At 74.8% G+C, this 56,788-nt stretch carries 50 protein-coding genes (1 of these 50 cut by a window edge); 35 read left to right on the top strand and 15 right to left on the bottom strand.

Features of this window, described 5'->3' with window-relative positions; genetic code table 11:
- Positions 1–371, bottom strand: the 5' portion of a protein-coding gene (locus ACFWAR_RS25905; protein ID WP_385781582.1) for a hypothetical protein. It extends 211 nt beyond the left edge of the window; the window shows 371 of its 582 coding nt (coding positions 1–371); it begins with the start codon at positions 369–371; its stop codon lies beyond the left edge, outside the window.
- Between the two features lie 113 nt (positions 372–484).
- On the opposite strand from ACFWAR_RS25905, the gene ACFWAR_RS25900 reads away from it, so the two are divergent.
- Positions 485–1,003: a PadR family transcriptional regulator gene (locus ACFWAR_RS25900; RefSeq protein ID WP_385781579.1), complete on the top strand. Its 519-nt coding sequence runs from the start codon at positions 485–487 to the stop codon at positions 1,001–1,003.
- A gap of 9 nt (positions 1,004–1,012) precedes the next feature.
- Here the strand turns inward: ACFWAR_RS25900 and ACFWAR_RS25895 are convergent, their stop codons facing one another.
- Positions 1,013–1,462 (bottom strand): nuclear transport factor 2 family protein, encoded by a 450-nt coding sequence (locus ACFWAR_RS25895; protein WP_385781576.1) that lies wholly within the window; start codon positions 1,460–1,462, stop codon positions 1,013–1,015.
- 137 nt (positions 1,463–1,599) lie between these two features.
- On the opposite strand from ACFWAR_RS25895, the gene ACFWAR_RS25890 reads away from it, so the two are divergent.
- The 6 genes from ACFWAR_RS25890 to ACFWAR_RS25865 all read left to right on the top strand — a co-directional run bounded on the left by ACFWAR_RS25890 (position 1,600) and on the right by ACFWAR_RS25865 (position 5,123).
- Positions 1,600–2,163 (top strand): PadR family transcriptional regulator, encoded by a 564-nt coding sequence (locus ACFWAR_RS25890; protein ID WP_385781601.1) that lies wholly within the window; start codon positions 1,600–1,602, stop codon positions 2,161–2,163.
- Positions 2,156–2,986, top strand: coding sequence for an SGNH/GDSL hydrolase family protein (locus ACFWAR_RS25885; protein ID WP_385781573.1), 831 nt, complete (start codon positions 2,156–2,158; stop codon positions 2,984–2,986). Before ACFWAR_RS25890 ends, ACFWAR_RS25885 begins: the two co-directional genes overlap by 8 nt.
- Positions 2,987–3,067: 81 nt before the next feature.
- Positions 3,068–3,478: a VOC family protein gene (locus ACFWAR_RS25880; RefSeq protein WP_385781571.1), complete on the top strand. Its 411-nt coding sequence runs from the start codon at positions 3,068–3,070 to the stop codon at positions 3,476–3,478.
- 39 nt (positions 3,479–3,517) lie between these two features.
- Entirely contained in the window at positions 3,518–3,946 is a 429-nt protein-coding gene (locus ACFWAR_RS25875; protein WP_385781568.1) for a helix-turn-helix domain-containing protein, read from the top strand.
- The gene (locus tag ACFWAR_RS25870; RefSeq protein ID WP_385781565.1) at positions 3,946–4,587 is read left to right on the top strand and encodes a glyoxalase; all 642 of its coding nucleotides are present in this window, start codon (positions 3,946–3,948) and stop codon (positions 4,585–4,587) included. Before ACFWAR_RS25875 ends, ACFWAR_RS25870 begins: the two co-directional genes overlap by 1 nt.
- Positions 4,588–4,628: 41 nt before the next feature.
- The gene (locus ACFWAR_RS25865; protein ID WP_385781563.1) at positions 4,629–5,123 is read left to right on the top strand and encodes an iron chaperone; all 495 of its coding nucleotides are present in this window, start codon (positions 4,629–4,631) and stop codon (positions 5,121–5,123) included.
- A 17-nt stretch (positions 5,124–5,140) separates the two neighbouring features.
- Here ACFWAR_RS25865 and ACFWAR_RS25860 read toward each other — a convergent pair whose 3' ends face one another.
- Positions 5,141–5,731 (bottom strand): SMI1/KNR4 family protein, encoded by a 591-nt coding sequence (locus ACFWAR_RS25860; protein ID WP_385781560.1) that lies wholly within the window; start codon positions 5,729–5,731, stop codon positions 5,141–5,143.
- A gap of 10 nt (positions 5,732–5,741) precedes the next feature.
- On the bottom strand, positions 5,742–6,965 hold the full coding sequence (locus ACFWAR_RS25855; protein ID WP_385781558.1) for a PucR family transcriptional regulator: 1,224 nt from the start codon (positions 6,963–6,965) through the stop codon (positions 5,742–5,744).
- A 160-nt stretch (positions 6,966–7,125) separates the two neighbouring features.
- Between ACFWAR_RS25855 and ACFWAR_RS25850 the strand changes: the two genes are divergently transcribed.
- The 3 genes from ACFWAR_RS25850 (at position 7,126) to ACFWAR_RS25840 (ending at position 8,938) form a co-directional block, all read left to right on the top strand.
- A complete protein-coding gene (locus ACFWAR_RS25850) occupies positions 7,126–8,019 on the top strand; it encodes an esterase/lipase family protein (RefSeq protein WP_385781556.1) in 894 nt (297 codons plus the stop codon).
- A 221-nt stretch (positions 8,020–8,240) separates the two neighbouring features.
- On the top strand, positions 8,241–8,744 hold the full coding sequence (locus ACFWAR_RS25845) for a hypothetical protein (protein WP_385781553.1): 504 nt from the start codon (positions 8,241–8,243) through the stop codon (positions 8,742–8,744).
- Positions 8,745–8,779: 35 nt separating this feature from the next.
- Positions 8,780–8,938 carry a hypothetical protein gene (locus ACFWAR_RS25840; RefSeq protein ID WP_385781550.1) on the top strand — a complete coding sequence of 53 codons (159 nt, stop codon included), beginning with the start codon at positions 8,780–8,782 and terminating at the stop codon, positions 8,936–8,938.
- 23 nt (positions 8,939–8,961) lie between these two features.
- Here ACFWAR_RS25840 and ACFWAR_RS25835 read toward each other — a convergent pair whose 3' ends face one another.
- The gene (locus ACFWAR_RS25835) at positions 8,962–11,985 is read right to left on the bottom strand and encodes a BTAD domain-containing putative transcriptional regulator (protein WP_385781548.1); all 3,024 of its coding nucleotides are present in this window, start codon (positions 11,983–11,985) and stop codon (positions 8,962–8,964) included.
- A gap of 295 nt (positions 11,986–12,280) precedes the next feature.
- Between ACFWAR_RS25835 and ACFWAR_RS25830 the strand changes: the two genes are divergently transcribed.
- The 7 genes from ACFWAR_RS25830 to ACFWAR_RS25800 all read left to right on the top strand — a co-directional run bounded on the left by ACFWAR_RS25830 (position 12,281) and on the right by ACFWAR_RS25800 (position 21,624).
- On the top strand, positions 12,281–13,081 hold the full coding sequence (locus ACFWAR_RS25830) for a phytanoyl-CoA dioxygenase family protein (RefSeq protein ID WP_385781545.1): 801 nt from the start codon (positions 12,281–12,283) through the stop codon (positions 13,079–13,081).
- 58 nt (positions 13,082–13,139) lie between these two features.
- Positions 13,140–15,008: an NAD-dependent epimerase/dehydratase family protein gene (locus ACFWAR_RS25825; protein ID WP_385781542.1), complete on the top strand. Its 1,869-nt coding sequence runs from the start codon at positions 13,140–13,142 to the stop codon at positions 15,006–15,008.
- Positions 15,009–15,097: 89 nt separating this feature from the next.
- On the top strand, positions 15,098–16,918 hold the full coding sequence (asnB, locus tag ACFWAR_RS25820; protein WP_385781540.1) for an asparagine synthase (glutamine-hydrolyzing): 1,821 nt from the start codon (positions 15,098–15,100) through the stop codon (positions 16,916–16,918).
- Positions 16,919–17,020: 102 nt separating this feature from the next.
- On the top strand, positions 17,021–18,232 hold the full coding sequence (locus ACFWAR_RS25815; RefSeq protein WP_385781537.1) for an MFS transporter: 1,212 nt from the start codon (positions 17,021–17,023) through the stop codon (positions 18,230–18,232).
- A 94-nt stretch (positions 18,233–18,326) separates the two neighbouring features.
- The gene (locus ACFWAR_RS25810; RefSeq protein WP_385781598.1) at positions 18,327–19,628 is read left to right on the top strand and encodes a UDP-glucose dehydrogenase family protein; all 1,302 of its coding nucleotides are present in this window, start codon (positions 18,327–18,329) and stop codon (positions 19,626–19,628) included.
- Between the two features lie 87 nt (positions 19,629–19,715).
- On the top strand, positions 19,716–20,966 hold the full coding sequence (locus ACFWAR_RS25805; protein ID WP_385781535.1) for a glycosyltransferase family 4 protein: 1,251 nt from the start codon (positions 19,716–19,718) through the stop codon (positions 20,964–20,966).
- A 40-nt stretch (positions 20,967–21,006) separates the two neighbouring features.
- Positions 21,007–21,624: a hypothetical protein gene (locus tag ACFWAR_RS25800; protein ID WP_385781532.1), complete on the top strand. Its 618-nt coding sequence runs from the start codon at positions 21,007–21,009 to the stop codon at positions 21,622–21,624.
- A 25-nt stretch (positions 21,625–21,649) separates the two neighbouring features.
- On the opposite strand, the gene ACFWAR_RS25795 is transcribed toward ACFWAR_RS25800, so the two are convergent.
- The 6 genes from ACFWAR_RS25795 to ACFWAR_RS25770 form a co-directional block, all read right to left on the bottom strand.
- Positions 21,650–22,234, bottom strand: a complete 585-nt coding sequence (locus ACFWAR_RS25795; protein WP_385781529.1) for a TetR/AcrR family transcriptional regulator — start codon at positions 22,232–22,234, stop codon at positions 21,650–21,652.
- Positions 22,227–23,066 (bottom strand): alpha/beta fold hydrolase, encoded by an 840-nt coding sequence (locus tag ACFWAR_RS25790; protein WP_385781526.1) that lies wholly within the window; start codon positions 23,064–23,066, stop codon positions 22,227–22,229. The genes ACFWAR_RS25795 and ACFWAR_RS25790 overlap by 8 nt, the downstream gene beginning before the upstream one ends.
- A 111-nt stretch (positions 23,067–23,177) precedes the next feature.
- Positions 23,178–25,013 (bottom strand): non-ribosomal peptide synthetase, encoded by a 1,836-nt coding sequence (locus tag ACFWAR_RS25785; protein ID WP_385781523.1) that lies wholly within the window; start codon positions 25,011–25,013, stop codon positions 23,178–23,180.
- 56 nt (positions 25,014–25,069) lie between these two features.
- Complete coding sequence (locus tag ACFWAR_RS25780) at positions 25,070–26,332, bottom strand: acyl-CoA dehydrogenase family protein (RefSeq protein ID WP_385781521.1); 1,263 nt, start codon at positions 26,330–26,332, stop codon at positions 25,070–25,072.
- Entirely contained in the window at positions 26,329–29,595 is a 3,267-nt protein-coding gene (locus ACFWAR_RS25775; RefSeq protein ID WP_385781518.1) for an amino acid adenylation domain-containing protein, read from the bottom strand. Before ACFWAR_RS25775 ends, ACFWAR_RS25780 begins: the two co-directional genes overlap by 4 nt.
- 140 nt (positions 29,596–29,735) lie before the next feature.
- Positions 29,736–31,145, bottom strand: a complete 1,410-nt coding sequence (locus tag ACFWAR_RS25770) for a non-ribosomal peptide synthetase (protein WP_385781515.1) — start codon at positions 31,143–31,145, stop codon at positions 29,736–29,738.
- A gap of 388 nt (positions 31,146–31,533) precedes the next feature.
- On the opposite strand from ACFWAR_RS25770, the gene ACFWAR_RS25765 reads away from it, so the two are divergent.
- The 6 genes from ACFWAR_RS25765 to ACFWAR_RS25740 are packed head-to-tail and all read left to right on the top strand — an operon-like array spanning position 31,534 to position 40,865.
- Positions 31,534–32,595, top strand: coding sequence for a 3-oxoacyl-ACP synthase III family protein (locus ACFWAR_RS25765; RefSeq protein ID WP_385781512.1), 1,062 nt, complete (start codon positions 31,534–31,536; stop codon positions 32,593–32,595).
- 3 nt (positions 32,596–32,598) lie between these two features.
- Positions 32,599–33,489, top strand: a complete 891-nt coding sequence (locus ACFWAR_RS25760; RefSeq protein ID WP_385781510.1) for a hypothetical protein — start codon at positions 32,599–32,601, stop codon at positions 33,487–33,489.
- The gene (locus ACFWAR_RS25755) at positions 33,486–35,528 is read left to right on the top strand and encodes a fatty acid CoA ligase family protein (protein WP_385781507.1); all 2,043 of its coding nucleotides are present in this window, start codon (positions 33,486–33,488) and stop codon (positions 35,526–35,528) included. The genes ACFWAR_RS25760 and ACFWAR_RS25755 overlap by 4 nt, the downstream gene beginning before the upstream one ends.
- The gene (locus tag ACFWAR_RS25750; protein WP_385781504.1) at positions 35,525–36,601 is read left to right on the top strand and encodes an NAD-dependent epimerase/dehydratase family protein; all 1,077 of its coding nucleotides are present in this window, start codon (positions 35,525–35,527) and stop codon (positions 36,599–36,601) included. The genes ACFWAR_RS25755 and ACFWAR_RS25750 overlap by 4 nt, the downstream gene beginning before the upstream one ends.
- Positions 36,598–40,179 carry a non-ribosomal peptide synthetase gene (locus ACFWAR_RS25745; protein ID WP_385781501.1) on the top strand — a complete coding sequence of 1,194 codons (3,582 nt, stop codon included), beginning with the start codon at positions 36,598–36,600 and terminating at the stop codon, positions 40,177–40,179. The genes ACFWAR_RS25750 and ACFWAR_RS25745 overlap by 4 nt, the downstream gene beginning before the upstream one ends.
- Positions 40,176–40,865: a formyltransferase family protein gene (locus ACFWAR_RS25740; RefSeq protein ID WP_385781498.1), complete on the top strand. Its 690-nt coding sequence runs from the start codon at positions 40,176–40,178 to the stop codon at positions 40,863–40,865. The genes ACFWAR_RS25745 and ACFWAR_RS25740 overlap by 4 nt, the downstream gene beginning before the upstream one ends.
- 31 nt (positions 40,866–40,896) lie before the next feature.
- Here ACFWAR_RS25740 and ACFWAR_RS25735 read toward each other — a convergent pair whose 3' ends face one another.
- On the bottom strand, positions 40,897–41,523 hold the full coding sequence (locus ACFWAR_RS25735; RefSeq protein WP_385781496.1) for a TetR/AcrR family transcriptional regulator: 627 nt from the start codon (positions 41,521–41,523) through the stop codon (positions 40,897–40,899).
- Positions 41,524–41,608: 85 nt separating this feature from the next.
- Here ACFWAR_RS25735 and ACFWAR_RS25730 point away from each other — a divergent pair, with 85 nt between their 5' ends.
- Entirely contained in the window at positions 41,609–42,505 is an 897-nt protein-coding gene (locus tag ACFWAR_RS25730; protein WP_385781494.1) for a class I SAM-dependent methyltransferase, read from the top strand.
- Positions 42,506–42,606: 101 nt separating this feature from the next.
- Positions 42,607–43,095, top strand: a complete 489-nt coding sequence (locus tag ACFWAR_RS25725) for a DUF3887 domain-containing protein (protein ID WP_385781490.1) — start codon at positions 42,607–42,609, stop codon at positions 43,093–43,095.
- On the opposite strand, the gene ACFWAR_RS25720 is transcribed toward ACFWAR_RS25725, so the two are convergent.
- Entirely contained in the window at positions 43,056–44,363 is a 1,308-nt protein-coding gene (locus ACFWAR_RS25720; RefSeq protein ID WP_385781484.1) for a glycosyltransferase family 4 protein, read from the bottom strand. The genes ACFWAR_RS25725 and ACFWAR_RS25720 overlap by 40 nt on opposite strands.
- Positions 44,364–44,524: 161 nt before the next feature.
- On the opposite strand from ACFWAR_RS25720, the gene ACFWAR_RS25715 reads away from it, so the two are divergent.
- The 3 genes from ACFWAR_RS25715 to ACFWAR_RS25705 all read left to right on the top strand — a co-directional run bounded on the left by ACFWAR_RS25715 (position 44,525) and on the right by ACFWAR_RS25705 (position 47,664).
- Entirely contained in the window at positions 44,525–45,223 is a 699-nt protein-coding gene (locus ACFWAR_RS25715) for a response regulator transcription factor (protein ID WP_385781479.1), read from the top strand.
- Positions 45,216–46,811, top strand: a complete 1,596-nt coding sequence (locus tag ACFWAR_RS25710; RefSeq protein ID WP_385781477.1) for a sensor histidine kinase — start codon at positions 45,216–45,218, stop codon at positions 46,809–46,811. The genes ACFWAR_RS25715 and ACFWAR_RS25710 overlap by 8 nt, the downstream gene beginning before the upstream one ends.
- A 151-nt stretch (positions 46,812–46,962) precedes the next feature.
- Positions 46,963–47,664: a hypothetical protein gene (locus ACFWAR_RS25705; RefSeq protein WP_385781474.1), complete on the top strand. Its 702-nt coding sequence runs from the start codon at positions 46,963–46,965 to the stop codon at positions 47,662–47,664.
- Between the two features lie 32 nt (positions 47,665–47,696).
- Here the strand turns inward: ACFWAR_RS25705 and ACFWAR_RS25700 are convergent, their stop codons facing one another.
- Positions 47,697–48,206: a GntR family transcriptional regulator gene (locus ACFWAR_RS25700; protein ID WP_385781471.1), complete on the bottom strand. Its 510-nt coding sequence runs from the start codon at positions 48,204–48,206 to the stop codon at positions 47,697–47,699.
- Between the two features lie 699 nt (positions 48,207–48,905).
- Here ACFWAR_RS25700 and ACFWAR_RS25695 point away from each other — a divergent pair.
- From ACFWAR_RS25695 to ACFWAR_RS25675, 5 genes are all read left to right on the top strand, one after another.
- On the top strand, positions 48,906–49,775 hold the full coding sequence (locus ACFWAR_RS25695; RefSeq protein ID WP_385781466.1) for a ParA family protein: 870 nt from the start codon (positions 48,906–48,908) through the stop codon (positions 49,773–49,775).
- Positions 49,768–50,577, top strand: a complete 810-nt coding sequence (locus ACFWAR_RS25690) for a hypothetical protein (protein ID WP_385781463.1) — start codon at positions 49,768–49,770, stop codon at positions 50,575–50,577. Before ACFWAR_RS25695 ends, ACFWAR_RS25690 begins: the two co-directional genes overlap by 8 nt.
- A 336-nt stretch (positions 50,578–50,913) precedes the next feature.
- Entirely contained in the window at positions 50,914–51,387 is a 474-nt protein-coding gene (locus tag ACFWAR_RS25685; protein WP_385781460.1) for a hypothetical protein, read from the top strand.
- A gap of 391 nt (positions 51,388–51,778) precedes the next feature.
- On the top strand, positions 51,779–53,125 hold the full coding sequence (locus tag ACFWAR_RS25680) for a transcriptional regulator (RefSeq protein ID WP_385781457.1): 1,347 nt from the start codon (positions 51,779–51,781) through the stop codon (positions 53,123–53,125).
- Complete coding sequence (locus ACFWAR_RS25675) at positions 53,122–53,811, top strand: DciA family protein (protein ID WP_385781454.1); 690 nt, start codon at positions 53,122–53,124, stop codon at positions 53,809–53,811. The genes ACFWAR_RS25680 and ACFWAR_RS25675 overlap by 4 nt, the downstream gene beginning before the upstream one ends.
- Here ACFWAR_RS25675 and ACFWAR_RS25670 read toward each other — a convergent pair.
- Positions 53,792–54,370 carry a hypothetical protein gene (locus ACFWAR_RS25670; protein ID WP_385781450.1) on the bottom strand — a complete coding sequence of 193 codons (579 nt, stop codon included), beginning with the start codon at positions 54,368–54,370 and terminating at the stop codon, positions 53,792–53,794. The genes ACFWAR_RS25675 and ACFWAR_RS25670 overlap by 20 nt on opposite strands.
- 157 nt (positions 54,371–54,527) lie before the next feature.
- Here ACFWAR_RS25670 and ACFWAR_RS25665 point away from each other — a divergent pair, with 157 nt between their 5' ends.
- Together ACFWAR_RS25665 and ACFWAR_RS25660 are read left to right on the top strand one after the other, a co-directional pair.
- Positions 54,528–55,262 carry a response regulator transcription factor gene (locus tag ACFWAR_RS25665; protein WP_385781448.1) on the top strand — a complete coding sequence of 245 codons (735 nt, stop codon included), beginning with the start codon at positions 54,528–54,530 and terminating at the stop codon, positions 55,260–55,262.
- Positions 55,259–56,617 (top strand): sensor histidine kinase, encoded by a 1,359-nt coding sequence (locus tag ACFWAR_RS25660; RefSeq protein WP_385781444.1) that lies wholly within the window; start codon positions 55,259–55,261, stop codon positions 56,615–56,617. Before ACFWAR_RS25665 ends, ACFWAR_RS25660 begins: the two co-directional genes overlap by 4 nt.
- Positions 56,618–56,788 lie beyond the last annotated feature (171 nt).

The following is a 56,788-nucleotide window of genomic DNA, read 5'->3' as shown; positions in this document are numbered from 1 at the left end:
TTCTTGAAGACGGGCGAGCTCCAGGCCGCCTTCGGCACCTCCTGGCGGGCGTACTGCTCGGTGAAGGGCAGGAAGGGGAGCGTCAGGAGGATCAGCGCCGCCAGTGCGGCGGTCGCGACGGTCCGGCCGTAGTCGGTGACGAACGCCCCGGCGCCGGAGCCGCCGAGCCAGGCCACCGCCGAGAGCGCCGCGAAGGTCACCACGCCCATCGCGTCCAGCAGCATCACCTTGCCGCGCACCAGCGCCGGACTCGCGACGGCCAGGGAGACCAACGCGGCGAGGGCCGCCGACCACTGCGGCGCGAGGCCGTTGCCCGCCGCCTCGGAGAAGGCGATCCAGGGGAGGAAGCTGACGAGCGGGTTGGACTTCATGGCCGGGTCTCTTCTCGCTGGAGGCGGATGCCGGGCCTGCCTTCCTGGCCTGACAGGTCAAAAGTAGAAGGTCAGCTTGTGACCTGTCAATAGTGGAAGGTAGAGTCAGGGGCATGAGCCTCCGACACGCACTCCTCGGCCTGCTGACCGACCGCCCCTCCAGCGGGTACGACCTGATGAAGTTGTTCGACACCACGCTGGCCAACGTCTGGAAGGCCACCCAGAGCCAGGTCTACGGGGAGCTGACCCGGATGACCGACGCCGACCTCATCGACGTCTCCGCCGAGGGCCCCCGGGGTCGCAAGGAGTACACGCTGCGTCCCGAGGGCCGGGTCGAGCTGGAGCGGTGGTTGACCACCCCCGCTCCGCCCCAGCCGCTGCGCAGCGACGCCATGCTGCGCGTCTTCTTCCTCGGCCTGCTGCCGCCCGAGCAGGCCCGCGAACACCTCGCCCGGATGGAGGCCGCCGAGGCCGAACAGCGCGAGCGGCTGGAGCGCTTGCGCGACGGTCGCGAGTGGACGGGCCACCCGCTCGCGCTCTCCGGCCGCCTGGTCCTGGAGTACGGGCTGCGCGACGCCGAGGCGAAGCGGGAGTGGGCCCGCTGGGCCCTGGAGCAGATCCCCGGGGCCTGAGGGGGAGCGTCAGTGGGCGGCGGCCGGGTCCGGGGCGAGGCCGTCCGCGACCAGGCCCGCCAGTACGGCCCGCCCCAGCGTCTGCACCGCCGACTGCGGCCGGACCATCACGGTGAACTCCTTGATCCGCCCCTGCTCGTCCAGGTGCACCAGGTCGATCCCGTGGATCTCCTTGCCCTCCACGGTGGCCCGGAAGACCAGGACCGCCGCCGGGGCCCCGGCCCCGTCGGCGCTCGTCTCGCCCGCTCCGTCGAGCCGCCCGACGTAACGGAAGTCCTCGAAGGTCCGCAGGAGCACCCCGAAGAGCCCCAGCACCATCGGTCGACCCTCGAACGGGGTGAACTTCACGGGGCTGTAGAGCCGCACGTCCTCGGTGAACAGGTCCTCCAGGGCGGCCAGGTCGCGGCGGTCGACGGCGGAGCGGAAGCGGTCCACGGTGCTCTCGGTGCTCGTGCTCATGGCATCTCCTCGGTCATCAGTACTCACGAACGTGATTACTCAATTTCTTGACTATGATGGGGCAGGGTCATGCTCCATGACCAGGGGTCCGTGACCAGCGGTCCGTGACGGAAGAGACGAAGGGGGCGGCAGCAACGATGGCACTGCGCCACGCCGTACTGGCGGCGCTGCTCGACGAGGAACTGAGCGGCTACCAGCTGGCCAAGGCGTTCGACATGGGGGTGGCCAACTTCTGGCACGCCCTCCCCCAGCAGCTCTACGTCGAACTCGCCAAGCTGGAGCAAGAGGGCCTCATCGCCGGCCGCGAGGTCGTCCAGGACACCCGCCCCAACAAGCGGCTGTTCCGGGTCACCCCCGTCGGCCTCGCCGAGCTGGACCGCTTCACGGCCGCCGCCACCAAGCCGTCCTTCATGCGCGACGACCTCGTCGTCAAGGTCCAGGCCGCCGACCACGTCGACGCCGGGGCACTGATCACCCAGCTCGCCGAGCGGGCCATCTTCGCCACCGCCAAGATCGAACTCTTCGAGGCGATGCTGTGGAAGATGCGCGGCGAGCGCACCGAGGAGGAGTTCCTGCGCCACGGCGAGCGCATCGGCCCGTACCTGACCTGCCTGCGCGGCCTCGACTTCGAGCGCGCCAACCGGGACTGGTACGAGCGCACCATCACGGTCCTGCGCGAAAGGCGGCCCGACCATGGCTGAGGCATCCCCCCTGCGCTACGTGGCGCTCGGCGACAGCCAGACCGAGGGACTCGGCGACGGCGACGACACCACCGGCCTGCGCGGCTGCGCCGACCGCCTCGCCGAGCAGCTGGCCCTGCACCACCCCGGCGTCCTCTACGCCAACCTCGCCGTGCGCGGCCGCCTCGCGGGCCAGGTCAGGGAGGGGCAGTTGGCGCCCGCCCTCGCGCTGCGCCCCGACCTGGCCACGGTCGTCGCCGGGGTCAACGACCTGCTGCGGCCCCGCTTCGACCCGGACGAGACCGCCGCCCACCTGGAGGCCATGTTCGCGGCGCTCACCGGCGCGGGCGCCCGCGTCGCGACCGTCACCTTCCCCGACATAGGCCGGCTCGTCCCGCTCGCCCGCCCGCTCGGCTCCCGCGTCACCGCCCTCAACGCCCGGATCCGGCTGGCCGCCGACCGGCACGGGGTGGCTCTCGCCGACACCGCCCGGCATCCCGTGGTGACCGATCCCCGGCTGTGGAGCGAGGACCGGCTGCACGCCGGCCCGCGCGGCCACGCGCTCATCGCCGCCTCCGTGGCCCACGCCCTCGGCCTGCCGGGCGCCGACGACTCCTGGACCCGCCCCCTGCCGGGCCCCGGCGCGGCTCCCCGCACCGTGGCCGGCGAACTGCGCTGGGCCCACGCCTTCCTGAGCCCGTGGCTCGCCCGCCGCGTCCGCGGCCGCTCCTCCGGCACGGACCGCACCGCGAAGCGCCCCGCCCTCCTACCGGTGACCCCCGCGTCGGACCCCGCCCCGGCGCCGCTCGCCCCGCCCCGGCAGCACGGGGGAAGCGTCCGCTGACGGGGGGCGCCGCAGCCGTTCGCGCGCGATCGGTCAGGAATCGAGAAGCGCGCGGGGCGGTGCGGCCCTAGCCTGCCCACCATGGACATCACCATTCACACGACCGCCCTCCCGCACGAGGACCCGGACGCCTCGCTCGCCTTCTACCGCGACGTCCTCGGTTTCGAGGTCCGCAGCGACGTCGGGCAGGGCCGGATGCGCTGGATCACGGTCGGCCCGGTCGGGCAGCCGGGCACGTCGATCCTCCTGTCGCCGCCCGCCGTCGACCCCGGGATCACCGAGGCCGAGCGCCGCACGATCACCGAGATGATGGCCAAGGGCACCTACGGCTGGATCCTGCTGGCCACCCCGAACCTCGACGCCCTGTTCGAGAAGGTGCAAGCCGGCGACGTCGAGGTGGTCCAGGAACCGACCGACCAGCCCTACGGCATCCGCGACTGCGCGTTCCGCGACCCCGCGGGAAACCTCGTCCGCGTCCAGCAGCTGCGCTGAGCCGCGCCGGTATTCACGAAGGACCCGGGGGAGGATCCCATGTGCACGTCCGAATGGCGGCGCGCGCGCATCGAGGCGCAGCGCCTGGCCGACCTCGCGCGGCTGCGCCGCGTCCGCGACCGGATCGACAGGGAGTACGAGCGACCGCTGGACGTCCGGGCGCTCGCCCGCGACGTGCGGCTGCCCGCCGGGCAGCTGAGCCGACAGTTCCGCGCCGCGTACGGCGCCTCGCCGTACGCGTACCTGATGACGCGTCGCATCGAGCGGGCGACCGCGCTGCTGCGCCGGGGCGACCTCACCGTCACCGCGGTCCGCTCCGCGGTCGGCTGCGCGTCGCCGGGCATCTTCACCGCCCGCTTCACCGAGCTGGTCGGCATGTCGCCCGAGGCCTTCCGGCGCCAGGCGCGGCAGGTCCGGGGATCGGTCAGGATTCGAGAAGCCCCGGCGGCCCCCCCAGCCCTAGCGTGATGGTCATGGCAACCAACGCTTCCACCGCGGCCCGCTCGTCCGTCACCTCCGTCACCCTCGAGGTGGCCGACCCCGAGGCCGCCCGCCGCTTCTACCGCGCCTTCGGCGTGGACGCCTACGTCCACCTGCGGGCGTCCGACGCCCACTCCACCGGATTCCGCGGCTTCACCCTGGCGCTCACGGTCTCCGGACCGGCCACCGTCGACGGCTTCGTCGGCGCCGCCGTGGCCGCCGGCGCCACGGTGCTGAAGCCCGCCGCGAAGTCGCTGTGGGGCTACAGCGGCGTCGTGCGAGCCCCGGACGGGACGATCTGGAAGATCGCGACCTCGGAGAAGAAGGACACCGGCCCCGCCACCCGCGAGATCGACGAGATCGTCCTGCTGGTCGGCGTCGAGGCCGTGAAGGCCACCAAGCAGTTCTACGTCGACCGGGGCCTGACGGTGGTCAAGAGCTTCGGCGGGAAGTACGTCGAGTTCGCCGCCGGCGACTCCCACCCGGTCAAGATGGCGCTGTACAAGCGCCGGGCGCTGGCCAAGGAGGTCGGCGTCCCCGTCGACGGCACGGGCTCGCACCGCCTCGTCCTCGGCAGCACCGCCGACGCCTGCACCGACCCGGACGGCTTCGTCTGGGAAGCCGCGTAGCAACCCCTCCCTCCCTCCCACCCCGTACGAGAGGAACCGTCATGCCGTCCACGAAGTCGCCCGCCGATGCCCCCGCCACCACCGAGAAGTACGACGGGTTCACCGCCGAGGAGCGGGCCGCGATGAAGGACCACGCACGCGAGGAGAAGAAGGCGGCCGCCCGGCGCGGCACGTCCCGGGCGCAGAAGGCGGCGGCGGAGGCGCGCGACGTGCTCGCGAAGATCGCCGAGATGCCGGACGCCGACCGCGTCCTCGCCGAGCGGATCCACGAGATCGTCACGACCGCCGCTCCCGACCTCGCGCCCAAGCTCTGGTACGGGATGCCCGCCTACGCCCGGGACGGCAAGGTCGTCTGCCACTTCCAGAGCGCGGCGAAGTTCACGTCGCGGTACGCCACGCTCGGCTTCAGCGACCAGGCGGCCCTCGACGACGGCTCCGTGTGGGCGACGTCCTACGCCGTGCGGGAGCTGACCGCGGCCGACGAGGAGCGCATCGGCGCGCTCGTCGAGAAGGCGGTGGGCCGGGCGGCTGCTTGAGTCGGCCCGTGCACCGGCTACGCGCCGGAGCGGGCGGCCCCGCCCCAGCCCGGCGGCAGCAGGTCCCACGAGTCGTGGCGAAGCCACTCCTCGAACGTCACCGGGCGCGCGCCGCCCGCGTGATCGAGGGACAGCGGGACGATCAGGTCACAGGTGGCGCGACCGTCCCACCACACCGTGCCCGCGAGCGGACCGGTGACCGCCAGCAGGGTGGAGAAGCCGCAGCCGTTGTCCTGGAGGATCACGGATCCGGCGGTCTTGCGGTCCTCGAAGACCTCGCACTCCCGGTCCCAGGCCCGCCAGGCCTCCGCATGCGCCCGCTCGTCGGCGAAGTCCTCCGGGCGGGGTTCGCGCGCGTCCAGTTCGGCGTCCGCGTCCACGTACGAGTCGGGGTGCGGGAAGGGCACGGGCAGCAACCGCGCCGGTGTCATGCGGTCCGCGCCCCAATCCCAGCCCCACTCCGTGCGGCGGGGCCGGAACACCGCCGTGGTGGGCTCCGCCTCCTGGAGGTGCGCGCGGTAGGCGGCCGGGAAGGACACACCGAGCTCGCGCTCGGCCGTGGCCAGCTCGTCCTCGGTCAACGGCGGGGCCGTGAAGCGGTGGTGCACGCCGTCGAGCCTATGCCCCGCGCGCCGCGTCGTGCGCCGTCAGGGCGGCCGCCAGTCTGCGGGCGTCGGCCGGGTAGGTGGCGTCGTGGCCGGTCAGCAGGTGGATCCGGCCCAGCCGGTAGGTCAGGGTGTTGCGGTGCACGGTCAGGGCGTCCGCGGCCTCCGCGCGCCGGTAGCCCGCCGCGACGAACTCCCGCAGGGTCTCCAGCAGATGGGGTTGGTCCGCCAGCGGCTCCAGGATCCGGGCCAGGGCGTCGCGGGCCGGTCCCGGCTGGACGAGTTGGTACTCCACGGCCAGGTCGGCGAGCCGGTACAGACCGGGTGCCCGCCCCAGGGCCTCGGCCAGCGCGAGCACCTCGCCGGCCTCCGTGTGCGCCCGCTCGACGGCCGCGTGCTCCCGCGCGGTGGCGGCCGCCGCGATGCAGCGCAGCCCGGTCGCCGCGTCGAGCCGCGCGAGCAGTCGGCGCGCCGCGCACGGCGGCGACTGCCCCTTGCCGCGCCGCGCCGCCCCGTCCCCGCCGCCCCCGCCGTCCTGCGCCACCGGTACGAGCAGCACCCCGCCCTCGCCCTTGAGCGTGGCCAGCACCTCCGGATCGCGGTCGAGCTCGCTGCGCACGGCGCGCAGCACGCCCGCGGCGGCGCCGCCCGGGGCGTCGGGCAGCCGGAAGACCACCACGTCGTAGCGCTCCGCGAGCGTGCGCCCGTACCGCTCCGCCGCCCGGCGGGCCGGACGCCCGGCGAGCAGGACGTCGGCCAGGTTCCGGCCGTGCTCGCGCTGCTCCCAGTCCAGGTCGGCCTGTTCGCGCACGTACGCCGCGGCCACCTTCGGCATCACCTCGCCGAGGAAACCGAGCAGCCGGGTCCCCAGCAGGTACGGATCGATCCCGGCCCCCGCGTCCGCGTCCGCCGCCGCGGCCAGCGCCAGCTTCCAGGCCTCGCCCGCGCCCAGCGAGTACACCCGCAGCACCGCCTCCAGCGGCACCCCGTCGCGCGCCCGCTCGGCGCCCCACGCGACCGGCGCGGCCAGTTCCCGCGCGGCCGGGAGCCGGCCTTCGGCGAGGGTGGTCAGGAAGAGCCGCAGCACGGCTTCGGTGTTGGCGAGCAGGTCCCCGGCGATGACGCTGTCCGGCAGCAGCCGGTAGGCGGGGATCTCGGCGGTCAGGTGGGCGACGGTCGCCGCGGCGATGTTCCCCACCCCGGGCAGCAGTGCGGCGGCGAATCCGGACTCGTCCATGCGCGCATTGTCACCGTGCACAAACGCGGGCGGAAGCTTTCTGCGCGTACCGCCAGGGGACACGGGGATCCGGCCGGAGCATTCTGTGCCGTGCGACCAAAAGACCCCGCTCCGCACCGACCCCGCTACCAACCGACCGACCGGATGTAGGAGAGTTGCGATGGCATTGACCGCACGGCCCGTCCGCAGGTGGCTCGCCCGGGCCGCCCTCCCGCTGGTGCTCGCCCTGGCGGCCACGGCGGCCCCGGCCCAGGCCGCGCCCGCCGCGCCCGCCTCGGCCTCCGGGGGCGTCAACGACTTCTCCTGTCGGCCCAGTTCGGCCCATCCGGAGCCGGTGGTCCTCCTCCACGGGACCTTCGCGACCTGGTACGAGGACCTCAACTACCTCCAGCTCGACCTCGCCGCCCGCGGCTACTGCACCTTCGCCCTCACCTACGGCGCCTACGACGGCTTCCCGCTGGTCGGCGGCCTGAAGCCGGTGGCCGTCTCCAACCTGGAGATCAAGGACTACGTCGAGCGGGTGCGCGCGGCCACCGGAGCGGCCAAGGTCAGCGTCGTGGGCCACTCCGAGGGCGGCCTCCAGGCCCTCTACCTCGCGAAGATGCAGGGCATCCAGCCGCACATCAAGGCGGTCGTCGCGATCGCGCCCCCGACCCACGGCACCGACGCCGCGCGCCTGGTCGACCTCGGCGACGCGGTGCTCGGCCGCGGCACCCTCGACCGGATCGCGGCCACGCTCGGCATCCCGGTGCTGTCGGACGAGTTCCCCGGCGGGCCCGCCATCGTGGCCCTCAACGACGGTCCGGTGGCCCAGCGCGGGATCGCCTACACCATCATCTCCTCCCGCTACGACGAGCTCGTCACCCCGACGGAGACGGCGTTCGTCCGCGAACCGGGCGTCAACAACCGCTACGTACAGGACTCCTGCCCCCTCGACCCGGTGGGGCACATCGGCGAGGCGTACGACCTCAACGTCTGGCACCTGGTCCGCAACGCCCTCGACCCGAGCCGCGCGACCCCGATCCTGATCTGCGCCGTCGGCTCCCCGGGCTGAGCCGGTCTCTCCCGACCGCCGTCCCGTCCCGCCCGACCGGACCGCCGTACTCCCGATGTTCCCGATGCTCCCGACCGGTGCGCCCCGCCGGTCGGGAGCCTTCGTGCGCCCCGCCCCCCCCGCGCCGGTGGGGGACCGGAGCGGGAGGGGAACGGGAGCGGGCCCTGGCAGGGTCGCCCCGGCAGGGGCGAATCGCGGGGGACCGGGGAGAGGAGAACGTGGTGCTGGATCACGGTCCGCACGGTCCGAACGGGCAGGTGCGCTCGCGCGCCGTCCTGGGGGAGCTGGCGTCCGTCGAGGCGTGGGTCGGCGAGGTCGGGGGAGGGGAGCGGGAGGCGGACCGCGAGCGGGAGTTCGGCGTCAGGACGCTGACGGCCGGGGGCATGCACGAGCTCGTGGCCGTCACGGCCCGGGCGACCGTCGCCGATCCGGCACCGGCCGCGCCCGGGCCGGTGGAGACGCGCGTACTGGGCTCGGTGGTGCGGGGACTGCTGGACCTCGCCGGGCACGAGGCGGGGGCCGCCCACACCGTGGTCGTCCTGACCGGGCGGGGCGCCCGCGTCATCGCGTGCGCGGGCCCGTTCGACGACGCGGGCCCGTTCGACGACGCGGACCCGGCCGACGACGCGGACCCGGCCGCCCGCGCACGGCTGCTTCCCGGTACGGGCGGGCGTCGGGGAACGGGCGGGGAACCGTTCGGGAAGGCCGGTGACGACCATCAGTGACGTCGCAGGAGAGCGCAACACACGGGGGTAGGAACATGCGCGTCACATGGGCCACACTGATCGGGATCCTCACGGCGGCCGTCGTCCTCGGACTCGGCGCCACGGGGCCGGGCGGCATCGGCGCGGACCAGGGCCGGGGCTCCGGGCACCAGGTGCTCGCCGACGACAAGGGCCCGGCGGGTCCGACCCCCTGAGCACCCGTTCCCGCGGAACCGGTTCAGCGGCGGCGGTGGTCCTCGGGCACGTCCATGAAGGCGAACAGCACGTCCGCCCGGCGACGGTGCTCGCGGGCCGCCGCGTGGTCGCCGAGGGCCCGGGCGGCGTGGGCCATCCCCTCCAGGGCGAAGGCCTCCTCGGGCCGGTAGTTGATCGCCGACGCCACTTTGTGCGCGTGGGCGTGCAGGGCCAGCGCCGCCGCGTGGTCGCCCCGGTGCCGCTCCAACCCGGCGACGAGGTTCTCGACCTTCGCCTGCCGCACCGGGGTACCGCTGGTCCGTACGAGGGCCAGGGCCCGCGCGGCGTGCTCCGCCGACTGCGCCGTGCGGTCCAGGCGTCGGCAGACCTCGGCCGACAGCGCCAGGGCCAGTGCGACGTCCCCCGGGGAACTCGCGTCGTCGCAGCCGGCGAGGGCCCGCTCCAGGCTGGCGTGCGCCTGCGCGTCGTGGCCCAGGCCCAGCTGCGCGAAGGCCAGGTCGGTCAGGGCCATGATGCCGTTGCTCTGGGGGCCGAGCCCGTGGGCGAGTTCGAGCGCCCGGCGCGCCGCGGCGGCCGCTTCGGCGTACCTGCCCCACTGCTCGTACAGCGTGCTCAAGGTGGTCAGCGTCTCGGCTTCCGACCGGGTCGCGCCCAGCTCCCGGTCGATGGCGATGGCCCGCTCCAGATGCGGCAGGGCCTCGGAGAACCGCCCGAGCATCGTCATCAGCAGGCCGACGGTGCTCTCGCCGTGCGCCTCGATGCGCCGGTCGCCCCGGCGCACCGCGACGGCGCGGGCCTCCTCGGCGACCTCGATGCCCTCGTCGAAGCGGCCGAGCTTCCAGCAGGCGACGCCCATGTTGGTCAGGGTCACCGCCAGCAGGTCGAGGTCCTGGAGCCGGCGGGCGGCGGCGAGGGCCGGTCGGCCGAGGTCGAAGAACTCGTCGAAGTGGCCCCGGGCGTTGAGGTGGAAGACGATGTTGCGGGTCAGGCACACGGTGTACCGGTCGTGCCCCGTCCGGTCGGACAGCGCCACGGCGGCCAGCAGCCCGCCGTGCTCCCGGTCGAACCACCGCTGGGCGCTGTCGGCGTCCGCCAGCAGGGGCAGTTCCGCCGCGGCGGCCGCGATCCCGGTGGGCCGCCGCTCCCGACCGGGGAACAGGACGCGGCAGGCCCGCTCGGTGGCCGACAGGTAGTAGTCGAGCAGGCTCTCGACCGCGGCCTCGTCGCGGGGCCGGGTGGCGGGTGAGCGCAGACTGCGCGCGAAGCTCCCCACCAGGTCGTGGAAGGAGTAGAGGCCGATCTCGGGCTGTTGGACCAGGTGCGCGTCCAGGAGGAGTTCGAGCACGTCCTCGGCCCCGCGGACGTCCGTGCCGAGCAGCGCGGCCGCGGAGTGGGCGTCGAGGAACGCCCCGGGATGCAGCGCCAGCAGGCGGAAGGCCGTGCGGGACGCGTCGTCCATGGCCTGGTAGGACAGGCGCAGGGTGGCCGCGACGCTGCGCTCGCCCGAGCTCAGTTCGTCCAACCGGTGCGTCTCGTCGCGCAGCCGGTCGACCAGGTACTGGACGGTCCAGCGGGGCCGGTTGCGCAGCCTGGCGGTGGCGATGCGCAGGGCGAGCGGCAAGTGGTCGCAGAGTTGCGCGAGTTCGACCGCGGCGGCCGGCTCGGCGGCCACGCGCGGCACGCCGAGCGTCTCGGTCACCAGCCGGGCGCTCTCCTCGGTCGGCATCACGCCGAGGGAGATCCAGTGGGCCCCGTCGAGGGCGACCAGCCGGGCGCGGCTGGTGATCAGCACCAGGCTGTCGCCGGAAGGGGGCAGTAGGGGAAGGATCTGGGCGGTGTCCACGGCGTTGTCGAGCAGGAGCAGCAGCCGCTTGCCCAGCAGGGCGGAGCGCCACAGGGCGGTCCGGCCCCCGGTGTCGTCGGGGATCCGATCACCGGGTACGCCCAGGGCGCGGAGCAGGATGTCGAGGGCGTTGCCCGGTGCGACGGGCGGCTCGCCCGGGGTGAAGCCGCGCAGGTCGATCTGGAGCTGACCGTCGGGGAAGGCGGCGGCCATCCGGTGCGCGGCGTGCACGGCCAGGGCGGTCTTGCCGCTTCCTCCCATGCCGTCGATCGCGATCAGTCGGGCGCCCCGCTCCCCGGCTTTGGTCGAACGGTCCAGGAGTTCGCGCAACTGGGTGTCGCGGCCGGTGAAGTCCGTCAAGTCGTAGGGCAGGGTGCAGGGCGGCTCGGCGGTCGGGACCGGTGGCGCGGGCGGGGCCGCGAGGGCCGGGGGAGCCGCGATCTCGGGGCTGTCGCGCAGGATCGCCTGGTACATCCCGCTCAACTGCGGGCCCGGGTCGATCCCGAGCTCCTCGACCAGCAGTTCGCGGATGCGGGCGTACTCCTCCAGGGCCTCGGCCTGGCGCCCGCACCGGTACAGCGCGAGCATCAGCTGGCCGCGCAGGGCCTCGTGCAGGGGGGACCGGGCGACGAGTTCGCGCAGCCCGCCCACGAGGTCCGAGGCCTCGCCCCGGTCCAGGCGCAGTGCGTAGAACTGCTCGGCGGCGGCGAGCCTGCGCTCTTCGAGCACGGCGGCCGCCGCCTCGACGACGGGACCGCCGGCGCCGGACAGGACGGGGCCGCGCCACAGGGACAGGGCGCGGCGCAGGGCCCGCAGCACGTCGGCGGGGCGGCCCTGGGCCGAGGCCGTCCTGGCCGCGCCCACCTGCTGACCGAACTCGATGAGGTCGAGCTGGTCGTCCGCCAGGCAGACGTGGTAGCCGGGGCCGTCGGTGATCAGGATCCCGCTGCCGCCCGGGATGCGCCGCCGCAGGTCGGCGACCGTCTTGCGGACCTGGTGCGCGGCGGTCGCGGGAGGCTCCTCGTCCCAGGCCGCCGCGACCAGGCGCGAGACCGGCACGAGCTTGCCCGGCTCCAGCAGCAGCGTGGCCAGAACCCGTTCCTGTCGGGCTCCCCCCAGACGCAGTCTGACGCCGTCGGCCCAGCCTTCGAGCGGGCCGAGCAGGTTGAAACGGACCCGTTGCGGCTGTTGTTCCTGGATCACGTTTCGTCCCCCGAAGCCACGCGGATCAGCAGGTCTAGACCTTGTTCGTGTGGATCATAAGCCGTTCCCGAACGGGGCGGTACCGAGTTGGGAGGGGATCGGGAAGCCGTTCGCAGATGCTCCTGGGGCAGGCCAGAGGAATACCGGACAGATCGACGGCGGACGGGCACGGACCGACGGGCCCCCCGCGGACCAGCCGGTTCGAGCCCACCGTCGACCGCGTCGCCGGGTCGGCACGCAGGTATTCCCCGAAAAGCAGAATTCTGTCCCGATAACGCTCAGTAGAAGGAATTACATGACGGTAAAAGCTGACCTCACGCGGGCGCAGGCATTCGCACAGGACGGGTTCGTCACCACCGGTTCCCTTCTCTCGGCGGCCGAGGTCGAGGTCTATCGGGAGATATACGACCGCTTCCTGAACGGCGACATCGAAAGCGGGGACAAGCGCTCCGACCTCGGCTCGCACGTTCCGCGCCGGGACGGCGTGGCCGAGAACATCACCCAGATCATGTGGCCCTCCGCGCTCCACGCGCCGCTGCTGGAGATGCCCCTGCACGCACGGGCCCTGGCGACGGCCAAGGAACTCATCGGCGACGACGCCGTCCTCGACTTCGACATGCTGATCCACAAGGCGCCGCACACCGACGTGCCCACGCCCTGGCACCAGGACGCCGCCTACTGGCTCGACCTGCCCGACAAGCGGGCCGTCTCCATCTGGGTCGCGCTGGACGAGGCCGTCCTCGACAACGGATGCATGTGGTACGTCCGCGGCTCGCACCGACAGCCGCTGCGCCGCCACTACCCCACCAGCGACGGCCAGAACATCCAGTGCGACTGCTCCGAGGACGAGCCCGGAGCGACGGCGGTGCCCCTGGGGCCCGGTGAAGGCGTCGCACACGCGGGCAGCACGCTGCACGCGTCCCGCGGCAACACCACCGACTCGGTGCGCCGCGCCTACATCCTCAACTTCCGCTCCGCCGAGATGCTCCGGCTCGAACGGGAGCTGGGCTACGACGTGGGCCTGACGGAGAACGTCCGCCTGGTGCGCAACGCCGACGCCGCCGCTGGCGACGCCACCGACGCCGCCACCGACTGACCCGTACTCCGTCAGCGCCGCGGTCCGTACGCACCCCCCTACTGCCACGAGGTATTCCATGGATTCCCAGAACCGTCCGGCGAAGGTGAAGCTGAGCGGAGCGGTGATGACGCACCCGCGCCGGCTGGAAGAGGCCCGACTGCTGGCCGCCGCCGACCCGCACGGGCGCATCGAGGTCGTGGTCGACCCCGAACCCGAGGGTCGGCCGACCGCGCTGCGGGTCGCCCCGCTGTCGTGGGAGTGCGTCGCCCCCGACGCCACCCACCACCTGGTCCTGCAGGACGACGTCGAGCTCGCCGACGGCTTCTTCGCGTACGTCGAGCAGGTCGCGGCGGCGGCCGGTGACGAGGCGGTCGCCTTCTACGCGGGCTGGGAGACCCGCAACGGCGGCGTGGCCCGGCTCGCCGCACTGACCGGCGCACCGTGGGCCTACGCGCTCCAGGAACACGTGCCGTGCTACGCCCTGTTGCTGCCGGCCGACGTGGCCCGCGGGTACGCGCGCTTCCAGGCCGAGGACGAGCCGGGATGGCCGTACGACGTGGTGGTGCAGCGGTACCTCAACGCCCGCGGCGTCCCGGTCCGGTTCTGCACGCCCAGCCTGGTGCAGCACATGGACATGCCGAGCCTCGCCGGCAACGCCTACCACGGGTTCCGGCAGGCCACCCTGTTCGCCGACCGGGCCGGGGAGCCCTCGACGCACGACAGCATCCGCTTCGACGTCGTGCCCTTCTACCAGTACGGCCTGGCCCGCTGCGCGGTCCGCACCGGCTCGGGCTGGGAGTACGTCGAGACCGAGCGGTACCTGCGCCGGACCGGGCTGCTGGACGCGTGCCTGGCCGCCCTGGCCTCGGCCGTTCCCCACGACCTGCCGGAGCGGGTGCGCCGGGCCGTGTGGGTGACCGGCTTCGCCATCGGCGCCGTGACGGCCGACTCCCCGGAAGCGGATCCGCAGGTCGCGGCCGCCGCGATGGCGACCCTGGGCCCCGGCGGCCTGTGCGAGGACTACGGCGTCGACGACCTGCTCGCCCTGTCCCACCCCGTCCGGGACCTGGCACTGGCCGCGCTCGACGAGGGACGCAAGACCCGCCGCCCCGACGGTCCCCCGGCCGGGTCCGCGCCCGGCGCCCGTACCGTCGTGACCGGGGCCGCCGAGGGCTTCGGACGGCAACTGGCCGGTCTGCTGGGCGACCTGGACCACCGGGCCGCGTACCTCGCGGACCCGTCGGCGGCCCCCGCACCGCACCCGGCCTCCGCCCTGGTCCACCTGGGCCGTCCCGCCGACGGCCCGGACGCGCTGCGGGACGCGCTGCGGGCCGCGGAGGCGGCGGGAGCGGAGCGCCTGCTCTACGCCGGTTCGGCCGCCGTCTACCGGGGCGCCGACGCGCGCACGCTCGCCGAGGACGACCTCACGGGCCCTCCGGGCGACCCGGTGGCCCTGGCCTGGTGGCAGGAGGAAGAGCGGTGCCGCGCCTGGGGCGAGCGCACCGGGATCCCCGTACAGGTGCTGCGGCTCGCCGATCCGGTGGGACCGCACGCCGCCCGCGGGACCGCGTCCGTCGACTGGGTCCACCTGTCCTGGACGCGCCAGCCGTTGACCCTGGACCCCCGGGGCGTCCACCAGGTACTGGACTACCGCGACATGGCCGCGGCGATCGACGCCGTCCTCGCGGCGGAGCCGACCGCGCCGGTCCTCAACGTCGCCTCGGCCACCTTCGCGGAAGAGGAACTGGCCGCCCTGGTCGCAGGCGTCTCCCGGCGCACCCCGTGGGAGACGGGCACCGCGGACCGGACGCAGCGATGGCGCATGACGACCGACCTCATCGAGACCGAACTCGGCTGGACCGGCACGGAGTCGGTCACCGACGGCATGCGCGATCTGGCCCAGTGGTACGCCTGCGACGTCCACGGCGGCGACGACCTCCCCTAGGAGGTGGTGCCCGTGCCTCGACCCCTCTGGAATCCTTCAAGGAGCACACGATGTCCGGTATAGCCGGGTTGGTAGATTTTTCGCGCACCGTGTCGGACGCCGGTCGCGGCGGCTCGGACGGCGCGTCCGTCGCCCGCGCCATGACCGGGACCCTGGCGCGGCGCGGTCCGGACGGCGGTGGCGTGTGGCTCTCGCGGCACGCCGCGCTGGGGCAGCGCACCCTGTCCGTCACCGGCCACGACGGCCAGGGCCTCCCCGTCGCCCTCGCCGACGGCGCCGGCACACGAGCCGCGATCGCCTTCGCCGGCGAGCTCTACAACGGCCGGGAACTGGGCGCACGACTGCGCTCCTCGGGACACCTCCTGCGCAGCGACACCGATGCCGAGGTGGTGCTGCACGCGTACGTCGAGTGGGGAGCGGACTTCGTCACCCGCATCGAGGGGGTGTACGGCTTCGCCCTCTGGGACGAGCGCCGCCAGGAACTGCTCCTCGTGCGCGACCGGATGGGCGTGAAACCGCTCTTCTACGCGCCGACCCCCGAGGGCGTCCTCTTCGGCTCCGAACCCAAGGCGATCCTCGCGCACCCGGACTTCTCCGCCGAGGTGGACGCCGACGGCCTGCGCGACATCCTGTCGGTGGCCCGCGTACCGGGCCGCGCGATCTTCCGCGGCATGCAGGAGGTGCTGCCGGGCCACACCCTCCGCGTCACGCGGACCGGAACCGGGCAACGGCGCTACTGGGGCCTGGAGGTCAGGGACCACACGGACTCGCTGGAACGGACCGTCGCGACCCTGCGCGACCTGCTCGAATCCGCCGTCGCCCAGCAGATGGTCGCCGACACCACCCCGTGCTCCCTGCTCTCCGGGGGCCTGGACTCCAGCGCGCTCACCGCCCTCGCGGCGCAGGTCGCCCGGCGCGAGGGACTGGGCACCCTGCGGTCCCTCTCCGTCAACGACGCGGACCCCTCGCGACCGGAGGGCGGCGGCAACGAGGACCACGTCTACGCCCGCCTGATGGCCGACCACGTCGGCTCGGACCACGGCGAGATGTCGCTCGGCACCATGGACCTGCTCGACCCCGCGCTGCGGGCCTCGGTGCTGGCCGCCTACGACCTGCCCATCAACAAGGGCGACCAGTACGCCTCGCTGCACCAACTCTTCGCCGAGGCGCGCCAGTACGCGACCGTGGCCCTGTCCGGGGAGCTGGGCGACGACGTCTTCGGCGGGTACAACTGGCAACGCCTGCCCGAATGGGTCTTCAGCGACACCTTCCCGTGGATCGAGGAAGGACGGGGACGCTACCGCGGCAACGAGGTCGCCTTCGACCCGGGCCTGCTGGCCAAGCTCGACCTGGCCGCGTACGAGCGCGACTCGCACAGCGCGGCGGTGGCGGAGCTCTCGGCCGCCGACGCGATCGCCGATCCGACCGAGGCGCGCTACCGCGAGGTCACCTACCTCGCGCAGACCCGCCACGCCCGCGTCCTGTTCGACCGGCTGGACCGGCTGGGGATGGCGTGCGGGCTGCGGATCAGGGTCCCGTTCGCCGACTTCCGGCTCATCGACTACGCCTTCAACATCCCCTGGGCCATGAAGAGCTTCGACGGCAGGGAGAAGAGCCTCCTGCGCGCGGCCGTGCGCGACCTGCTCCCGGACCCGGTGGCCATGCGGATCAAGACCCCCTATCCGAACCTCCGCACCGGTGCCTACGACCGGAAGCTGCGCGAACGCCTCGTCGCGCTCGTCCGCGACGCCGACAGCCCGGCCAACGCGCTCTTCTCGACCGAGTTCCGGCGGACGGTCGCGGCGGACGGGACGGCCGCGCTGGAACACGGCGTGAGCCGGGCGGTGTTGGAGACCGCGCTCCAGACGGACAGCTGGCTGCGCGGCTACGGAGTGCGGATCGCCCTGTGAGCCGGGGCGCCCGGCCCGCCGCGCACGGGGGACCGTACGATCCCCGCTCGCGGCGGGCCGCGCGCCCGCCCGGTACCCCAAGACCGATGAGGAGCAACCCCGATGACCTTGACCGCCCAGAAACCGTCCCGTCTGTGGACGCCGAACTTCGGCCTCTACTTCACCGCGCGCGTCGTGTCCCAGGTGGGCGACACGATGATCCCGGTCGCCACGGCCGTCGCGATGTTCTCCCTCGGGTACGGCGTCAGCGGCATCGGGTTCGCGCTCGGCGCCTGGATGGGGGCGTTCGCGCTCTTCGTCGTCTTCGGCGGGGTCCTCGCCGACCGCTTCCACCCGAAGCCGCTGATGGTCGGCGCGGACGCGGCCCGGTTCCTGGCCCAGGGCCTGCTCGGGCTCTACCTCTGGCTCGGGCACCCGCCGCTGTGGCTCATGATCGTCGGGGCGGTGATCGGCGGAACCGCGACCGCGATGTTCCAGCCGGGCACCTCCAGCCTGGTGCCGCAGGTGGCCACCGACCCGCAGAAGGCCAACGGCGTCCTGCGGGTGAGCGAAGGCTTTGCCACGATGGCCGGTCCGGCGATCGGCGGCGCCCTGGTCGCCGCGACCTCGGCCGCCGGGGTCTTCGTCCTCGACGCCGCCACCTTCGCCGTCAGCGGCCTGTGCATGGTCGCGCTGCGGCTGCCCGCCTACGAGGTCGACCGGACCGACAGCACCCTCACCAACCTCCGCACCGGCTGGCGGGAGTTCCGGTCCCGGACCTGGCTGTGGGCGGTCATCCTGATCTGGTGGGTCCTCGGCGTGTTCGTCTGGGGCCCCATCACCCCGCTCGGCGCCGCGTCCATCATCGCCGAGCACGGCACCGCCGCCTTCGGGTACGCCGAAGCGGCCTTCGGCGCCGGCTGCGCGATCGGCGGCCTCGTCGCGATACGGGTCCGGGCCGCCCGCCCCCTCTACGCCGGCGGCGTCGCCATGCTCCTCTTCCCCTTCATGCCGCTGGCCGCGGCCCTGGTCCCGGCCCTGCCGCTGCTCATGCTCGGCTACGCCGTCAGCGGCATCGGGTGGGCCTTCTGGGGCGTCCAGTGGTCCACCACCGTCCAGACCCAGATCCCCGAGGACAAGCTCAACCGGGTCGCCGCCTACCAGGTCGCCGGCTCCATCCTCGCCGTCCCCCTCGGCCAGGTGATCGCGGGCCCCGCCAGCGGCGCCTTCGACCTCCACGCCCTGCTGCTGGTCGCCACCGCGGCCGCGCTCTGCTGCGCCCTCGCCCTCCTGGCCATCCCCGCCATCCGCGAGCTGCGCCGGACACCGGCGTAGCCCCCCCCCCGCACCTCCGCACCTCCGCACGAGCACCGCCGGACCGTCCCGCCATCCCCTCGAAGGAGCCGAACCCGTGCGCACCCCGTACCGCATGACCGTCATCGGAACCGGATACCTCGGAATCACCCACGCCGCGTGCATGGCGAAGCTGGGCTACGAGGTCCTGGGCCTGGACATCGACGAGGAGAAGATCCAGCAGCTCAACAACGGCCACCTCCCCATCTACGAGGCGGGACTGGAGGAGTTGCTGAGGGAGGGCCTCGCCGCGGGCACCCTGAGGTTCACCACCTCCTTCCAGGAGGCCGCCGCCTTCGGCGACGTCCACTTCCTGTGCCTCGGCACGCCCCAGGTCGCGGACGGATGGGCCGCGGACACCTCCCAGCTCGACGCGGCGGTCGAGGCCCTGGCCCCCCACATCGACCGGGACTGCCTGGTCGTCGGCAAGTCCACCGTCCCCGTCGGCACGGCGGAGCGGCTCGCGGCCAAGCTCGCCGACCTCGCCCCGCGGGACACCGCCGTGGACCTGGCGTGGAACCCGGAGTTCCTGCGGGAGGGGTTCGCCGTCCAGGACACCCTCGGCCCCGACCGCATCGTCATCGGCGTGCGCGGCGCATCCGCCGAGCGGACGCTGCGCGAGCTCTACGCACCCCTGGGCGACGTCCCCCTCGTGGTCACCGACTTCGCCACCGCCGAGCTCGTCAAGGTCGCGGCGAACGCGTTCCTCGCCACCAAGATCTCCTACATCAACGCCATGGCGGAGGTCTGCGAGGCCGCCGGCGCCGACGTGACGGCCCTCGCACGGGCCCTGTCGTACGACGACCGCATCGGCCGGCGGTTCCTCAGCCCCGGCATCGGATTCGGCGGCGGCTGCCTGCCCAAGGACATCCGGGCCTTCATGGCGCGCGCCGACGAACTGGGGGCGGGCGCGGCGCTGGCCTTCCTGCGCGAGGTCGACGCCATCAACCAGCGGCGCCGCACCCGCGCCGTGGACCTGGCCCGCGAGCTCGTCGGCGGCTCGCTGGAGAACCGCACCGTGGCCGTCCTGGGCGCGGCGTTCAAGCCGGAGTCCGACGACATCCGCGACTCCCCCGCGCTCGCGGTCGCGCACGCCATCCACCTGGAAGGCGGACTGGCCTCGGTGTACGACCCCGCCGCACTGGACAACGCCCGCAAGGCCCATCCCGAACTCGACTACGCGGGCTCCGCGTTGGAGGCGGCGCGCGGGGCGGACGTCGCGCTCCTGCTCACCGAGTGGAGCGCCTTCACGGAGCTCGATCCCGAGGAGTTCGGCTCGGTGATGGCCACCCGCAACATCGTCGACGGACGCAACGTCCTCGATCCCGCGGTCTGGCAGGCGGCCGCGTGGAACTACCGCGCTCCCGGACGACCCTGACCCGCCGAGCCGCCACCGCGCACGGCGCCCGCAGAACACCTCGCCACAGACCTGGAGTGCGTAAAAGTGTCCCTACTTGATCCGAGAATGCCCGGCATCATCGTCGTGAACGAGCGGTACTTCCCCGACAGCGAGCTCGTACCGGCGAACGTCGGCGCGACCTCCTTCTCCCGTTCCGTGTTGCGCTGCCTCGAAGGCGCCGGTCTCTCCGCCGGACTCATCCTCTACAAGCGGGACGAGAACCTGGAGGAGCCCCAGGTCGAGGTGGTGTTCCGGTCGGGCGCCGCGTGCGCGGTCCTGCGGTTCAACTTCGACATGAGCGAGGCCTCCGTGAGCCGGGCCATAGCCGACGCGGCGAGGACCCTGTTGGCCCGGCACGGCATGAGCGGCCAGGCGATGCTCTACTACCAGACGGACGCGCTGCTGGGCTTCCACCCGGAGGAGTTCCCGTGCTGCGTCACCCACCACGGTCCCTTCGTGTACGACTTCATCGAGCGGTTCCCCGCGGTCGCGACCGGCCGGGCGTTCGGTGGCGCCGGCAAGGCGCTGCACCTGCTCAAGCACCAGGAACTGGGCCTGAGCAAGGTGCGCACCAACGACCGCATGTTCGTCCTCCAGCACTCCGACCTGCAACGGGACCACCTGGTCAGCCGTGGCATCGACGAACGGCGGATCCGGGCGGTGCGTCCCCCCATCGCCCTGCTCGACCACTCGGAGGCCCTCGAGAGCGAGCGGCTGCGGGCCTTCGTCTCGGGCGCCGAGCTGTTGGTGTTCACCGCGGTCGCCCGGCTGGACTACTTCAAGAACGTCGAACTCCTCGTCGACGGCTGCGTCCTGGCCCGCGAGCGCGGCGTCCCCGTACGCGTCCTGGTCGTCGGGGACGACGAGGACAAGGACGTCGCGCGCAAGGAACTGGGCGCCCGCATGCCGACGGAGCACGCCGCCGAGTTCATGGCCGTCGGCAAGCTGTCCAAGCCCCAGCTCTACGCCCTGTTCCGCGAGGCGCGGTCCAACGGGATCTTCGTGTGCCCCTCGCGCTACGAGACCCTGGGCATCACCCCCCTGGAGGCCGCGCTCTCCGGCGTCTGCACCCTGATGACCGATTCCGAGAAGGTCGAGGCGCGCCGGTTCTTCCCCGAGGCCCACCGGTTCGCACCCAGCGGCGGGGGACTCGCCGACGCGATCGAGCGCGTCCACGCCGACCCGGCGGGGGTGGAACGGCTCGGCCGGGACCTCCGGGCCCGGATCGCGGCGGAGGTCTCCGAGGAGAAGTTCGCGCACGACACCCTCAGCGCCTGGGACCACTTCTCCGAAGCCGCGCAGACGCTCGCCCTCTGACCCGCGCCCCGCACCCGCACCCCGACAGGAGCAGCACCGCATGGAACCCCAGGAAGAAGAGGCGGCGCAGGCGGGTCCGGTGCACGCCGCGCACCGGCACAACCCCTACGCCTACCTGATGAGCGGCCCGCAGCTGGACGCGCTGTTGACCCGGCTGGGTCGGCGCCGGGCGGCCAGCGTACGACGGGGCGGCGCCGTGCCCCCGGAGCGGGCGCCCCGCGGGGTCTACCCGCGGCCCGACATGGCCTTCGTCGTGATGGACCCGACCGCGGGACCGTGGGTGCCCACCGAGGACGCGGTCCTCGCCACCATCACCGTGGGCCGGGGCGGCTCCGCCTTCGTGCCCTACGCGGCGGCCAAGGCCGCGGGTCACCGCAGGCTCGGCCGCAACTACGGCGAGGCGGTCCTCGTCGACCCGCACCTGTGCGGCACGGGAGCCTTCCGTTACGGCCACTCCGCGGAGGTCCGCGGCCTGATCGTCGGCGCCAGCGGCCAGAGCCCGGACCAGGACCTGTACGAGGCCGGTGCCCTCGCCATCGACCTGATCGCCGCGATAGCCGAGCTGCACCTGGCGTGGGAGGAGCGCGTCGGCCCCGGCGAGTGGTTCACGCCCGACGGCCTCCCGCCCGCCGAGCGGCCGGCGGTACCGGGCGCCTGACCCGGGCGCGACCGACCGCCGTCCGTCAGTCGGTCCCGCCGGGGTGCTCCCGCGGGGTGTGCAGGCCCGCGACGACCATGTGGACCAGCAGGTCGTATGTCTCGTCCAGCTTCTCCGGCAGTTCGAAGGCGCCGCCGGTCTCCAGCGCCGCGAAGCCGTGCACGACCGCCCGCAGGCAACGGGCCGCGTGGATGGCCGCGGAGTCCTCCAGGCCGTACGCGCGCAGCGTGGCCAGCATGATGGCGACCAGCCGCGCCCCCGCCTCGGCGGTCCGGGGCTCGGGGCGCTGGAGCATCGCCGCGTAGCGGTGCGGATGGCGGCGGGCGTAGTCGCGCCAGGCCGCCATCAGGGCCCGGACGGCCTCGTCGGAGGAGCGGCCGAGGACGGCCGCGCCGACCTCGTCCGCCATCTCGTTCATGATCCGCGCCGACAGGAGGTCGCGGAGCTCGGCCAGGCCGCGCACGTGCTTGTAGAGCGAGGGGGTCGCGACCCCGGCCCGGGCGGCCACCGCCGACAGGGTCAGCGCGGCGGGCCCGCCCTCCGGGCCCTCGTCGACGAGCCGCAGCGCGACGTCGACCACCGCGTCGGTGGACAGGGCGGCCCTAGCCACGGGCGCCGTCCTTCAGGAAGCCGAGGATCGCGGCGGCGGTCTCGGCGGGGAACTGGACGTGCGGGTAGTGGCCCGCGCCCTCGATCATCGCGAGCCGTCCCACCCCGGCGGGCAGCTGCGCCACGATGCCCTCGCCCTCGGCCCGGGGGTCGGCCCAGTCGGGGTCCAGGGTGCCCTCGACGATCAGCGCGGGGCAGCGGACGTCGGCCAGGTGGGCCCCCGCGTCGGTCGGCGCGGACATCCCCATCGCGGCCACCACGGCCATCCGCCCGGGTCGGCGCAGCTCGGCTTCGAGGGCGGCGAGGCGCGGGTCGAGCGCGGCGGCGGCCATCCCCGGGTGGGCGTGGCGCAGGTACCGCTTCCACAGGCCCACGCTGCGCAGCAGCCCCGTCCCCATGAGCAGCAGCATGCCCTTGCGGTAGCGGGCCCGGCCGACCAGGGCGCCGAGGTCGGGCTTCTGGGCGCGGGTGAAGGGGCTGATCTCGACGATCGCGCGGACCAGCTCGGGCTCCCGGGCCGCCGCGATGGTGGCGGAGCCGCCCGCGAAGGAGTGGCCCACGAGGACGGCGGGGCCGCCGCCCAGGTGGCGCACGAGCGCGAGCAGGTCGCCGGCCGTGTCGGTCCGGGTGTACGCCGCCCACCCGGCGTCGGACTCCCCGTGCCCGCGCAGGTCGGTGCGGGCGACCCGGTGGCCGGCGGCCAGCAGGAGCTCGGCCAGCGCGTCGTAGGCCCCGCGGTGGTCGCCCATGCCGTGGGCCAGGACGACCAGCGGGCCCTCGCCCGTGACCTCGTACGCCAGCTGCCCGCCGTCGACCTTCAGGAATTCGGTCATCGCCCTGCCCTCTTCCGTCGTCCCGCACCACCCGCGCACACCCTGCGGGCTAATCTCCGTTGCTATTAAGCTAATGGTATTAGCCGACAGGGTCAAGGGGCTCGCGGCGGCTCACCCCAGGTCCTCCCGCAGGGCGGCTTCGAGGAGGGCGCCGTGTCCCGCCACGGTGGGGTCGGCGTAGAAGGCGGAGAGCGGGGTCCGCGTCCCCAGGTCGCGCCCCAGGTCCTCGACCACCGTGAGCGCGAGGAGGGAATGGCCGCCCAGCGCGAAGAAGTCCGCGTCGGGCCGGTCCACGGGCAGGCCGAGCGCCGCGGACCAGGCGTCGGCCACCACCTGTTGCACCGGCGACAGGGGTGTCGGCGCCGCGACCTCGTCGGCGGCGGGCCGGTAGTCGGCGCCGGGCCGGTAGCCGGTGCGGACCGGTGGGAGCGGGTCCCGCGCCAGCGCGCGGCGGTCGGCCTTGCCGTTGCCGGTCAGCGGGAGGCCGTCGGTCACCACCCAGGTGCCGGGCACCAGAGGGGCGGGCAGCAGCGCGGACACGTGATCGCGCAGGTCGACGGTGTCGCAGCGGGCACCGGCCTCCGGGACGACGAAGGCGGTCAGTCGGGCGTCCTCCACCGACGACCGGCGGACGACCACGACCGCCTCGCGGACCCCGGGATGGCGCAGCAGGGCGTGCTCGACCTCGCCCGGCTCGATCCGGTGGCCGCGCACCTTGACCTGCTCGTCGGTGCGGCCGTGGAAGACGAGGGCGCCGTCGGCGCGGACCGAGACCAGGTCGCCGGTGCGGTAGAGCCGGACCTCCTCCGGGGTGCTCGGCGCGACGAACCGCTGCGCGGTCAGCGCGGGCTGGGCCACGTACCCGGCGGCCAACCGCGCTCCGCTGAGCCAGAGTTCGCCGGTCGCGCCCCGCGGCACCGGACGCCGCCGCCCGTCCAGGACGTGCGCACCCGCCCCGGGCAGCGGGTGCCCGATGGGCGGCGCACCGGCGCAGTCGGCGTCGTGGACCCGGTGGGACGTGGCGAAGGTGGTGGCCTCCGTGGGCCCGTACGCATTGACCAGCTCCAGGTCGGGGCGCAGGCGCAGGACCCGGCGGGCGTGGGCGCCGGAGAGCTCCTCCCCGCCGGTCACCACCGTCCGCACGAGCCCGAACAACGCCGAATCCCGCACGGCCAGGTGGTGGAAGAGGCTCGTGGTGAGGAAGACGACGTTGGCGCCCAGGTGCGCGGCCTCGGTCGCGAGGTGCTCGACGGCGGGCCGCCCGGTGGCGCACACGACGACGCTCGCGCCGTGCGCGAGCGGGGCCCACACCTCGAAGGCCGCGGCGTCGAAGGCCATGGGGGAGTGGAACAGCATCCGGTCGCCCGGCCGCAACGGGTCGCAGGGCAGCCCGGTGGCCATCGACTCCACGCCCCGGTGGGTGAGGGCCACCCCCTTGGGCCGCCCGGTGGAGCCGGAGGTGTAGAGGACGTAGGCCGTCGCGTCGGGGTCGTACGGCGCGGGCCCCACCACCGCGGCGAGCGCGCCCGGATCGCGCGGCAGGACCGGGGCCGGGGGCAGCGGCAGGCGGTCCTCGGCGGCGACGGGGGAGTCGGCGAGCAGAGCGGCGTCGCCGACCGTCAGGGCGGCGCCGGTCTCCCGCAGCGTCATGGTGAGGCGCTCGTCGGGGTGGTCGGGATCGAGCGGTACGTAGTGACCACCGGCCCACCACACGGCGAGCTGGGCCACCACGGCCCGTACCGAATGCGGCACCAGCAGCCCGACGGCCGAGCCCGGGCCGACCCCGCGCGAGCGCAGCACCTTCGCCAACTCGGCGGCGCAGTAGATGAGTTGGCCATAGGTGAGGTCGTGCCGACCGTCGTGCACCGCGAGGGCGTCGGGGTCGGCCAGGGCGTGCGCGGCCACCCGGGCCGCGATGCCGGCCGGGGGGAGGGGGTCAGGGGACATGCGGGTTCCTCGATGCCGAAGGGAAGCGGGAGGGGGCGGGGGCGGGGGAGCGTGCGTCATGCCAGGCCCATCGCCCGGGCCACGATGACCTTCTGGATCTCCGAGGTGCCCTCGATGATCGTCATCATCCGGACGTGCCGGTACAGGTACTCCAGCGGATGGCCGCGCACCCAGCCGCCCGCACCGTGCACCCGCAGGCTGCGGTCCACCACGCGGACGGCGGTCTCCGAGCTGGTCAGCTTGGCGAGCGCCGCGTGCTCCGGCGCCTCCGTCCCCCCGTCCACCAGCCGGGCGCAGGCCAGCGTGAGCAGCTTGGCCGCCTCCACCTCCGCGCGGCTGGTCACCAGGTGTTCCTGGACGTGCTGGTAGGACCCGATGCGCGCGCCGAAGGCCCGGCGTTCGCGGGCGTGCGCGAGGCCCAGCTCCAGGGCGTACTCGGCGATGCCGTTGCACTGCGCGGCCACCACCAGGCGCCCGCGCGAGAGGCTGTCCATCCCCTGGCCGAGGGCCGCGCCGATGCCCGGCGCACCGCCGACCACCGCGTCGGCGCCGAGCCGTACGTCGTCCAGCAGCAGCTCGAAGAGCGGCTCGCCCGACATGCCCGCGAAGCGCTGGCCGATCCGGAGCCCCGGGGTGTCCATGGGCACGATGAAAGCCGTGGGCCCGCCGCCCGGATCCGCGCCGCCCGGCCTCCCGTCGCCGTCGCCGTCCCCGTCCCCGTCCCCGTCCCCGTCCCCGTCGAGCGGGACGGTCGCGATGACCAGCGCGAAATCGGCGCGGTCGGCGTGGCTCACGAAGGTCTTGCGCCCGGACAGGGTCCAGCCGCCGTCCCCGGTGCGCCGCGCCGTGGTGGCGAGGGCGAAGGCGTCCGACCCGGCCTCCGGTTCGGTCAGCGCCAGGCACCGCAGCGCCTCCCCCCGGACCAGCGGGGCGAGGTAGCGCTCGACCTGCTCCGGGGTACCGGCCCGCAGCAGCGGGCTGGGCCCGTCGGAACCGGCCAGGGCGTACGGCGCCAGCGGGCAGCCGCTCGCACCCGCCGCGTGGTGCAGCTGGACGACGGCCGAGAACGGCAGGTCCGAGCCCCCGAGTCGCTCGGGATGGTCCCCGGCGTAGAAGCCGAGGGCCGCCGAGCGCCGCCGCACCCAGTCGCGCAGCTCGGTCGGCGCCGCATCGCAGTCCTGCGGCAGCTCGGCCGCCAGCGGGACCAGCTCCCGGGCGATGAACGACCGGAAGGAGGCGGTCAGTTCGCCGTGCTCGTCCTCCAGGACGGAGGACGGCGACACCGGACGGCCGGTCGGGGTCGCTCGCGCCGCGGTCACCGCCGCGCCCGCCCGTCGAACGTCCGGAGCGCCGCGGCCTGATCGGTCAGGACCGGGTGGCGCAGCAGGATGTGCAGGGGTGGGCGCCGGTGGCCCAGCCTCGGCGCCAGCCAGGCGGAGAGCCGGGCGACCAGCAGCGAGTGCCCGCCGACCTGGAAGAAGTGCGAGGACGGGGTGAAGCGGTCGTGCCCCAGCACGTACCGCCAGCCTTCCCCGAGCACCTCCAGGACCGGATCGCCCGTCCCCGCCGTCCCCGCCGTCCGTTCGGCCCGGTCCCGCGCCGCATCGCCCGCGCGGGCCCGCCCGGCCTCGGCCGCCAGCCGCGCCAGCCGCACCCGGTCGGGCTTGCCGCCCGCCAGGACGGGGATCGCGTCGAGCTCCAGCCACTGGCCGGGCACCAGCGCGGCGGGCAGCCGCGCGCTCAGCGCCCGGTGCAGGGCGGCCTGGTCCACCGCTTCGGCGCCGGTGCGCAGGAAACCCACCAAGCGGGGGCCGGCCGGTGGTCCGGGGTCCAGGACCACCGCGCACGGCCGCCCCGCCAGCTCGGCCGAGGCGGCGGCCTCGACCTCCTCCAACTCGATCCGGTAGCCGCGCAGTTTGACCTGGTGGTCCCGGCGCCCGAGGAAACGCAGCCGGCCGTCGCGGTCACGGTGGCCGAGGTCGCCCGTCAGGTACACGCGGGCGCCGCCGAGCGCGTCGACGCTCACGAAGCGCCCCGCGGTGCTCGCGTCGTCGCCCAGGTACCCGTCCGCCAGGCCCGCACCGCCGATGGCGAGCTCACCGACCGCCCCCGGCGGCAGCGGGTAGCGGCCCGAACCGTCCAGGACGTGCACGGTGACGCCCGGCAGCGGCGTCCCGAGCGGGACCTCCCCGCCCTCCGCGAGGTCCTGCGCCGTGACCTCCTGCACGGTGGACGTGATCGTCGCCTCGGTCACCCCGTAGGCGTTGAGGACGGTGACGGAAGGCGCGCCCGCGCCGCCGACGGCCGCGAACAGCGGCGCGAGCGAGGCGGCGGGCAGCCGCTCGCCGCCGACCACGAGCAGCCGCGGCGTCCACAGGCCCTCGGCGAGCACCGCGCACAGCTCCTCCCGCACGGCCAGCAGGTAACTGGTCGGCAGGTTGGCGACGGAGATCCGCCGCGCGGCCAGTACGGCGCCCAGCTCGGCCCCCGTCGGGACCTCCCGGTGCGGCAACACCAGGCAGGCCCCGGCCAGCAGCGCGGGCAGCACCTCTTCCAGCGCCACGTCGAACGAGGGCTGGGCGAAGAGCAGCACCCGGTCGTCGGCCGTCAGCGCGAACCGCGCGGCGACCGCCGCCGCGTGGTGCGCGAGCGCCGCGCGGCCCACCACGACCGGCTTGGGCGGCCCGGTCGAACCCGAGGTGTGGATGACGTACGCCGCCCCCTCGATCGGCGCCGCCGCCCGCGCGTCCGGGAAGTCCGGGGCGGCGCCGGCGGCGCGCGGGTCGTCGAGCAGTGCCAGGGGGATGCCCCGGGCCGGAAGCCCCGCCGCGCTCTCGCGGGTGGCCAGCACCAGCGCGGGCCGCAGCCGCTCCAGCAGCGCCTCCAGTCGGGCGGCCGGATCGGCGGGGGACAGCGGGCAGTACACCGCGCCCGTCCGCAGGCACGCCAGCAGGGTGACCACCGAGTCCACCCCGCGCGGCAGTACGGCCGCCACCGGCATCCCCGCGGTGACACCGGCCGCCCGCAGCCGCTCGGCCAGCGCCGCGACCTCGTGGTCCAGGGCGGCGTAGGTCAGCGACCGGGCGCCCGCGACGAGCGCGGTCGCCCCGCGCGGGTGCCCGGCGAGCAGGTGGGCCAGGTCGGGAAGGTCCGCGGCGGGATCGGCGCCGGGGGCGGGTCCGGGGGCGGGATCCGGGTCGGGTGCGGTGGGGGAGAGGGCGGCCAGGGCCGCACCGGGTGCGGCGAGGTAGGCGCGCAGCAGGGCGAGGAACCGCTCGGCGAGGAGCGCGACGGTGTCCTCGGCGAAGAGGTCCCGGTCGTAGTCCCACACCAGGGTCATCCCGGCGGCGCCGGGCCGCTGACCGCCGCTGCCGCCGAGCGTGCGACGGTCGTCGGGCAGCAGCACCACGTCCAGGTCGAACCGGGTGGTGCCGGTGTTGAACCCCTCGAAGAGGGTGATCTCCAGCTCCGGCAGGTCGATCCGCGGGAGCGGGGCGTCATGGGCGCTGAACATCACGCTGAAGAGCGGATTGGCCACCCCGTCCGTGTGCAGCCCGAGGTCGCGGGTCAACTCCTGCACGGGTAGCTGCTGGTGGGGCAGGCACCGGACCAGGGTCTCGGTCACCTCGTCGACGAGCTCGCGCGCCGGGGCGCCCGGATCGGGCCGCAGCCGGACCGGGATGGTGTTGACGAACATCCCGATCGTCCTCTCGTGGCCCTCCGGGCGGTTGCCGACGGCGGTGCCCACGACGAGGTCGGCGCGGCCGCTGTGCCGCCGCAGCAGCTCGGCGAAGAGCGCCATCAGGGTGGTGAAGGGGGTGTGCCCCTCGGCCCGGCTGCGCGTGCGCAGCCGGTCGGCGAGGTCCGCCCCGACGGCCTGGCGTAGCTGGGCCCCCGCGTGGCGGCGCCGTACGCCCGGCCGCGCCAGCCCCGGCAGCGGCAGGTCGAAGGCGGCTCCCGCCAGCTGCTCGCGCCAGAACTCCAGCCCGGCGGAACGCCGTTCGCCCGCGCCTCGGCCGCTGATCCGGTCGAGGTGCTCCTCGTACGAGCGCGTCGCCCGCGGCGTCGGCTCCGCGTCGGTCCGGGCGCCGGTCCGGGCGCCGGGCAGCAGCCGGGTGCGGTAGCCGGTGAACACGTCGTGCAGCAGGGTCGTGAAGGAGTGCCCGTCGTGGATCAGGTGGTGCTCCACGTGGACGATGCGGTGGTGCCGGGTGGCGAGGCGCACCAGGAGCCAGCGCATCAGCGGGGCCTCGGTCAGGTCGAAGGGCCGGTCGGCCTCGGCGCGCAGCAGCTCGGCGAAGGCGCCCTCGGGGTCGGTGCGCCCGCTGACGTCGGCGCGGCCCACCCGGGGTCCGGCGTGCTCGTTCACGCGCTGGCGCGGCAGGTCGCCGGGGTCGCCCGGCACCAGTTCGAGGCGCAGGCCGCGGTGTCGGGCGAAGGTCTCGGCCAGGGCGTCGCCCAGGGCCTCCTCGTCGAGGGGGCCCCACAGGTCGATGGTGGCGGTGAAGTGGTAGGCGTGGCTGCCGGGCGACATCTGCTCGTGCAGCCAGACGATTTCCTGGGACGGGGACAGCTCGAACATGGTCGGTTCGCGCTCCTCTGCCGAGAGGGATGAACGGATGGACGGCTGGGGTGGACGTGCGTGCGGGCGCGCCGCAGGGGACTTCCGGTGGGCCGGAGGTCCGGGGTGCGGCGGTGGGGGAGGGCGGGGCGGGCGGAGCCTCAGGCGCCCGGCGGCAGCGCGGCGAGCAGCGCGGTGAACGCCGCCTCGGGCGCCCCGTCCGGGAAGGCGGCGCGCTCCCAGGCCATGCGGACCCGGGCGTCCGCGCCGTGTGCGAGCGCGACGGTCAGCGGGGCCTGGAGCGGCCGCCCGTCGACGTGGGTCTCGACTCCGGTCACCGCGCCGAGGCGCAGGGCGGGCCGCAGGCCGCGGTCCTCGAAGGTGAGCAGGCCGTCGAAGCGGCCGGGCCACGGCAGGCCCGCGCGGCGGGCCGCGCGCACGATCTCGTCGAAGGGCGTGTCGGCGTGTTCGAGGTCGGCGCACCACGGCTCGACGACGGCGTCCGCGTCCGTGCCCGCGCGGTGGCCGGTGGTGGGCGGGGCCAGGAACGGGACGGTGTTGAGGAAGGCGCCGACCACGTCCTCGGCGCCTTCCGGGCGGCCGCCCCAGGCGTAGCCGAGCAGGGGTGCGGGGCCCCGCGGGCCGCGCCCGTACAGGACCCGCGCGGCGCGGTCGCAGGCGGCGAGCAGGGCGGGGAAGCGCAGGGCCGTGCCGCCTCCCCGGCCGGGGTCGCCCCCGCCCGGGCGGCCGGGCAGCCGTGCGGACAGGACGTCGCTGCCCCCGTCGGCCGCCCCGGGCGCACCGGCGCGGCCGTCCGCCGCGGCGAGGCCGGACAGCCGGTCGGCCCAGTGGGCCAGGGCGGCGGGCCCGGAGGCCGCCTCCTCCCTCGCCAACTGGGCGTGCACGGCCCCGCGGTAGGCGCACAGCGCCTCCCGCGCCCGGGCGGCGGGCAGGTCGTCCGGGCCGAGGCCGTGGGTGTAGCCCTCGGAGAGGTCCGCGATGATCCGGCCGATGGACCGCTCGTCGCAGACCGCGTGGTCCATGACGAGGGCCAGTACCTCGTGCTCCTCCCCGCCCTCCCCGCCGTCGGCGGGGGCCAGCAGCAACCGCAGCGGCGGCCCCTCGCCCCACCCGGCGAGCGCCGCCGGCAGCAGCTCACCGGCCCGGGCGCCACCACCCCCCTCGCCCTCGCCCCTTCCACCGGGTGCGCGGTCCGGTCCGCCGAGCCGGGCGACGTACGCCCCCGGCTCCTGCGGGCCGCCCGGCAGCAGGACCGGTACGCCGCCCAGGACCGCGGGTCGGCTCCGCAGCACGGGATGACCTGCGGCGACGTACGCGGCGGCCGCGTCGAGGCGCCGCGGGTCGAGGGAGTTGCGGGGGAAGCGGAAGAAGAGCGGGACGAGGTCGGCCCGGCCGTGCGGGGAGAGGTGGCGGGCGAGCAGGAAGCGGCGCTGGGCGCCGGTCACGGGGAGGGGACGGTCGGCGTCGGCGGCGGCGCCGGACGCACGGGATCGGTAGCGGTCGAGGTACTGGGTGGTGATGGTCCACACCTGTGAACGGGTCGTGAACATGTGACCGACCATTCGCTCGCGCCATGGAATGGTCAAGACGGACCGGGCGCTTTTGGACAGGTTTTCGGTGATCGGCGGCCCGTTCGGACATGTCCGGTTCCGGTCGGCCGGAAGGGGGCGGCCGAAGCCCCGGCGGGCCCGGTCGGCCAAACAGGCCCAAAGCCCTGATCTTTGGCGTAATGCCAACTATGCGGCGAATGGCCGGTATTCATCGCTCTGGCCCGTTTTTGGGCTGCTCTGGCGCAAGGTCCAGAAGTCCGTACGCTACGGTAACTTCGCTTTCTGTTACCAGTTGGCACCCCCCACCCCACCCTTTCCGCGCGGCCGTCGCGGCAGTCGACGCTGCCCCCGACGCGTCCGCGCACGCTCGTCCAGCACTGGAGATCACGTGAGTACGACCGAGCGCGGCAGCCGGTTGGAGGCCCTCGGGGCCCACATACCGGCGGGCACGCTGACCACCCGGGACCTGATCGGACGGACCGAGAGCCTCCGCGGCGTGGACGTCCAGCGGATCACCGGAGTCGTGGAACGCCGGGTCGCGGACCCCGATCCCACCGAGGGCGAGGACTCCTTCGGGATGGCCCTGTCGGCCGCCCGCGACGCCCTGGCCGTCTCCCGCTACGGGGCCGCCGACCTGGACGTCGTCATATCGGCGTCCATCACCCGCTTCAAGGACGGCGGCCGCTTCGCCTTCGAACCGTCCTTCGCCGGCGCGCTCGCCCGGGAGCTGGGGGCGCGGACCGCGATCCACTTCGACGTCTCCAACGCCTGCGCGGGCATGATGACCGGCGTCTACGTCCTCGACCGGATGATCCGGTCCGGAGCCGTCCGCAACGGCCTGGTGGTCAGCGGCGAGCAGGCGACCCGCGTCGCCGACACCGCCGCCCGCGAGCTGAGCGACTCCTACGACCCGCAGTTCGCCTCGCTCTCCGTCGGCGACTCGGGCGCCGCCGTGATCCTGGACCGGGCCACCGACGAAGCCGACCGGATCCACTACGTCGAGATGCTCACCTGCTCGGAGTACTCGCACCTGTGCATGGGCATGCCCAGCGACCGGACCGAGGGCATCGCCCTCTACACGGACAACAAGAAGATGCACGACAAGGACCGGCTCGCCCTGTGGCCCCGGTTCCACCAGGACCTGTTGGCCAAGGCGGGCCGTGACTTCGCGGCGGAGGACTTCGACTACGTCGTCCAGCACCAGGTCGGCACCCGCTTCATCGACTACGTCAACGCCACCGGGGAGCGGGAGTTCGGCGTCCCGATGCCCACCTCCCTCGCGGTCGTGGAGCGGTTCGGCAACACCGCGACCACCTCCCACTTCCTCACCCTGCGCGAACACCTGCGGGCGGGCACCGCCCGCACCGGTTCCACCTTCCTGCTGGTCCCCGCCGCCTCCGGCGTGGTGACCGGCGCCCTGTCCGCCACGATCACGAACATGGGGGTCTGAGCCATGGGCATGGTCATCACCACCGCGGCCACCGCACGTCCCGACACCGAGAACCCGGCCCACAGCACGGCCGGAACCGCGGCCGACAGCACCGCCGGAACCAGCACCGTCGTCCTCGCGGGGCGCGCCGCACGCGACTGCCTCAGCCGCGCGGGGCTCGCCCCCTCCTCCGTCGGCGTCCTCGTCAACGTCGGCGTCTACCGAGAGTCGAACACCTTCGAACCGGCCCTCGCCGCCCTGGTCCAGAAGGAAGCGGGCATCAGCCTGGACTACCTCGCCGACCCCGCCCCGGCCTTCTCCTTCGACATGATGAACGGCGCCTGCGGGGTGCTGGCCGCCGTACAGGTCGGCCAGGCGCTCCTCGACACCGGCAGCACCGAACGCCTCCTGATCACCGCGGCCGACGTGCACCCCGGCGGCGACGCGCGCCGCGACCCCGACTACCCCTACGCCGACCTGGCGGGCGCCTGGCTGCTGGGGCGCGGCGCCGACCCCGACAGCGGGTTCGGTCCCGTACGCCACTACGCCCCCGAGGGCCCGGTCGGCACCGAGGGCTATCTCGACACCACCCGCATGGGCAGCGGCGGACGCGCCCTGATCACCGTCCGGCGCGAACCCGGCCACGGCGCCCGCCGCAGCGCCCTCGCCGCCGCCGCGGTCGCCGACTACGCGCGGGAGTTCGACCTCGACCTCTCCCGCACCCTCGTCATCGGACCGCCCGGGGCGGAGCCCGAGCCGGAGCCGGGGACCGAGCCGCACACCGCCGCCCCCGTGCTCGGCTACCTGCGCGCGCTGGAGGCCGGACGGCCCCGGGACTGCGACCGGTTGCTCTTCGTCAGCGTCGGCGCGGGCCCCGTCGTGGTCTGCGCGAGCTACACCCCCGAGGGCTGGTGAAGCGCGTGTACGCGGACCTCGACACGGGGACGGGCACCGGCCTCGGCGCGGCGCCGGGCGCCGAGGGCCTCGCCGACCACCTCGCCCGCAACGCCGCGGCCTTCCCCGACCGGGCCGCCGTCGTCCACCCCGAGCCCGGCGCACTCGAACCGGACGGCCGCCCCCGCTACCGGACCGTCACCTACGGGCAGTTACAGCGCTCGGTCGAGGACCTCGCCCACGGCCTGGCCCGGGCCGGGATCACCCGCGGCACCAAGACGGTCCTGATGGCACCGCCCGGCCCCGACCTCTTCGCCCTCGCCTTCGCGCTCTTCCGGCTCGGCGCCGTCCCCGTCGTCGTCGACCCCGGCATGGGCCTGCGCCGGATGCTCCACTGCTACCGGGCCGTCGGCGCCGAGGCGTTCATCGGACCGCCGCTCGCCCACCTCGTGCGCGTGCTCGGCCGCCGCACCTTCGCCGCCGTACGGATCCCCGTCACGCTCGGCCGCGGCCTGCTCGGCACCCGCACCGGCGCCTTCGGCGCGCACGCCCTCGCCCGGCTGCGCACCCTGACCGGACCGCGCACCGCCCCCGCCCCCGTCGGCGGCGACGACCTGCTGATGATCGGGTTCACCACCGGGAGCACCGGGCCCGCCAAGGGGGTCGAGTACACCCACCGCATGGCCCTCTCGATCGCCCGCCAGATCGAGGCCGCCCACGACCGCAGCCGCGACGACACCTCGCTCGTCACCCTCCCCTTCTACGGGCTGCTCGACCTCGTCTACGGCTCCACCCTCGTCCTCGCCCCGCTGGCCCCGGCCAAGGTTGCCCAGGCCGACCCCGAGCTGCTCGTCGACGCGCTGGAACGCTTCGCCGTCACCACGGTCTTCGCCTCGCCCGCCCTGCTGCGCAACCTCGCCGACCACCTCACCGCCCACGAGGGCGAGCACCCCCTGCCCGACCTGCGCTGCGTCGTCTCCGGCGGCGCGCCCGTGCCCGACGCGGTGGTCGCCCGGCTGCGCGCGGTCCTGGACGAGAAGGCCCGCATCCACGTCACCTACGGGGCCACCGAGGTGCTGCCGATCACCTCGATCGAGTCCGAGGACGTCCTGGGCGAGCGGGCGGCCCGGACCGCCGAGGGCGCCGGCACCTGCGTCGGGCGGCCCGTCCCCGGCACCCGGGTGCGCATAGCCCCCGTCACCGACGGCCCCTTGCCCCGGCTGCCGTCCGACGCGCCCCCGCTGCCCGCGGGACGCATCGGCGAGATACTCGTCGCGGGCGAGTCCGTCAGCCCGCGCTACCACGGCGACCCCCGCGCCGACGCCCTGCACAAGACGTACGAGGACCCGGCCGACGGCGTCGGCGCACCCGTCGTCTGGCACCGCACCGGCGACCTCGGCCACCTCGACGCCGACGGCCACCTCTGGTTCTGCGGGCGCAAGGCGCAGCGGGTCCGCACCGACGGCCAGGACCTGCACACCGTGCGCTGCGAGGGGATCTTCAACGCCCACCCGCTGGTGCGCCGCAGCGCGCTGGTGGGCGTGGGCACGGGAGACGGGCCCGGGGCCCGCCGCCCCGTCATCTGCGTGGAGACCGCGCACCCGCTCGACCCCGCCGCCTGGCAGGAACTGACCCTCGAACTGCGCACCCTGGCCGCCGCCCACGCGCCGACCGAGCCGATCGAGGAGTTCCTGCGCCACCCGGCCTTCCCCGTGGACGTCCGGCACAACGCCAAGATCGGCCGCGAGGAGCTGGCCCGCTGGGCCGAGCGGCGGTTGGCGCCCCCCGCGCCGCCGTGGTCGCGCGAACGAGCCGCGCGGCTCGTCCCGCTCGCCGGTTGGACGTACCTGGTGGGCGGCGCCGTCTGGGCGGCCACCGCGGGCGCCCCCGACGTGCCCGTGCTGCGCTGGCTGTGGTGGACCGACGCCGTGCTCAGCACCGTCGGCCACGCCGTCCAGATCCCCCTGGCCCTGCCCCGCGGCCGGGCCGCCGGATACGGCCGCGGGGCCACCGTCGCGCGCACGATGCTCTACGGCGCCACCTGGTGGCGGGCCCTGTGAGGATCCTGATCACCGGAGCCACCGGCTTCCTCGGCGGCCACCTCGCCGACGCCTGCCTGCGCGAGGGGCACACCGTACGCGCCCTGGTGCGGCCCGGCGCCGACACCGCACGGCTGCGCGACCTGCCCGGACTCGAACTGGCCGTCGGCGACCTCGGCGACCCGCGGTCGCTGCGCGCGGCCGCCGGGGGCCAGGACGTCGTCCTGCACAGCGCCGCGCGGGTCGTCGACCACGGCACCCACGCGCAGTTCCACGAGGCGAACGTCGCCGGGACCCGGCGGCTGCTCACCGCGGCGCGGGCCGCGGGCGCCCACCGCTTCGTCTTCGTCTCCAGCCCCAGCGCGCTGATGCGCGTCCGCGAGGGCGACCGGCTCGGCCTCGACGAGAGCGTGCCCTACCCCACCCGGTTCCTGCACCCCTACAGCGCCACCAAGGCCCGCGCCGAGCAGGACGTACTCGCCGCCCACACACCGGAGTTCACCACCTGCGCGCTGCGCCCGCGCGGCATCTGGGGCACCCGGGACCGCGCGGGATTCCTGCCGACCCTGATCGGCGCGATGCACGCGGGACGGCTGCCCGACCTCTCGGGCGGCAAGCGCGTCCTGGTCTCCCTGTGCCACAGCGACAACGCGGTCGACGCCTGCCTGCGGGCCGTGACGGCCCCCGCCGAACGCGTGGGAGGCAAGGCGTACTTCGTCGCGGACCGCGAGGTGACCGACCTGTGGGCCTTCCTGACCCGGGTCGGCGCCGAGTTCGGCTGCGCGCCGCCGACGCCCCGCGTCCCGCTCCCGGCGGGGCGCGCCCTGGCCGCCACCGTCGAAACCCTGTGGCGGCTGCGCCCCGGCCCGGGCCGCACCGCCCCGCCGCTGAGCCGCTACGCCCTGGCCCTCCTCACCCGGTCCACCACCTACGACACCTCCGCCGCCCGCCGCGACGTCGGCTACGAGGCCCCCCGCAGCCAGGCCGAGGGCCTGAGCGAACTCCTGCCCTGGGTCCACGCCCTGGGCGGCCCCCGCTCCTGGAACCGCCCCTCCGCGCCCCGACCGACCCCCCGAGGGGACACCTCACGATGACCGAACCGATGACCGACCCGTCGACCGCCCCCGAGGCCGACCCGGCCCCCGGGACCGGGCACCCGGCCGACCGAGCGACCGACTCCCCGGCGCGGCCCGCCCCTGGGCCGGTGGCCGGGCGAGCGGCCGGGCGAGCGGCCGGGCCCGCGACGGGCCGTGTGGGCGACGTGCCGGCCGGGTCCGTGGTCGGGGCGTCTGCTGCGGCGCGGGTCGAGCCCGTGGCCGGGCGGGTGGCCGGGCGGGCCGGGGAGCCCGCGCGCGAGCCGTCGGCCGGTTCCGTGGCCGGGCGCCGGGCCACGGAACCCGCCGCGCCGGACGCCGGGGCCGGGCGGGGCGCTCGTAGCGCGTCCGCTGCGGCCACCGCGCCGCGAGGGCCCTGGTACCGGCGGCCCGTTTCCGCCACCGAGCGGCTGTACCTGGCCGCGGGGGACCCCCGGGGGGACATGGCCCTGCGGATCGTCGTCGAGGGGGAGGGCCTGCCCGACCCCGATGACCTGCGGGCCGCGCTGGCCCGGGCCGCCGGGTCCTGCCCGGGGTCGGCCCTGGTCGCCGCCGACGGGCTGTGGCGGGCCGAGGGGCCCCCGCCGCGCGTGCGGTTCGCCGCGCCCGCGGACCCGTACGACGGCGTGCTCGACGCCGCCGTGCTCACCGGGCACACGGACCCCACCGATCCGCCCGGCTGCGAGGTCCTGGTCGTCCCCGGCCTCGACCCGGCCCGCTGCACCCTCGTCTTCAGCGCCTCGCACGCCCTGATGGACGGTCACGGCGCCCTGCTCTGGGTCCGGGAGGTCTTCCGCGGCCTGCGCGGCGACGGACCCCGCCCGGCGGCGGACCCCGAGACCGACCAGGGCCTGCTGCGCCGCCTCGGCTGCCGGGACCGGCGCCCGACCGAGGCACCGAACAGCTCCTCGCCGCTGGCCCGGGGCGATCGGGGCCCCGAGCGCACCCTCTGGCTGCGCCGGACCCTGCCCGGACACCACCCCGCCCTCACCGCCCGCCTCGCACAGGCCCTCGCCGACACCACCGGGCGCCCCGCGCGGGTCATGGTCCCGGCCGACCTGCGCCGCTACGACCCCGACCTGGCCGCCACCGGCAACCTCACCCTGCCCCTCTTCCTGGACCTGCGCCCGGGGACCGAGTGGACCGTCGCGCACACCGAGCTGCTGACGGCGCTGGCCGAGGGGCGCGAGTGCGCCACCGGTTTCGAGAGCGCCGCGGCGCGGCTCCCGCGGGCCGTCACCGCCCTGTTGCTGCGCGGCGCCCAGGCCGTCGCGACCCGCACCGACCGGTACCTGGCCACCGCCGTCGTCTCCCACCTCGGCCGCCTGGACCTGCACGACTACCGGGGCGGCGGCTTCACCGCCACCGCCGTGCACGCCCTGCCCGTCCACGCGCCCCTGGTGCCCGTCTCCCTGGTCGCCGCCGAGACCGGTACGGGATCGGCGGGCACGGCCCGCACCGAGGTGACGATGGGCGTGCGCGGCGGCCCCGGTCTCGCCGAGCGCGCGGCCTTCCTCCTCGACGCCACCCTGGCCCGGCTGACCGGCCCGGCCGCGACCCCCGCCGCCTTCGCCCGGCCCGCCGCCCCGCAGGTCGTCCTGCCGCGGTCCGTGTCCCCGAAGGCCGCCGCGGCCGCCGACTCCCGCGACGCCGACCCGCGGACCGTCGATCGGGCCCCCGGGTCCGGGTCCACCGTCGTGGACCTCTTCCGGGCGCGGGCCGCCCGTACGCCCCGCGCCCCCGCCCTCGACGGGCCCGAGGGCCCGGTGAGCTACGCCGCGCTCGACGGACGTTCCGACGCCGTCGCCGCCGCACTGCACGCCCGCGGCATCGGCCGGGAGGACCGGGTCGCCCTGGTCGTCGACCGTTCCCCGGCCGGGGTCGCCGCCCTGTGGGGGATCCTCAAGGCGGGCGCCGCCTACCTGCCGCTGGACCCGGCCCACCCCGACGCGCGGATCGAGGAGGTCCTGCGGGACTCCGGCGCGCGGCTGTGCCTGACCCGACGTCACCTCCTGGACCGGCTCGACCGGTTCGCCCCCTGCCCCGCCCTCGCGGTCGAGGACGTGCCCGACCTGCCCGACGGCACGCCGCCGCCCGGACCCGGCCCCGCCGCCGGGGACCTCGCCTACGTCATGCACACCTCCGGCTCCACCGGCCGCCCCAAGGGCGTACAGATCGAGCACGGCAGCCTCGTCGGCTTCGTCCGCTGGATGACGGACGTCTGCCGGGTCACCGACACCACCCGCTTCGGCTTCATCTCCTCCTACGCCTTCGACATCTCCTGCTTCCCGCTGTTCCTGCCCCTCCTCGCGGGCGGTACGGCCGTCCTCGCACCCGGCGCCCCCTCGCGCGCCGTGCTGCGCCGCCTGGTCACCGAACACCGGGCCGACACCCTCGCCCTGACCCCGTCCCACCTGCCGCTGCTCACGTCGGACCCGGGCCTGCGCACCCTGCTGCTCGGCGGCGAGACGCTCACCCCGGCCGCCGCGCGCGCGGCCCGGGCCGCCTTCGGCCCGGACTGCCGGATCATCAACGGCTACGGTCCCACCGAGGCCACCGTCGGCTGCCTCGCCCACGTCGTGGGCGACGAGGACCTCGCCGAGGGCGCCACGGACGTCCCGCTCGGCCTGCCGGGCCCGTACGCCCGCGTCGACCTCGTCGCGGCGGACGGCGCCCCCGTCACCGGCGCGTCGGGTGAGACCGGCGAGATCGTCGTCAGCGGCCTCCAGGTCGCCCGCGGTTACCTCGGCGCCGCGCCCGACGACCCCGGCTCACCCTTCACCACGCTCCCCGACGGCACCCGCGGCTACCGCACGGGCGACCTGGGGCGACGGCTGCCGGGCGGCGCCATCGCCTTCGCCGGGCGCGCGGACGGGCAGCTCAAGATCGCCGGACACCGGGTCGAACCCGCCGAGACCGTCGCCGCGCTGGAGGCCCACCCCGCCGTGCGCCGCGCCGTGGTGACCGCCCGCCGCCGTACGCCCACCGCCGCCCCGGTGCTCTGCGCGTACGTCGTCCCCCGCGCCCCGGGCCCCGACCTCCCCGCGCTCGCGGCGCTGCTGCGCACCGACCTGACGGGCAGGCTGCCCGCCCACCTGGTCCCGGCGCACCTCGTCCTCGTCGAGGAGATCCCCAGCACGGTGATGGGCAAGGCCGACCTCGACGCGCTCCCCGACCCGTTCGGCCGCACCGACACCAGCACGGGCACGGACACCAGCACGGGCACGGGCACGGACACCAGCACCGGCACGGGCACCGGCACCGAGCCCGCCACCGCCACCGCCACCGCCACCGGCACCGGCACCGAGCGCGGACTCCTCCGGGAACGCGTCGCCGGGCACTGGGCCGCGATCCTCGCCGTCGACACCGCCGCCGCGCTGGCCCCCGGCGCGGACTTCCAGGACCTCGGCGGCGACTCCCTCGCCCTGATCGAGATGCTCACCGCGGTCTCCTCGGACCTGCTGAACCGGGCCCAGGCCGACCACTTCATGAACCGACTGGAGTCCCTGGTCCGCGAAGTGACCCTCAATCAGGTCTGCGCCCACGTCGAGGCCGCCCGGGAAGAGGTGCCCGCGTGATCTTCATCGGAGACGGCGCCCTGCTGCGCCGGGCCGTGCGCCACACCCTCGCCGAAGGCCGCCCCGTCGACCTCGTGTGCTCCGCGGACCCCCTCGACGCGGCCGGGACCCCGCACCTGGCCGCGGCGGACGTCAACGCGCACGCCGACACCCTCGCGGCCGCCTGCACCGACGGCGTCGTCTGGTCCCTGAACAACCGGCGGATCTTCCGCGCCCCGCTGCTCTCCCGGGGCCTGCGCATCCTCAACGTCCACAACGGCCTGCTGCCGCAGCACCGCGGACTGCCCTCCGTCGCGCTCCTCTTCGCCCTGCTGCACGGCGACGCGGAGTACGGCGCCACGCTCCACGAGGTCGACGCGGGCATCGACACCGGGCCGGTGCTCGCCGAGCGCCGCTTCCCCCTCACCCCCGACACCCGCCACCACCAGGCCATGCTGAGCGGCATCCGGGCCTGCCAGCAGCTCTTCGAGGAGCACCTCCCGTACGTCGCCACGGGCACCCCGGCCCCGCCCGCCACCCACCGCCCGTCGGCGCCCTCCGCCTACTACGGCGTCCGCGCCCTGGCCCGGCTCGCGGACTTCCGGGGCCACCCGGCCTACGCCCGCGCCACCGACCTCGGCCCCTTCGCCGCCCACGCCCCCGAACTGGCGCGGGAGGTGGAGTCCCTGGCCGAGCGCCCCGGGTGACCGCCACGGCCCAGGGCGGCGGGGCGCCGCGTCAGGCGCCCGTACCCGGCTCCGCACCGAGCAGGACGGAGACCAGCCGCGCGGTGCTCGCCCCCGAGCCACCGCGCGGCCGGTCCCCGTCCTCGTCCCCGGCGGGAACCCGCGTCATCAGCAGGTGGTGCACGGTACCGACGAGCGCGAGCGCGATCGTGCCCACGTCGGTGCCCGCCGCGACCCGCCCCGCGAGCTGCTCCGCCTCGAGGTACGCGGTGACCGAGCCCTGGATCGCGTCGAAGGCGGGCGCTCCGGACCGGATCCCCTCCTGGGTGTGCATCGCGGCCACGGCCCGGGTCATCGCCAGCCGCGCGACCGCCGGGGGAAGGGAGTCCAGCAGCGCGTCGGCCACCTCCTGGAGGTTGCCCGCGACGGTGCCCCGACCCACGAGGGCGCCCAGCCCCTCGGCCCGGCGGGCGCCGCGCGCGAACCGGTCCAGCACCAGCTCGGCGACGAACTCGTCCAGACCGGCGAAGTGCGTGTGCAGGACCCCCTTCGCACAGTCCGCCTCCGCCGTGACCGCTCGGCTGGTCAGGCCCGCCGCCCCGTCGCGGGCCACCACCCGTTCCGCCGCCGCGAAGAGCCGCTCGCGCAGATCGGGAATCGCCACTCCACGAGGTGACACAACTGCCCCTTTCCTCAGGCCCATTGCAAGTATGGGCGCTCGCCCATACTCTTTGGGCACCTGCCCATACTAGACAGGAGCCCCCATGGACCGGCCGCCCGGCACCACGCCCGCATCCACGCCCGTATCCACGCCCGCATCCACCCCGACCACCCCCAACACCGCACAGGCGCAGGCGTGGAACGGCTACGAAGGAGCCCAATGGGCCCGCGGCCAGGACCGCTGGGACGCCATCAACGACGGCTTCAACGCACCGCTGCTGGGCGCCGCCGCCATCGGCGACCTCGACCGCGTGCTCGACATCGGCTGCGGCGCCGGCCGCACCACCCGCCTCGCCGCCCGGCGCGCCCACCGCGGCCACGCCCTCGGCCTGGACCTCTCCGCCCCCATGCTGGAACGGGCCCGCGCGAGCACCGACCGCGAGGAAGTGCGCAACGCCTCGTTCGTACGGGCCGACGCCCAGGCGCACCCGTTCGCGCCGGGATCCTTCGACGCGGCCATCAGCCGCTACGGCATGACGTTCTTCGCCGACCCCGTCGCGGCCTTCGCCAACATCGCCCGCGCCCTGCGCCCCGGCGCCCGCCTCGCCTTCATCTGCGCCGCCGAACCGGCGGCCAACGAATGGCACCGGGCCCTGGCCTCCCTGCGCGGCATCCTCCCGCTCGTGGACTTCGGCGAGCCGGGGGTCCCCGGCGTGTTCTCCCTCGCCGACCCCGACCGGACCCTCGCCCTGCTGTCCGACGCCGGTTACGAACACCCCCGCGCGCAGCGCGTGGAGGTGGCCGGGGACTGGGGCGAGGACGTCGCGACCACGGCCGACTTCCTGCTCTCCTCCGGGCCCGTGCGCCACCACTTCGACCAACTCGGCCCCGAATCGCAGGAGTCGGCCCGCCACACCCTGACCGACGCTCTGCGCCCCCACCACCACGAGGGCGCGGTCCGCCTGCGCAGCAGCTCCTGGCTCATCACGGCGACCCGCTGACGCCCGGTCGCCTCGCCCGGCCCGCCCGGACTCGAACGTCCCGCGGCCCCGGCGCGGCCGCCACCGTGCCCCCATCACGGCGGCGGCCTAGCATGGAGGTCATGGACACCACGTGCGGGACGACCTGGCGGCGGCTCGTCCTCTTCGTCCCCGCGGCCGTGCTGGCCGCCCAGGCACCGCTCCTGACCAGCGCTTACGCGCTGGACGCGCCCCAGCGGCCCCTCACCGCCGCGTCGGCCCCGGCCCCGGTCCAGGCCCCGCCCCAGGACGACGCGCAACCCGCCCTCGACGCGCTCGACGAGGTGGTGCGGGGCGACTTCACCGCCGTCTCGGCGCGCTTCGACGAGACGCTCCGCCGACAGGCCTCCCCGGAACTCCTCGCGCGGTCCTGGCAGGACTACCAGCGGGCCTTCGGCTCCTACCGGTCGCACGGGGACCCCGTCCAGTCCACCTCCGGTGATCAGAGCGTCGTCCGCGTCCCCCTCGACATGGCGAAGCAACCCGGCGAGTTCCGCATCACCTTCGCCCAGGACGGGCAGGTCACGGGCCTCTACTTCCTCCGGGCGGGAGTCCCGGTCCCGAGCCCCTGAAACCGAGGTCCGGCCGCCTTCACGAGGGCGCGGGCGGTGTGGGCGGTGTCGATCACGGTGGTGCGCGAGCGGTGTGCGGCCTCCCGGGCGCGTCCGAGCGAGCGGCGGCCGGGGCCGCGGCGCAGCAGCTCCTCGTACAGGCCGAGATGCCGCTCGGCGATCCCCGCGGGATCGAAACGGGCCGCGTTCCGTCGGGCGGCCTCCCCCATCCGTCGGCGCAGCCGGTCGTCGCCCACCAGGTCGAGCAGGGCGGCCGCGACGGCCCCCGGGTCGCCGGGCGGCACGAGGCGTCCGTCGACGCGGTCCTCGATGATCTCGCGCGGTCCGACGGGGCAGTCGGTGGAGACGACGGGCACGCCGCAGCGCATGGCCTCGACGATGGTCATGCCGAACGACTCCTGGTCGGAGGTGGAGACGGCGACGGAGCCTTGCGCCCACTGCGCGTCCAACCGATCGGAGTTCCCCATGAGATGGGCGCTCCCCGTCAGACCGAGCGCACGGATCAGGGCCGTGAGGCGCTCCTTCTCGTCGCCCGTGTGGTCGCCGCTGCCGAAGATCCGTAGCTGCCAGTCGGGATGGGCCCTGGCGACCTCGGCGAAAGCGCGCAGGAGCACGTCGTACCGCTTCACCGGAGTGAGCCTGCCCGCCGCCACGATGACCCGTGCGGTGCCGTCGCAAGGGTCCGCCCGGGCCGCGGGCACGCTGTTCGGCACGGCTTCCACCCGCAGGCCGGGCGGCCCGATCCGACGGTAGGTGCGCGCGTCCGCGTCGGTCACGGTGGTGAGCGCGTCCAGCAGCCGGTAGCGGTGGCGTATCTCGTGGCGCATGCGCAGGCCGTGGCCGGCGAGCGTCAGGTGTTCCTGTCCGACCCGGATGATGCCGGGGCGGGCCTGGCGGGCGATGTGCACGTTCAGTCCCGGCCTGGTCCCCACGACCACGTCGGCCTCCAGGCGCGAGAGGTACCGGCCGATGCGTGCGTCGGTCAGGGCGCTGTACTGCTTGTGCCGGCCGTCGGCGCGGGGGAAGACCTCGGCGGGTTCGCCGTGCCGGGGGTCGTCGCCGTCGCTGCCGGGGACCGCGGCGCGCAGGTCGACCAGCGGGGTCAGACGCACGCCGGGGGGCGCACCCATGGTCGGCACCTCGCGGTGGCGCAGGGCCGAGACGATCTCGACCTCGTGCCGCTCCGCCAGGGCCGCGGCGAGGTTGAACGTCGATCTGATCGTGCCGCCGATGCCGTAGGCGTTGTGGAGGAGGAAGCAGATGCGCACGGGGCGGCCCGCCTTTCGGTCGCTGTCGGGCTCAGGGGTGGTGGCCCCGCGGCTCTCGGCCGCGCCGGTCAGCAGAATGCGCGAGATGCCCCAAAGGAAACCCAAAGAACCTAAAGATCACCTTCAGGAATCAGGACAAAGGGCATGCAAGTCTTGGGCGCATGAACGGCATCCTGGTCGTCGAGGACGATCCCCAGCTCGGCCCCGCCCTGCGCCGCGGGCTGACCGCCGAGGGCTACCGCGTCGAGCTGGTCGCCGACGGGCGGATGGGACTGGAGCGGGCCCTGACCGGCGATCACGCGGTGATCGTCCTCGACATCATGCTCCCCGGCCTCAACGGCTACCGGATCTGTTCCGCCCTGCGCGCCGCGGGCGTGGACACCCCCGTGCTGATGCTCACCGCCAAGGACGGCGAGCACGACGAGGCCGAGGGCCTGGACACCGGCGCCGACGACTACCTCGTCAAACCGTTCTCCTCCCTCGTCCTGCGCGCCCGCCTCCGCGCCCTGCTGCGCAGGGGAAACGCGGGCGCCGACGCACGGTCCGTCCTGCGCGCCGGGGACCTGTGGCTGGACCTCGCGGGCCGTCGGGCGGGCCGCGGCGCCACGGAGCTCGCCCTCACGCCGAAGGAGTTCGCGATCCTCGCCTGCCTCATGCACACACCGGACCGGCCGGTGTCGAAGGAGGCGATCCTCGACGAGGTGTGGGACCCGGCCTACACCGGCGGCACCGCCATCGTGGAGGTCTACGTCTCCACCCTGCGCAAGAAGCTCGACGCCCCCTTCGGCACCCACAGCATCGAGACCGTGCGCGGCAGCGGCTACCGCCTCGACGCCCGCCCGGACGCCCACCGTGGCTGACCGCACCCGCCCCGCGGGCGGTCGCCGCACGCCGCCGCTGCTGCGGCGGCTGCCCGCCCAGCTGCGCACCGCGCTCGTGGCGGGGCTCGCCGCCCTCGTCCTGGCCGGCGCCGCCGCGTGGTGGTTCCAGGGCTACGTCTACGACACCGTCTACCAGGAGTCCGTCCAGCGCGCGGCCGAGGAGTCCCGGCGCCTCGCCGACCAGGCGGTCTCCGGATGGAAGGAGGCCCACGGGAGCCCGCCGGGGCCCTACCTCCAGATCGACCGCACGGGCCGGGTCGTCGCCGGGGCGGGCGGCGCCCCGGACCTCGTGGGCCTGCCGGAGCTGCTCCCGCCGCCGCCCCCGGGGCCGCCCCGCGGCTGGGCCGTCGGCGGGCCGTCGGAGAGCACCGTCCGCCTCGGAGACGTCGACGAGCACGACCGCGCCCGCTTCCACCTCCCCGACGGCAGCCTGCCGTCGAGTTCCGACGGGTTCCCCGACAAACCGGCCCTGCTGGCCCACGAAGAGGCCCACTACCTCGCCCACCGCGCCGTCCGGGTCATCGCCAGACCCCTGGTCATTCCCCGAGGAAAGTGCGAGCACCCCACCGAGCCCGACGGATCGTGCCGGTCCACCCTCTACGTCCTCGTACCGCCCTACGTGGCCGAGTACGTCTCCGACGCGCTGACCCTCCCGCTCGCGGCCGGGGTCCCCGCCGCCGCGCTCGTGGTCGCCGCGACCGCCTGGGCCACCGGACGGCGCTCACTGCGCCCGGTCGAGGCGATCCGCCGCGAGGTCGCCGAGATCACCGACTCCAGCCTGGAGCGCCGAGTACCGGTCCCCGAGGGCCGCGACTCCATCCGCGCACTGGCCGAGACGACCAACACCACCCTCGACCGGCTGGAGGACGCCGTCGACCGCCAACGCCGCTTCACCGCCGACGCCGCCCACGAGTTGCGATCCCCCCTCGCGGCCCTGCGCTACCAACTGGAGACCGCCCTCGACCACCCCGACAGCATCGACCCGAACGAAGCGCTCCGGGGCGCCCTCGACACCACCCGCCGCATCCACGGCCTCACCGAGGACCTGCTCCTGCTGGCCCGCCCCGACCGACCCGCCCCCCACTCCCTGGTCGACGTCGCCGGACTCATCGGGGAACTCGCCTCCGAGTACCGGTACATGGGACATCCCGTCACCCTGGCGAGTACGCCGGACCAGGCGCCGGTCCGCGGCGACGGCCGCCAACTGCACCGCTTGCTGCGCAACCTCCTCGACAACGCCGTACGGCACGCGCGCACCACCGTGGTCCTGGACGTCACCGACGACGGTCGGACCACCACGGTCGACGTCCACAACGACGGCACCACCCTCACCCCCGACGAGTGCGAGCGCGTCTTCGCGCGCTTCACGCGCCTGGACGAGGCCCGCGACCGCGAGGCGGGCGGCAGCGGACTCGGCCTGGCCATCGCCCGCGACATCGCCCAGCGACACCGCGGAACCCTCACCGCACGCCCCAGCGAGCCCGGCCCCGGCACCACCTTCACCCTGCGCGTGCCCACGGCGGCGCCGGACCCGGGCGCGCGGACCGCCGCGAACCCCGCGCCCTGAAACGGCGCCCGGCCCGGCAGCCCGGCCCGGCAGAACCGCACGGCAGTACGGCCCGGAGCGCGGCCAGTTGGGCCATCTACGGTCCAACTACCCTGCGACGGCAGGACGTTCGGCCCTGCTCAAGATCATCGGGAATTCTTATGATCAACTCATGGAAAAGAACAAGAACTTCCGGTTAGCCTCCGCCGTCCCCGCCACCCTCTGCCTGGCCCTGGCCACCGCGGTCGCCGTCGTCCCGACGAGCGCCCAGGCCGCCCCGAGCGCCGCCGGCACCTCGCTCTCGCCCGCCGGCCACCGCTTCGAGGCCGTCGCCGCGCAGCCCGTGGTCTTCGAGGCCGGACCGATCACCGTGACCTGCGCGCGCTCCTCCTCGCTCCCGGGCAAGGACGCCGTCCACAACACGGTCCCGGCCGGGGCCGCACGCACCAACCCGACCGGCCCGGTGGCCCTGCGCATCGCCCCGCCCACCTTCCAGGACTGCACCACCGACGCGCCGGGCCTGCGCGTGGCGGTCGAGACCAACGAGGACCACGGCCCCTGGCAGGTGCTGCTCCAGCACGGCGCTCCGGCCACCGCCCGGCTGTCGATCCCCGCGGGCGGCTTCGTCCTGCGGACCGGCGGGCTGCTCTCCTGCTCGGCGACCGCGGCGCCCGGCGGCCCCGCGACCGCGGAAGGCCGTTGGCGCACCGGCGCGGCGGCGCCGGCGGTCGTCCTGGACAAGGCGGCGATCCCGGTGAAGCTGGAGGGTTCGTACTTCTGCCCGACGTCCATCACCTCGGCCGCCATCTCGGCCGAGTACACCGTCCGCGACACCACCGACCCGGCGCGGCAGATCACCGTCGGCCCCGCCTGAGGGCGCGGGCCCCGGCCCGGGTCGGGCCCGGGTCAGGGGGTGGACGGCGGGCGGTGGTGGGGTGCCACCACCCAGGTGGAGCCGCGCAGGATGTGCAGCAGCCCCTGCGAGACGAGTGCGCCCACCGCCCGGTTCACGGTGTACACGCTCACCCCGTAGTCGGCGGCGAGCCGCACGCGCGGTGGGACGCGGTGGCTGAGTCGGCCGGAGAGGATCCCGCGCCGGAGGTCCGCGGCGACCCGGTGCCACAGCGGCCCTTCGCCGTGGACCAGCACCATCGCGTGCGTGCTCACGATCCGGCGGCGCCCGACGCCCTGCCGGGTGTGCAGGGCCCGGCGGGCGAACTGCGCGGTGGTGACCGAGACCCCGTAGAGCCGTGCGATCTCCCCGACGCTCGGCGCCGGGCCGCGCGACTGCTGGAGGGCGTCCGCGACGCGCTGGTATCGGGGCCCGGCGCCCGCCCGGCGCCGGGCGGGGGCGGCGGGGCCGTTCATCGTCCGGCCCCGGTGGCGCAGTTCCGCGGACCGGCGGGCTCGTCGCACACTATTCGTCCTCCCAGAAATCGGGCGATCTGCTCGAATTCCTTACAGGGTGGTGCCGGATTCGAGATGGGGGGAAGGGTCGTAGGTCCTGGATCCGTGGTTCCGATGCCGGAATGTTGCGGTTCGATTCTGGCGGGGCGCCTCATTTCTGCCGCTCGGCTGAATTCTATCGATATGGGCGGTTCGAGCCGTTGGGTGATCCGTGTGGTCGGAAGTAAACAGTCCTGTTTTCGGTGGGACGACCGACGGGCCCCGGTGCGGACCTGTGGCACGGAAAAGGCAGTAGGTCGGTCGGGCGGCCGGCAGTGGCAAAATACGTCAGGACCAAGGGCCTCACCTCGGGGTGACCATGTGCCCGGGAATGCGCGGGACCAAGGTCCCGGATCCCGATGCGCAAGGGTCGGACGCCTCTTACTTGCCCGTCGGGGCCGATATCGTCTTTATGGACAATTTTCGACGGGGTCGTGCGGCGGATTAGCAGAATTGCCCCCCGGCATCGGATAAGGGGGACGTCTGCTGTTATGGTCCTTCTGTTATTCCGGTGTCAATCGAAGATCGTGAATGCGTTCGCGGCGGGCCAGGCGCGTGCGTGCACGATCCGAGGGCGCGGACAGGAGACGTGGCGCCGTCCCGGTCTCGTGACAGAGGAACCGGGCAGCGCGCCGCCGACCACCGAAGGTGCTTGTGAAGATCATCTCCGTGGCGACGCAGAAGGGCGGCGTCGGCAAGACCAGCTCCACCGTCAACCTGGGCGCGGGCCTGGCCCTGGCCGGGCAGCGGGTCCTCGTCGTCGACCTCGATCCGCAGGCCCAGGCGGGCACCGCGCTCGGGCTGAACCTCTCCAGCGAGGAGCAGCTCGCCCGCTCGCTCGGCTGGGTCATGCAGGGGCGGCTCCAGGGCATGCGCATGGACCTGCCCGCCATCTGGTTCGACCGCAGCGAGCTGCTCGCCGACTTCGAGGGGGCGGGCTCGCTGCACCTGCTGGCCTGCGAGGAATCCACGATGACGGCGGCCCAGGACCTGATCCACAAGAAGGGGTACCAGGCGACCCCCGTGCTGCGGCGGATGCTCCTGGAGGTCGCCTCCGAATTCGACTTCGTGGTGATCGACACCCCGCCCGCGGTGACATCGATGTCAGCCACCGCGCTGGCGGCGGCCGACTACGTGCTCACCGTGTGCGTCCCCGAATACCCGGCGCTCAAGGGCGCGGCGGCCACCCGCGGCACGGTGCGCTACGTGAAGGACCGCACCGGCGGCGAGTGCGACCCCCAGTACCTCGGGGCGATCATCAACCGGTCGAACCCGCCGTCCAAGTGGAAGATGCAGGAGGTCAACATCCGCAACGGCATGCTCGACACCGACCTGGCCCCCTTCCGGACGGACATCCGCGTCGACAACCGGATCAGCGACTCGTTCGCCTTCGGGGTCCCCGCCGTCGTCCGCTACGCCAGCTACACCCCGGGAAAGATGTACGGCGAGCTGATGGTGCAGATCCTGCGCAGGATGGGCCAGCCCCCGGAGCAGTGGGAGACGCCCGAACGCATCGAGGGCGAGGTGCCCCGTGTCTGAGGAACCGACTCCGGGCCGGGCGGCCCGCAGCAAACGGATGCCGCCGTCCTACTTCAGGATCCAGGGCAGTTCCCTGGTCAAGGACCTGCTCGCCGGTGCGGACGCGGTGGCCGGGCGCTCCTTCCTCGGCTCGGGCGGCCAGGCCCCCGGCCCGGCCCCGGTGCCCGCCCCGCCCGCGTCCCACGTACCGGCCGAGGCGGCCCACGTACCGGCCGAGGCGGCCGCGGCCGAGGCGCCCCGGGCCGACGTGCCCGCGCCGGGAGGCGTACCGGCCTCACCCGCCGCCGTGCCCCTCGGGCCGCCCGCGCCCGGGGACGCGGCGCCCGGCGCACCCGTCGACCGGCCCACCGGGCCGTGGGCGCACGGCGCCGTCCACGCGAGCTACGCCGACGCCAAGCTCCGCTCCTCGCAGTGGCGCGCGCACGGCTTCCGCATCGCTCCCGACGTGCTCGCCCGCCTCAAGACGAGGGTCAACCGGGACCGGCGCACCACCGGGAACCCGCACCTGGCCATCGGCCACTACGTCGACGCGGCCCTGCGGCACATGCCGGGCGACGTCGGCGCGCTCATCGCCATGGCCGAGGAATTCGGCACCGGTCAGCTCTGGGACCAGGAGCGGACCCAGCCGTCCACCTACCGCGTCGGCCGGCGGGCGTACGCACTGGCCTCCGGAATGAAGATGCAGCTCCAAGAGGCGGATTTCGGCCGGCGCGGCACCCAGGTGGTCTCCGCCGGAATCGAGACCTTCCTGGACGCCCTGGAGACGGAGGGGCCGCTGCGGCGGCCGGTCAAGAAGGGCTGACCGCCCGGTGGCCGACCACGGCGACCACCGGGCCGCGCGGACCACCGGGCCAGCCCCCGACCGATGGCTGCAACGATGCCTGCAACGCTGGAACGAACGATGTCTGCGACGATCGCTCCATCAATGTCACCCACACCTCACAATTCCTTGTGACAGCAGTGCCGAAAAACAATGGAAAAGCGTCTCGCTGGTGATTCCGTGGCCGATTTCCGGGCCCTGTGCGGGCTCCGGCCAATTGAGCGCCTTCGTCGTTTCTAGTGACGCGAGATTCCATTCCGTTTTGCGTTATGATCCCGCTGACGGCGAATCGCAGACATGTGACGGAGAGGGCGCTGTATGTCCCTGCCCAGTGGGAAGCTCAGTACCAGTGCTGTCGCCGCTGCGGCAGGACTCAGCGAATCGTGGGCCTGGAAGGCGCGGGACCAGGGGGTGCTCAGCGAGCCCCATTTCGAGGAGGACGTCGTCGCGCTGCGCGTCTACGCCTTCGTCTGCCAGATCGTCTGGCCCGGTACGCGCCGCCCGCGCAGCGCCCGGCAGGAGCTGGAGCTGTGGCAGCAGTCGGCGGTCGACGCCGCCCGCCGGGCCGCGAGCGACCCGGCCACCACCTCGGAAACGGCCCTGTGGGTCCTGGAGGACTCCGTCCACCTGGTGACCTCGCCCGATCAGCGGGCCTCGTTCGACCTCAAGTACCTCGGCGGGCGCTCCGCCTTCCGCATCCCGGTGGGCCTGTGGGCGTCCCAGTTGCCCGACGCGATGGCCTCGCTGGCCTCGCGGCGCCGCCGCGGCGGAAATCCCGGGTCCGCGCGGTGAGCAGGCGCGGCGTCGCCCCGTACGCGGCGCGCCCGTACGTCATTTCGGTCCCCCCTGACAACGGGGAGGCCGAAATGACGTAGGACCACGACGGCTCAGCCGTTGGGAAGACACCGGGGGTCGGGGTGTTTCGCAGTCACCCGCCCGGTGTTCCAGTCTCCGGAAGGCTTCGCAGGCCTTCCGAAGGAATCCGGCGACCGGCTTACGCCCGGTCGTCCCGGCATTCGAACCGTTCCTGCCGAACACCCGAGGAGAAGTACGAGAGTCGGCTTTGCCATGCTCTCGTCGTACGAGAAGGCTTCGCCATTTTGCACTACCGCCATGCCATTTTTCAATCAGGCCGTCTCCGGCCCGCCACCCTCCGGCAGCCGAGGGCCGACGGAGCGAACCGGTGAGCGCCCCGGGAAGCACCCGCGCCGAAGCCCCGCTGTGGACCCCGGAGGCCGGGCAGTGGCTGTCGACCTCGACGGGCCGGATCGCCCCCGACGGCTACGGCTGGATGCAGGCCGTGCACTGGGTCGCCGACGGCGGGCACTACCGCCCCCGCCGCTCCCACGGACCCGCCTTCGGCGACACCACCGTGCGGATCGCGAACGAACTCGCCCGGTTCTCCCCCTGCCGCCCCGGCGTCGACCACCTCGCGCGACGGCTCGGGCTGAGCGAGCGCACCGTCCAGTACCACCTCCAGATGCTCCGCCAGGCCGGTCTCCTCGCCTACGTCGAGCGGGGCACGCGGGTACGGGGCCGGGGCCGCCGGGCGAGCGAGTTCGCCCGGCTCGTCCCCGCCGCCTTCGACGACCGCCTCGGGGTCCGCGTCATCGGCAGCGGAGTCCGGCGCCGACCGGTCGGGATGGCCGAAGCGGGGCGGGCCGAGATGGCCGCGCTGGGCCGCAAGGCCGTCCGCAGCGCACGGCGCCGGCGCCCCCGCGCGGGCCGGGCGACCCCCTTCGGGCCGCCCGCCCCTTGCACCCCAAAGGGGGTTGCTCCTCCTGCTCCTTCCCCTACCGGTGATACTCGTCCGCCCTCTGAGGCGAAGCTCGGTCGCGGGAAAGCACCCACGTCCACCCCCGGCACGAGCGGGGCCGCACCGCTCAACGCCGTCGGGCGCCGCTTCCGGCTCGCGGCCGAACTGATCCGCCGGGTCGGCTGGCTCGGCCGCAGCTCCACCCCCCGGATCGCCTGGATCGTGCGGCACGTCGCCGACGCGGGCTGGAGCGCCGACGAGGTGATGGCCTGGCTGCACGCCCGCGGCGAGGCCGACTCCGTACGCCGCCCCTCCGGGCTGCTGGCGACCCTGCTCCAGGGCGCCGAGACCCTCCTCGACACCCCGCAGAAGCGAGCCATGGCCGTCGAGGACTGGCGGGACTCCCGGGCCGCCGGGCAGCGCCGCCACCGCGGCTGGCTGCCCGCCACGAACGCACCGCGCTCCCGCGCCGTACGCGAGCTGGTCACGACCGCCCTCGTGCCCCGGCAGCGCACCGACCTGCGCCCGGCCCCCGCCGCGCCGCGGGCGCCCCTCGACGGCCGGTCGCTCGCGCCCGCCCACACGGCCCTGCTGCGCGAGACCGCACGGGCCGAGTTCATGCTCGGGGACAGCACGCTGGTGCGCTCCGCCGTCCGGGCCTGGGGCGGCGAGCGGGCCGCCGAGGTCTACGGCGAGGAGCTGGTGCGGCGCGTGCTCGGGCTCGCCCGGGCCACCGACCGGCTGACCCTCGCGAGCCCCCGGGCCGCGTCGTGACCCCTGCCGTCGGCCCGGCCCCCCAGGGCCCCGGACCCGGCTCCGGGGCCGACCTCGCCCGGGTCGCCCTGGAGGCCGCCCGCGCGGCCGCCCGCAGCGCCGCCGAGCCGGGTGCCCGGACCGCTGCCCGGCGCGTCCGGTCGGCGGGCGGCGGCGCACGGGAGCCCGAGCCGCTGGGGGCGGTGGTGCGCGGGGTGGTGACCGAGCGGGCCTGGGGCCCCGGCCGGGGCCCCGACGGCGTGCTCGCCCGCTGGCCCGGGGTCGCCGCCGAACTGGCCGCGCACGTACGGGCCGTGGGCTTCTCGGAGGCCGAGGGCAGGCTGGACCTGCTGCCCGACTCCCCGGCGTACGTGCTGCACCTGCGGCTCCTCGGGGACGAGTTGCTGCGCCGGTTCGCCGCGCTGCCGGGAGGGGAGCGGGTACGGGAGATACGCGTCCTGGAGGCGGCTCCGCCGGGGTCGCCGGACCTGCCCGACCCGCCGGCCCTCCCGACCCAGCGGGATCCGGCGGACCCGTCGACCCGACCGCCCACGGACGCGGAGCCCTCGGCGGGCTACCGCCGGGCGTTGGCCGCGCACCGGAGGGGCCGCCGAGCCGGTCTACGGGCCCGCGGCGCCGACCCGGCGGCCGGACCGGCCGCCGGGACGGACGGGACGGACGACGCGGTCAGGCGGGATCGGTCGTGATGGTGGGCGCCTGGTCGTGCCAGACGCAGAACACGGAGACCGAGGCGGAGCCGCGGGTGAAGGTCACCCGGATCCATTTGTCCTGCACCCACCGCTGCACGGACCAACCGGGCGCGGGCGCGGCCGTGAGCAGGCTCGCGGAGTCCTTCCCGACCGAGAAGGTGACGGTGCCCCCCTCGGTGACGCGGGACCGCGTCTCTCCCCGCGGCGTCGACCGCGACGGGGAAGGGGTGTTGCCGGTGCTCCGGGACGGGCCGCTGCCCGGGTCGTTCGTCCCCGGCGGTGTGGCGGGGCCGCCGGAGTGCCCGTCCGGGTTCTGTCCACCAGTGCCGGTACTGGCCGGTGGTGAAGGGGTCGGGGTGCGCGGGGGCGGGGTGGTGCCCGGCGCGGCTTTCGGCGGTGGCGCGGGAGGAGAGGCGGCCCCGGCCGTGATCAGCAGGGCCTGCGGGGGATCGTCGACGGCCCCGTGCATGACGCTCCGGATGCCCCACCAGGAAACCGCGACCGCCGCTCCCATGGCCAACAGCCACACGGATCTGCGCAGCAATCCTGTCTCCATTGCGGCAGCGTATCCAGCGGACTTCGCGCGGCGCAAAGAAATCAATACGCCTCGTCCGGATCGGATCGTCAGGCATGTCGATCGCGCCACCCGGGCCGAAGTCCGCATTCCTTTGCCGCCGTTCGCTACCGGGAAGTCGTGCCGTACACTTCGGGCCATGGCATGTGTGCTCGTAGTCGAAGACGACCTGTTCGTGCGCTCGGCCCTCATCCGTCATCTGACCGAATCCGGCCACGTGGTGCGAAGTGCCGGAACGGCGATCGAAGCATTGCGCGAAGTGACCGCCCAGGACATCGACGTCGTCATACTCGATCTCGGACTGCCGGATCTCGACGGGTCGGAAGTCCTGAAAATGATGCGGGGGATAACCGACGTCCCCGTCATCATCGCGACCGCCCGTGACGACGAATCAGAAATAGTGCGGCTGCTCAACCGCGGCGCCGACGACTACCTGACGAAACCGTTCTCGGTGGAACAGCTCTCCGCGCGGCTCTCCGCCGTCCTGCGCCGCTCCGGCCGTGCCTCGTACGACGAGGGCCGCGCCGAGGAGACGACCCTCATCAGCGTGGGCGAGCTGCGGATCGACCCGGTCCGCCGCAGGGCGGCCCTCGGCGAGCGGATGCTGGAGCTGACCCGGCGCGAGTTCGACCTGCTCGCCTTCCTCGCGGAGCGCCCCGGCGCCGTGGTGCCCCGGCGGGTCCTGCTGTCGGAGGTCTGGCAGCAGACCTACGGCGACGACCAGACCATCGACGTCCACCTGTCCTGGTTGCGCCGCAAGCTCGGCGAGACCGCGGCGCAGCCGCGCTACCTCCACACCGTCCGCGGGGTCGGCTTCAAGCTGGAGGCGCCCGGCACGTCGGCGTGCTTCGGAGCGGGCGCCCACACCGCATGAAATGGGCCCTCGTACGGGTGTGCCTCGCGGTCACCCTGATGGTCGTCGCCGCCTTCGCGGTCCCGCTCGCCATCGCCGTCCGCGACGCGGCCCGCGACCGGGCCTTCACCGCCGCCGAGCGCGAGGGCGCCGCGATCGGTCCGGTGCTGTCCCTCACCACCGAACGCGAGCCGCTCGCACACGCGTTGGCCAGTACCCGGGCCGGGGCCGAGGGACGGATGTCCGTGCACGTGCCGGACGTACCGGTCGCCGAACTCGGCGGCACCCGGGTCCGTCCGCAGGACGTCGAGGACGCCGAGCGGCGCCGCCGGATGGTGCGGATCGCGGTCCCCGGCGGATGGGCCGTCCTCCAACCCACCCTCCTCGGCTCCTCCGGGACGGCCGTGGTCGAGGTGTTCGTGCCCGCCGAGAAGGTCACCGAAGGGGTGAGCACCGCCTGGCTGGTGCTGGCCGGGGTCGCCGTCGCGCTCGTCGCCGGATCGGCCGTCGTCGCCGACCGGCTCGGGGTCCGCATGGTGCGGCCCGCCGAACGGCTGGCCGCGGCCGCGCACGCGCTGGGCGAGGGGCGGCTCGACGCCCGCGTCCCGGAGGCGGGACCGGCCGAACTGCGCACCGCCGCGCAGGCGTTCAACACGATGGCCGAGCAGGTGCTCAGCCTGCTCGAAGCGGAGCGGGAGCTGGCGGCCGACCTCTCCCACCGGCTGCGGACCCCGCTCACCGCCCTGCGGCTGAACGCGGCCTCGCTGGGCGACGGCCCGCCCGCCGAGCAGACCCGTGCGGCGGTCGCGAAGCTGGAGGGTGAGGTCGACACGATCATCCGCAGCGCCCGCGAGCACCGTCCCTGCGCGGGCACCGGGCCGGTGCCCGGGCTGGGCTGCGACGCGGCGGCCGTGGTCCGCGAACGGCTCGACTTCTGGGCGGCGCTGGCCGAGGACGAGGGGCGGCCGGTCCGTGTCGCGGGCACCGAGGAGCCGGCGACCGTACCGGTGGCCCGGGCGGACCTGGCCGCCGCGCTCGACGTGATGCTCGGCAACGTCTTCCGGCACACGCCCGAGGGCACCGGCTTCTCCGTCGACCTGCACCGCGGCGGGGACGCGCTGATCGTGCTGGTCTCCGACGCCGGTCCCGGGATCGCCGATCCGGAGGCGGCGCTGCGGCGCGGCAACGAGGGCGGGCGGGCCGGGTCCACGGGGCTCGGCCTCGACATCGTGCGCAAGCTCGCCGAGTCGACGGGGGGTGAGGTGAGCGTCGGCCGCTCCGTGCTCGGCGGGGCCGAGGTCCGTGTCCGGCTCGGCCACGCCCCCCGCCCGAGCGGCCGCCGCCGCCCCCGCCGCGCGACCCGCCGCCACGGCTGACACCCCGCCCTCCGGGCCCGCCTCAATCGCCGGCGAGGCTGGATGTGCCCCCGTGGTGCGTCGCCCGCGCCCGCCGGTCCGCCTCAATCGCCGGCGGGGCTGGATGTGCCCCCGTGGTGCGTCGCCCGCGGCTGCCGGGGCGCCTCAATCGCCGGCGGGGCTGGACAATCC

Source organism: Streptomyces sp. NPDC059917, from assembly GCF_042730635.1.
Lineage (GTDB): Bacteria > Actinomycetota > Actinomycetes > Streptomycetales > Streptomycetaceae > Streptomyces.
Note: the sequence above shows the minus strand (reverse complement) of the source record. Positions and strands in the feature narration are given on the sequence as shown.

Bases quoted from the DNA above. Each gene is read 5' to 3' on its own strand.
- ACFWAR_RS25760 (WP_385781510.1), top strand. From the start codon at position 32,599: ATGGGCATGGTCATCACCACCGCGGCCACCGCACGTCCCGACACCGAG.
- ACFWAR_RS25810 (WP_385781598.1), top strand. From the start codon at position 18,327: ATGACCGTCATCGGAACCGGATACCTCGGAATCACCCACGCCGCGTGC.
- ACFWAR_RS25875 (WP_385781568.1), top strand. From the start codon at position 3,518: ATGTGCACGTCCGAATGGCGGCGCGCGCGCATCGAGGCGCAGCGCCTG.
- ACFWAR_RS25855 (WP_385781558.1), bottom strand. From the start codon at position 6,965: ATGGACGAGTCCGGATTCGCCGCCGCACTGCTGCCCGGGGTGGGGAAC.
- ACFWAR_RS25825 (WP_385781542.1), top strand. From the start codon at position 13,140: ATGGATTCCCAGAACCGTCCGGCGAAGGTGAAGCTGAGCGGAGCGGTG.
- ACFWAR_RS25800 (WP_385781532.1), top strand. From the start codon at position 21,007: ATGGAACCCCAGGAAGAAGAGGCGGCGCAGGCGGGTCCGGTGCACGCC.
- ACFWAR_RS25865 (WP_385781563.1), top strand. From the start codon at position 4,629: ATGCCGTCCACGAAGTCGCCCGCCGATGCCCCCGCCACCACCGAGAAG.
- ACFWAR_RS25705 (WP_385781474.1), top strand. From the start codon at position 46,963: ATGGAAAAGAACAAGAACTTCCGGTTAGCCTCCGCCGTCCCCGCCACC.
- ACFWAR_RS25785 (WP_385781523.1), bottom strand. From the start codon at position 25,013: ATGTCCCCTGACCCCCTCCCCCCGGCCGGCATCGCGGCCCGGGTGGCC.
- ACFWAR_RS25790 (WP_385781526.1), bottom strand. From the start codon at position 23,066: ATGACCGAATTCCTGAAGGTCGACGGCGGGCAGCTGGCGTACGAGGTC.
- ACFWAR_RS25665 (WP_385781448.1), top strand. From the start codon at position 54,528: ATGGCATGTGTGCTCGTAGTCGAAGACGACCTGTTCGTGCGCTCGGCC.
- ACFWAR_RS25895 (WP_385781576.1), bottom strand. From the start codon at position 1,462: ATGAGCACGAGCACCGAGAGCACCGTGGACCGCTTCCGCTCCGCCGTC.
- ACFWAR_RS25670 (WP_385781450.1), bottom strand. From the start codon at position 54,370: ATGGAGACAGGATTGCTGCGCAGATCCGTGTGGCTGTTGGCCATGGGA.
- ACFWAR_RS25880 (WP_385781571.1), top strand. From the start codon at position 3,068: ATGGACATCACCATTCACACGACCGCCCTCCCGCACGAGGACCCGGAC.
- ACFWAR_RS25725 (WP_385781490.1), top strand. From the start codon at position 42,607: ATGGACACCACGTGCGGGACGACCTGGCGGCGGCTCGTCCTCTTCGTC.
- ACFWAR_RS25830 (WP_385781545.1), top strand. From the start codon at position 12,281: ATGACGGTAAAAGCTGACCTCACGCGGGCGCAGGCATTCGCACAGGAC.
- ACFWAR_RS25900 (WP_385781579.1), top strand. From the start codon at position 485: ATGAGCCTCCGACACGCACTCCTCGGCCTGCTGACCGACCGCCCCTCC.
- ACFWAR_RS25715 (WP_385781479.1), top strand. From the start codon at position 44,525: ATGAACGGCATCCTGGTCGTCGAGGACGATCCCCAGCTCGGCCCCGCC.
- ACFWAR_RS25890 (WP_385781601.1), top strand. From the start codon at position 1,600: ATGGCACTGCGCCACGCCGTACTGGCGGCGCTGCTCGACGAGGAACTG.
- ACFWAR_RS25840 (WP_385781550.1), top strand. From the start codon at position 8,780: ATGCGCGTCACATGGGCCACACTGATCGGGATCCTCACGGCGGCCGTC.
- ACFWAR_RS25730 (WP_385781494.1), top strand. From the start codon at position 41,609: ATGGACCGGCCGCCCGGCACCACGCCCGCATCCACGCCCGTATCCACG.
- ACFWAR_RS25885 (WP_385781573.1), top strand. From the start codon at position 2,156: ATGGCTGAGGCATCCCCCCTGCGCTACGTGGCGCTCGGCGACAGCCAG.
- ACFWAR_RS25815 (WP_385781537.1), top strand. From the start codon at position 17,021: ATGACCTTGACCGCCCAGAAACCGTCCCGTCTGTGGACGCCGAACTTC.
- ACFWAR_RS25805 (WP_385781535.1), top strand. From the start codon at position 19,716: ATGCCCGGCATCATCGTCGTGAACGAGCGGTACTTCCCCGACAGCGAG.
- ACFWAR_RS25850 (WP_385781556.1), top strand. From the start codon at position 7,126: ATGGCATTGACCGCACGGCCCGTCCGCAGGTGGCTCGCCCGGGCCGCC.
- ACFWAR_RS25685 (WP_385781460.1), top strand. From the start codon at position 50,914: ATGTCCCTGCCCAGTGGGAAGCTCAGTACCAGTGCTGTCGCCGCTGCG.
- ACFWAR_RS25660 (WP_385781444.1), top strand. From the start codon at position 55,259: ATGAAATGGGCCCTCGTACGGGTGTGCCTCGCGGTCACCCTGATGGTC.
- ACFWAR_RS25870 (WP_385781565.1), top strand. From the start codon at position 3,946: ATGGTCATGGCAACCAACGCTTCCACCGCGGCCCGCTCGTCCGTCACC.
- ACFWAR_RS25745 (WP_385781501.1), top strand. From the start codon at position 36,598: ATGACCGAACCGATGACCGACCCGTCGACCGCCCCCGAGGCCGACCCG.
- ACFWAR_RS25770 (WP_385781515.1), bottom strand. From the start codon at position 31,145: ATGTTCACGACCCGTTCACAGGTGTGGACCATCACCACCCAGTACCTC.
- ACFWAR_RS25775 (WP_385781518.1), bottom strand. From the start codon at position 29,595: ATGTTCGAGCTGTCCCCGTCCCAGGAAATCGTCTGGCTGCACGAGCAG.